The 56638-nt window shown below is 57.8% G+C and carries 55 protein-coding genes (2 of these 55 only partly in view); 31 read left to right on the forward strand and 24 right to left on the reverse strand.

Annotation, left to right across the window (positions count from 1 at the left end):
* Window positions 1-809 carry the 3' portion of an XAC2610-related protein gene (locus tag N018_RS06370; protein ID WP_025389130.1) on the forward strand. It extends 304 nt beyond the left edge of the window, so only the last 809 of its 1113 coding nucleotides appear in the window; its start codon lies off the left edge, out of view; its stop codon occupies window positions 807-809.
* Between the two features lie 15 nt (window positions 810-824).
* Here N018_RS06370 and N018_RS06375 read toward each other — a convergent pair whose 3' ends face one another.
* Entirely contained in the window at window positions 825-1718 is an 894-nt protein-coding gene (locus tag N018_RS06375) for a LysR family transcriptional regulator (protein ID WP_025389131.1), read from the reverse strand.
* 106 nt (window positions 1719-1824) lie between these two features.
* On the opposite strand from N018_RS06375, the gene N018_RS06380 reads away from it, so the two are divergent.
* From N018_RS06380 to N018_RS06395, 4 genes are all read left to right on the forward strand, one after another.
* Window positions 1825-3045, forward strand: a complete 1221-nt coding sequence (locus N018_RS06380) for an MFS transporter (RefSeq protein ID WP_038401066.1) — start codon at window positions 1825-1827, stop codon at window positions 3043-3045.
* 41 nt (window positions 3046-3086) lie between these two features.
* A complete protein-coding gene (locus N018_RS06385; RefSeq protein WP_025389132.1) occupies window positions 3087-4115 on the forward strand; it encodes an alpha/beta hydrolase in 1029 nt (342 codons plus the stop codon).
* A 425-nt stretch (window positions 4116-4540) separates the two neighbouring features.
* The gene (locus N018_RS06390; RefSeq protein ID WP_024643694.1) at window positions 4541-5878 is read left to right on the forward strand and encodes a DEAD/DEAH box helicase; all 1338 of its coding nucleotides are present in this window, start codon (window positions 4541-4543) and stop codon (window positions 5876-5878) included.
* A 194-nt stretch (window positions 5879-6072) separates the two neighbouring features.
* A complete protein-coding gene (locus tag N018_RS06395; protein WP_024643695.1) occupies window positions 6073-6372 on the forward strand; it encodes a hypothetical protein in 300 nt (99 codons plus the stop codon).
* Between the two features lie 123 nt (window positions 6373-6495).
* On the opposite strand, the gene N018_RS06400 is transcribed toward N018_RS06395, so the two are convergent.
* From N018_RS06400 to N018_RS06415, 4 genes are all read right to left on the reverse strand, one after another.
* The gene (locus N018_RS06400; RefSeq protein ID WP_025389133.1) at window positions 6496-7359 is read right to left on the reverse strand and encodes a DUF6279 family lipoprotein; all 864 of its coding nucleotides are present in this window, start codon (window positions 7357-7359) and stop codon (window positions 6496-6498) included.
* Window positions 7360-7428: 69 nt separating this feature from the next.
* Window positions 7429-8157, reverse strand: a complete 729-nt coding sequence (locus N018_RS06405) for a TorF family putative porin (protein WP_024643697.1) — start codon at window positions 8155-8157, stop codon at window positions 7429-7431.
* Window positions 8158-8299: 142 nt separating this feature from the next.
* Entirely contained in the window at window positions 8300-8812 is a 513-nt protein-coding gene (locus tag N018_RS06410) for a hypothetical protein (protein WP_025389134.1), read from the reverse strand.
* 165 nt (window positions 8813-8977) lie between these two features.
* The gene (locus N018_RS06415; protein ID WP_002554403.1) at window positions 8978-9166 is read right to left on the reverse strand and encodes a hypothetical protein; all 189 of its coding nucleotides are present in this window, start codon (window positions 9164-9166) and stop codon (window positions 8978-8980) included.
* A gap of 308 nt (window positions 9167-9474) precedes the next feature.
* Here N018_RS06415 and N018_RS06420 point away from each other — a divergent pair, with 308 nt between their 5' ends.
* The gene (locus N018_RS06420) at window positions 9475-10311 is read left to right on the forward strand and encodes a CvfB family protein (RefSeq protein ID WP_024643699.1); all 837 of its coding nucleotides are present in this window, start codon (window positions 9475-9477) and stop codon (window positions 10309-10311) included.
* Window positions 10312-10365: 54 nt separating this feature from the next.
* Here the strand turns inward: N018_RS06420 and N018_RS06425 are convergent, their stop codons facing one another.
* Window positions 10366-10998: a DsbA family oxidoreductase gene (locus N018_RS06425; RefSeq protein ID WP_024643700.1), complete on the reverse strand. Its 633-nt coding sequence runs from the start codon at window positions 10996-10998 to the stop codon at window positions 10366-10368.
* 135 nt (window positions 10999-11133) lie between these two features.
* Between N018_RS06425 and N018_RS06430 the strand changes: the two genes are divergently transcribed.
* Complete coding sequence (locus N018_RS06430) at window positions 11134-11535, forward strand: DUF2177 family protein (RefSeq protein ID WP_024643701.1); 402 nt, start codon at window positions 11134-11136, stop codon at window positions 11533-11535.
* Between the two features lie 77 nt (window positions 11536-11612).
* Here N018_RS06430 and N018_RS06435 read toward each other — a convergent pair whose 3' ends face one another.
* Window positions 11613-11993, reverse strand: a complete 381-nt coding sequence (locus tag N018_RS06435) for a hypothetical protein (RefSeq protein WP_024643702.1) — start codon at window positions 11991-11993, stop codon at window positions 11613-11615.
* A 242-nt stretch (window positions 11994-12235) separates the two neighbouring features.
* Here N018_RS06435 and N018_RS06445 point away from each other — a divergent pair, with 242 nt between their 5' ends.
* The 3 genes from N018_RS06445 to def all read left to right on the forward strand — a co-directional run bounded on the left by N018_RS06445 (window position 12236) and on the right by def (window position 14211).
* Complete coding sequence (locus N018_RS06445; RefSeq protein ID WP_024643703.1) at window positions 12236-12427, forward strand: CsbD family protein; 192 nt, start codon at window positions 12236-12238, stop codon at window positions 12425-12427.
* Between the two features lie 226 nt (window positions 12428-12653).
* Window positions 12654-13625 carry a YihY/virulence factor BrkB family protein gene (locus N018_RS06450; RefSeq protein ID WP_024643704.1) on the forward strand — a complete coding sequence of 324 codons (972 nt, stop codon included), beginning with the start codon at window positions 12654-12656 and terminating at the stop codon, window positions 13623-13625.
* Between the two features lie 46 nt (window positions 13626-13671).
* A complete protein-coding gene (def, locus tag N018_RS06455; RefSeq protein ID WP_024643705.1) occupies window positions 13672-14211 on the forward strand; it encodes a peptide deformylase in 540 nt (179 codons plus the stop codon).
* A gap of 24 nt (window positions 14212-14235) precedes the next feature.
* Here the strand turns inward: def and N018_RS06460 are convergent, their stop codons facing one another.
* Window positions 14236-14646: a GNAT family N-acetyltransferase gene (locus N018_RS06460; RefSeq protein WP_025389135.1), complete on the reverse strand. Its 411-nt coding sequence runs from the start codon at window positions 14644-14646 to the stop codon at window positions 14236-14238.
* Window positions 14647-14774: 128 nt separating this feature from the next.
* On the opposite strand from N018_RS06460, the gene N018_RS06465 reads away from it, so the two are divergent.
* The 7 genes from N018_RS06465 to N018_RS06495 all read left to right on the forward strand — a co-directional run bounded on the left by N018_RS06465 (window position 14775) and on the right by N018_RS06495 (window position 21697).
* Window positions 14775-15788 carry an ABC transporter substrate-binding protein gene (locus N018_RS06465; RefSeq protein ID WP_025389136.1) on the forward strand — a complete coding sequence of 338 codons (1014 nt, stop codon included), beginning with the start codon at window positions 14775-14777 and terminating at the stop codon, window positions 15786-15788.
* A 140-nt stretch (window positions 15789-15928) separates the two neighbouring features.
* The gene (locus N018_RS06470) at window positions 15929-16366 is read left to right on the forward strand and encodes a nucleoside deaminase (RefSeq protein ID WP_024643708.1); all 438 of its coding nucleotides are present in this window, start codon (window positions 15929-15931) and stop codon (window positions 16364-16366) included.
* A 321-nt stretch (window positions 16367-16687) separates the two neighbouring features.
* Complete coding sequence (locus tag N018_RS06475) at window positions 16688-17509, forward strand: alpha/beta fold hydrolase (RefSeq protein WP_024643709.1); 822 nt, start codon at window positions 16688-16690, stop codon at window positions 17507-17509.
* Window positions 17499-18674 (forward strand): PAS domain-containing sensor histidine kinase, encoded by a 1176-nt coding sequence (locus N018_RS06480; protein WP_025389137.1) that lies wholly within the window; start codon window positions 17499-17501, stop codon window positions 18672-18674. Before N018_RS06475 ends, N018_RS06480 begins: the two co-directional genes overlap by 11 nt.
* Window positions 18675-18814: 140 nt before the next feature.
* Window positions 18815-19999 carry a GAF domain-containing sensor histidine kinase gene (locus tag N018_RS06485; protein ID WP_025389138.1) on the forward strand — a complete coding sequence of 395 codons (1185 nt, stop codon included), beginning with the start codon at window positions 18815-18817 and terminating at the stop codon, window positions 19997-19999.
* A 151-nt stretch (window positions 20000-20150) separates the two neighbouring features.
* Window positions 20151-20471 (forward strand): hypothetical protein, encoded by a 321-nt coding sequence (locus N018_RS06490; RefSeq protein WP_025389139.1) that lies wholly within the window; start codon window positions 20151-20153, stop codon window positions 20469-20471.
* A 62-nt stretch (window positions 20472-20533) separates the two neighbouring features.
* Window positions 20534-21697 (forward strand): PQQ-dependent sugar dehydrogenase, encoded by a 1164-nt coding sequence (locus N018_RS06495; RefSeq protein WP_025389140.1) that lies wholly within the window; start codon window positions 20534-20536, stop codon window positions 21695-21697.
* 83 nt (window positions 21698-21780) lie between these two features.
* Here the strand turns inward: N018_RS06495 and N018_RS06500 are convergent, their stop codons facing one another.
* Window positions 21781-22092: a PepSY domain-containing protein gene (locus tag N018_RS06500; protein ID WP_024643714.1), complete on the reverse strand. Its 312-nt coding sequence runs from the start codon at window positions 22090-22092 to the stop codon at window positions 21781-21783.
* A 297-nt stretch (window positions 22093-22389) separates the two neighbouring features.
* Between N018_RS06500 and N018_RS06505 the strand changes: the two genes are divergently transcribed.
* The 5 genes from N018_RS06505 (at window position 22390) to N018_RS06525 (ending at window position 28853) form a co-directional block, all read left to right on the forward strand.
* A complete protein-coding gene (locus tag N018_RS06505; protein ID WP_025389141.1) occupies window positions 22390-24564 on the forward strand; it encodes a TonB-dependent siderophore receptor in 2175 nt (724 codons plus the stop codon).
* A gap of 279 nt (window positions 24565-24843) precedes the next feature.
* Window positions 24844-26136, forward strand: a complete 1293-nt coding sequence (locus N018_RS06510; protein WP_025389142.1) for an MFS transporter — start codon at window positions 24844-24846, stop codon at window positions 26134-26136.
* A 389-nt stretch (window positions 26137-26525) separates the two neighbouring features.
* Window positions 26526-26804: a helix-turn-helix domain-containing protein gene (locus N018_RS06515; protein WP_024643635.1), complete on the forward strand. Its 279-nt coding sequence runs from the start codon at window positions 26526-26528 to the stop codon at window positions 26802-26804.
* 170 nt (window positions 26805-26974) lie between these two features.
* Window positions 26975-27694: a hypothetical protein gene (locus N018_RS06520; RefSeq protein ID WP_025389143.1), complete on the forward strand. Its 720-nt coding sequence runs from the start codon at window positions 26975-26977 to the stop codon at window positions 27692-27694.
* Window positions 27695-27983: 289 nt separating this feature from the next.
* On the forward strand, window positions 27984-28853 hold the full coding sequence (locus N018_RS06525; RefSeq protein ID WP_025389144.1) for a hypothetical protein: 870 nt from the start codon (window positions 27984-27986) through the stop codon (window positions 28851-28853).
* Window positions 28854-28857: 4 nt separating this feature from the next.
* On the opposite strand, the gene N018_RS06530 is transcribed toward N018_RS06525, so the two are convergent.
* From N018_RS06530 to N018_RS06545, 4 genes are all read right to left on the reverse strand, one after another.
* Window positions 28858-29934, reverse strand: coding sequence for a diguanylate cyclase (locus tag N018_RS06530; protein WP_024643638.1), 1077 nt, complete (start codon window positions 29932-29934; stop codon window positions 28858-28860).
* A gap of 317 nt (window positions 29935-30251) precedes the next feature.
* A complete protein-coding gene (locus N018_RS06535; RefSeq protein WP_025389145.1) occupies window positions 30252-30839 on the reverse strand; it encodes a polyribonucleotide nucleotidyltransferase in 588 nt (195 codons plus the stop codon).
* 118 nt (window positions 30840-30957) lie between these two features.
* Window positions 30958-31770 carry an MlaA family lipoprotein gene (locus N018_RS06540; RefSeq protein ID WP_024646338.1) on the reverse strand — a complete coding sequence of 271 codons (813 nt, stop codon included), beginning with the start codon at window positions 31768-31770 and terminating at the stop codon, window positions 30958-30960.
* Entirely contained in the window at window positions 31763-33061 is a 1299-nt protein-coding gene (locus N018_RS06545; RefSeq protein WP_025389146.1) for a serine/threonine protein kinase, read from the reverse strand. The genes N018_RS06540 and N018_RS06545 overlap by 8 nt, the downstream gene beginning before the upstream one ends.
* A gap of 1072 nt (window positions 33062-34133) precedes the next feature.
* Here N018_RS06545 and N018_RS06550 point away from each other — a divergent pair.
* The 3 genes from N018_RS06550 to N018_RS06560 all read left to right on the forward strand — a co-directional run bounded on the left by N018_RS06550 (window position 34134) and on the right by N018_RS06560 (window position 37190).
* The gene (locus N018_RS06550; protein WP_024646336.1) at window positions 34134-34988 is read left to right on the forward strand and encodes a glycine betaine ABC transporter substrate-binding protein; all 855 of its coding nucleotides are present in this window, start codon (window positions 34134-34136) and stop codon (window positions 34986-34988) included.
* A gap of 235 nt (window positions 34989-35223) precedes the next feature.
* Window positions 35224-35535, forward strand: a complete 312-nt coding sequence (locus N018_RS06555) for a DUF485 domain-containing protein (RefSeq protein ID WP_002552552.1) — start codon at window positions 35224-35226, stop codon at window positions 35533-35535.
* Window positions 35532-37190 carry a cation acetate symporter gene (locus N018_RS06560; RefSeq protein WP_024646335.1) on the forward strand — a complete coding sequence of 553 codons (1659 nt, stop codon included), beginning with the start codon at window positions 35532-35534 and terminating at the stop codon, window positions 37188-37190. The genes N018_RS06555 and N018_RS06560 overlap by 4 nt, the downstream gene beginning before the upstream one ends.
* 106 nt (window positions 37191-37296) lie before the next feature.
* Here the strand turns inward: N018_RS06560 and N018_RS06565 are convergent, their stop codons facing one another.
* The gene (locus N018_RS06565; RefSeq protein ID WP_002552554.1) at window positions 37297-37455 is read right to left on the reverse strand and encodes a DUF3309 family protein; all 159 of its coding nucleotides are present in this window, start codon (window positions 37453-37455) and stop codon (window positions 37297-37299) included.
* 321 nt (window positions 37456-37776) lie between these two features.
* Between N018_RS06565 and N018_RS06570 the strand changes: the two genes are divergently transcribed.
* From N018_RS06570 to csrA, 4 genes are all read left to right on the forward strand, one after another.
* Window positions 37777-38154 carry a DUF2784 domain-containing protein gene (locus tag N018_RS06570; RefSeq protein ID WP_025389147.1) on the forward strand — a complete coding sequence of 126 codons (378 nt, stop codon included), beginning with the start codon at window positions 37777-37779 and terminating at the stop codon, window positions 38152-38154.
* A 104-nt stretch (window positions 38155-38258) separates the two neighbouring features.
* Entirely contained in the window at window positions 38259-39074 is an 816-nt protein-coding gene (locus N018_RS06575; RefSeq protein WP_024646333.1) for an SDR family oxidoreductase, read from the forward strand.
* 113 nt (window positions 39075-39187) lie between these two features.
* Window positions 39188-39520 carry a YnfA family protein gene (locus tag N018_RS06580; protein ID WP_024672266.1) on the forward strand — a complete coding sequence of 111 codons (333 nt, stop codon included), beginning with the start codon at window positions 39188-39190 and terminating at the stop codon, window positions 39518-39520.
* 170 nt (window positions 39521-39690) lie between these two features.
* Window positions 39691-39885, forward strand: coding sequence for a carbon storage regulator CsrA (csrA, locus tag N018_RS06585; RefSeq protein WP_025389148.1), 195 nt, complete (start codon window positions 39691-39693; stop codon window positions 39883-39885).
* A 27-nt stretch (window positions 39886-39912) separates the two neighbouring features.
* Here the strand turns inward: csrA and N018_RS06590 are convergent, their stop codons facing one another.
* From N018_RS06590 to mnmC, 8 genes are all read right to left on the reverse strand, one after another.
* Window positions 39913-40140 (reverse strand): YheU family protein, encoded by a 228-nt coding sequence (locus N018_RS06590; protein ID WP_003314533.1) that lies wholly within the window; start codon window positions 40138-40140, stop codon window positions 39913-39915.
* A gap of 72 nt (window positions 40141-40212) precedes the next feature.
* Window positions 40213-41409 carry an osmoprotectant NAGGN system M42 family peptidase gene (locus N018_RS06595; protein ID WP_024646331.1) on the reverse strand — a complete coding sequence of 399 codons (1197 nt, stop codon included), beginning with the start codon at window positions 41407-41409 and terminating at the stop codon, window positions 40213-40215.
* 84 nt (window positions 41410-41493) lie between these two features.
* The gene (gene ngg, locus N018_RS06600) at window positions 41494-43242 is read right to left on the reverse strand and encodes an N-acetylglutaminylglutamine synthetase (RefSeq protein WP_025389149.1); all 1749 of its coding nucleotides are present in this window, start codon (window positions 43240-43242) and stop codon (window positions 41494-41496) included.
* 3 nt (window positions 43243-43245) lie between these two features.
* On the reverse strand, window positions 43246-45018 hold the full coding sequence (locus N018_RS06605; RefSeq protein ID WP_025389150.1) for an N-acetylglutaminylglutamine amidotransferase: 1773 nt from the start codon (window positions 45016-45018) through the stop codon (window positions 43246-43248).
* Window positions 45019-45214: 196 nt separating this feature from the next.
* Window positions 45215-46297 carry a lipocalin-like domain-containing protein gene (locus N018_RS06610; RefSeq protein ID WP_025389151.1) on the reverse strand — a complete coding sequence of 361 codons (1083 nt, stop codon included), beginning with the start codon at window positions 46295-46297 and terminating at the stop codon, window positions 45215-45217.
* Entirely contained in the window at window positions 46287-48767 is a 2481-nt protein-coding gene (locus tag N018_RS06615) for an FtsX-like permease family protein (protein ID WP_025389152.1), read from the reverse strand. Before N018_RS06615 ends, N018_RS06610 begins: the two co-directional genes overlap by 11 nt.
* Before the next feature lies 1 nt (window position 48768).
* Window positions 48769-49437, reverse strand: a complete 669-nt coding sequence (locus N018_RS06620; protein WP_025389153.1) for an ABC transporter ATP-binding protein — start codon at window positions 49435-49437, stop codon at window positions 48769-48771.
* A 271-nt stretch (window positions 49438-49708) separates the two neighbouring features.
* Entirely contained in the window at window positions 49709-51691 is a 1983-nt protein-coding gene (gene mnmC, locus N018_RS06625; protein ID WP_025389154.1) for a bifunctional tRNA (5-methylaminomethyl-2-thiouridine)(34)-methyltransferase MnmD/FAD-dependent 5-carboxymethylaminomethyl-2-thiouridine(34) oxidoreductase MnmC, read from the reverse strand.
* Window positions 51692-51839: 148 nt separating this feature from the next.
* On the opposite strand from mnmC, the gene pap reads away from it, so the two are divergent.
* Window positions 51840-53336, forward strand: coding sequence for a polyphosphate:AMP phosphotransferase (pap, locus tag N018_RS06630; protein ID WP_024646324.1), 1497 nt, complete (start codon window positions 51840-51842; stop codon window positions 53334-53336).
* Between the two features lie 48 nt (window positions 53337-53384).
* Here pap and N018_RS06635 read toward each other — a convergent pair whose 3' ends face one another.
* Both N018_RS06635 and N018_RS06640 read right to left on the reverse strand, forming a co-directional pair.
* Entirely contained in the window at window positions 53385-53792 is a 408-nt protein-coding gene (locus N018_RS06635) for a YbaN family protein (RefSeq protein ID WP_025389155.1), read from the reverse strand.
* Window positions 53793-53802: 10 nt separating this feature from the next.
* On the reverse strand, window positions 53803-54390 hold the full coding sequence (locus N018_RS06640; protein ID WP_024646322.1) for a YecA family protein: 588 nt from the start codon (window positions 54388-54390) through the stop codon (window positions 53803-53805).
* A gap of 176 nt (window positions 54391-54566) precedes the next feature.
* Here N018_RS06640 and recQ point away from each other — a divergent pair, with 176 nt between their 5' ends.
* Window positions 54567-56638: the 5' portion of a DNA helicase RecQ gene (gene recQ / locus N018_RS06645; protein WP_025389156.1), read on the forward strand. Its footprint extends 58 nt past the window's final position; the window shows 2072 of its 2130 coding nt (coding positions 1-2072); the start codon lies at window positions 54567-54569; its stop codon lies off the right edge, out of view.

Here is a 56638-nt window from a genome sequence, read left to right on the forward strand (position 1 = left end):
TGCTCGGCACTGACCCCAAAACCGGCAAGGTCAAAACCAACGTGCACGAGTTGCCCTATGGCGAACAGAGCGTCCTGATCTATCAGGATTTCAACTTCGATGGCATCAAGGATCTGGCCTTGATGGACGGGCAGAACAGCTGTTATCACGGCCCCTCGTATCAGGTCTTTCTCGGCACGGCCGATGGTTTCCGGCACAGCGATTCGTTTACCGAACTGGCGCAAAACAACTGCGGCATGTTCAGCGTGGATGAGAAGAAACGCGAGATCACCACGATGACCAAGAGCGGCTGTTGCTGGCACCAGGTGTCTACGTACAGCGTCCGTAATGGAGAGCCGGTTCTTGAAACGCAGACGGTCATTGAGCATACCGGCGGCTCGGGATTGCCGACTGAAACAGTCAGTCGCAACCAGAATGGCAAGATGACTCACACCACCAGCATTGTCTGGGAGGAAGACGAGCAGCGGGAGATTCTTCTGTCGTTCAGGCTCGCGCCGTCCGGTAAACGAATTGTTCTGTTCCGTTCAGGGGCTGCAAGCCCGGTCTTCTACGCGGCCGTAGACAGTAAGAAGCAGGTCGGGCTGTTGTTCCCCCAGGCTGAGGGAGAACAACTGAAGTACGACGATGCCAGTCATACATTGAGCTTCGTGCGCGGTGACACTGTTTACCGGATTGTGGCCGACGCCAAGGGTTCGCCCAAAGGTATGCAAGTGGTGGTGCGTGGCAAAACCACCGACCTGAAACTGCTTGCCGAGCCCGCTCAAGGTTCGCTGAACAAGGTTGCTGATGCGTTGAAAACTGCGCAGTAATCAGGCGGCGGGGTACTAGCCCCGATACCTCACCGCCTCGACAAACGCACTGAACGCCGGCGACGCCTGTCGCCGGTTCGGGTAGTACAAGTGAAAGCCTTCAAAATACGGACTCCAGTCGACCAGCACTTCTTGCAGGCGGCCGCTGGCAATGTGCGGCTGGGCCATGGAGTCCGGCACGTAGGCCAGGCCCACGCCGTCCAGTGCAGCGTTGAGGACGTGGATCATGCTGTTGGACGTGAATTGCCCGTTAACCCGGATGTTCAGTTTGCGACTGTCTTTTTCAAACTCCCAGGCGTAGCAACTTCCGTTCGAGGAATGGCGGATGTTGATGCAGGTGTGCTGAGTCAGGTCTTGCGGCTGCACTGGCAGCGGATGTTTCTCGAAGTAAGCAGGAGAGCCAACTACTGACAAGCGCCAGTCCGGGCCGAGGCGCACGGCAATCATGTCCTTGCTGATGGATTCACCCAGACGGATACCCGCATCGAAACGTTCGCTGACAATGTTGGTGAAGCCGTAGTCGATGCAGACCTCGATCTGTATATCAGGGTACTGCGCCAGAAACCCTGCAAGCATCGGCCGAATGATGCCATCAGCGGCGTCATCGGAGCAGGTGATACGGATCGTACCGGCGGGCTTGTCGCGCAGTTCGCCCAATACTTCGACTTCTGCCGTGATCTGGTCCAGCAGCGGCCCTATCGAACGCATCAGTCGTTCGCCCGCTTCGGTCGGCGCCACGTTACGTGTGGTCCTCGCTAGCAGGCGCAGGCCCATGCGCTCCTCAAGCGCTCTCATCGTGTGGCTCAGGGCGGATGGCGTGATGCCCAGTTTGGTGGCTGCCTTGGTAAAGCTCTGCTCCCGGGCCACCAATAGAAAAGCGTGCAGGTCGTTGAGTTTGGGCGTGCTCATTGCTGAGTCTTCCTCACAAGCGCGTGGAAATTGCGGCGTCTAATCATCCTAATGCGTTTGCCATAACCTGTGCCGACTATTTTGATAACCGGCAGGCCAGTGACGCATGAGTGCATTCGATTCAACTACCGTGAAGCCGACAACAGCCTCACCTCCACCGGCCTGGGGCGCCGTATTCTCGATGGCGCTGTGTGTGGTGGTGCTGATTGCCTCGGAGTTCATGCCGGTCAGCCTGCTGACCCCTGTCGCGCAGGATCTCGGCATCAGTCAAGGGCAGGCAGGGCAGGCGATTTCGGTGTCCGGTTTTTTTGCAGTACTGACCAGCCTGCTCAATACGCCATTGACCGGTCATATTGATCGCAAGAAAGTCCTGCTCGGTTTCAGCCTGCTGTTACTGGTATCCGGTGTGACCGTCACGCTGGCACCCAACGGCTGGGTGTTCATGACCGGTCGGGCGCTGCTTGGGGTAGCCATCGGCGGCTTCTGGTCGATGTCGACAGCGACCGTGATGAAGCTGGTGCCACAGGAGTCTGTCGCCAAGGGCCTGGCGCTGATCAATGGCGGTAACGCCTTGGCTGCCACGGTGGCTGCGCCGTTGGGCAGTTTCATGGGGCAATACATCGGCTGGCGTGGCGCTTTTTTTCTGGTGATTCCGCTCGCGGCGCTGGCGTTCGTCTGGCAGTGGCTGAGCCTTCCGGCGATGAGCAACTCGCCGAACAGCCGGGCGCGCAATCCGTTTCGACTGCTGCACGATCCGCAGGTGGCCATCGGCATGACCGCCATCCTGTTGCTGTTCATGGGCCAGTTCGCCGTCTTCACCTATTTGCGCCCGTTTCTGGAAGAGATCACTGGCGTGAGCGTCAGCGCCTTGTCCCTGATGCTGCTGTTGCTGGGTGCCAGTGGGCTGCTCGGCACTTACCTGATTGGCGCGCTGCTGCAAAACCGCCTTTATGCCTGCCTGATCGCGATCCCACTGGTAATGGCGGTGCTTGCTGGGGCGCTTACCGGTCTGGGCCATTCGCCTCAGGCCGTTGCCATCGTTCTTGCCGCCTGGGGGCTGATTGCCACGCCAGCGCCGGTCGCCTGGGGCCTGTGGCTGAGCAGGACGCTGCCCGACGATGCGGAGGCCGGTGGCGGCCTGATGGTGGCGACCATTCAATTGGCAATCACGGCCGGAGCCGGTATCGGCGGCGCGCTGTTCGACCACCTCGGCTGGTGGAGCCCGTTCGCATTCGGTGGCGTGGTGCTGGCCGGCTCAGCAGCACTGGCCGGTGCCGCCCGACACAACGCTCAGCCCTCGACCAACGAAGCTTTAAGTCATCGCTGAACCCTACAACGCGGGTCAATCATTCAATGAGGAAGTGCTCCATGAAAACGTTTCTTTTGATGCTTGGGCTTTTAATTAGCTCATATTCTGCGATAGGAGCAGACATGTCCCACGGTGCCGATAATTTCTACACAAGCGGCAAGGTCTTTGCGCAAAAAGTACTGTTCAACAATCAGTACAAGATGAAAGTCGCGGGCAATCTCTTTATCCCCAAGGACTCGAACCCGAACGTCAAAGCGCCTGCAATTATCGTCGGCCATCCGATGGGGGCGGTGAAGGAGCAAAGCGCCAATCTCTATGCGCAGAAACTGGCCGAGCAGGGATTCGTCACCCTGTCGCTGGACTTGTCGTTCTGGGGCGAGAGCGAAGGGCAGCCGCGTAACGCCGTTTCACCCGATCTCTACGCCGAAGACTTCAGCGCCGCAGTAGACTTCCTCGGCACCCAGACATTTGTGGACAAGAACCGCATTGGTGTTGTGGGCATCTGCGGCAGCGGCAGTTTTGTCATCAGTGCCGCCAAGATCGATCCGCGCATGAAAGCCATCGCCACTGTCAGCATGTATGACATGGGCGCCGCCAACCGCAACGGCCTGAAGCATTCGCAAAGCCTGGCGCAACGCAAGAAGACCATCGAGCAGGCTGCACTGCAGCGTGATGTGGAATTCAGCGGCGGCGACACCGCTTACACCAGCGGCACCGTGCACAAGTTGACCGAAAAATCCGGGCCGATCGAACGCGAGTTCTACGACTTTTACCGCACGCCACGTGGCGAGTTCACGCCCGAAGGCCAGTCGCCCGAGTTGACCACTCATCCGACGCTGACCAGCAACATCAAGTTCATGAACTTCTATCCGTTCAACGACATCGCGACCATCTCGCCACGCCCTATGTTGTTCATCGCCGGTTCAAAGGCGCACTCTCTGGAGTTCAGCGAGGAAGCGTACAAACTGGCCGGCCAGCCCAAGCAATTGATCATCGTGCCGGAGGCCGGACATGTGGATTTGTATGATCGGGTCGATCTCATCCCGTTCGAGAAACTGAGTGAGTTTTTCAAGAACAACCTGAAGTAACACGCCGGCAATCAATACACGGCAAAAGGCCCTGCAATTGCAGCGCCTTTTGCGTAATCAGTCATTGGCGACTTCAAACCTGACGGCGATAGCGCCGGGTTGCCTGAAACCCAGGCAGGCCGATAACCTCAGGCGTGTGAGTACCTATTCTCGATCACGGGCTTGCCCGGAGCGCTCCATGTCACTGTGGACATGGTTTTGCCCAGTCAATAACGCGCTAATGTTCGTGTGAGGCCAGCCTTTCAGGTCATGCCTCTAAGCCGGGCGCCTGTCCGGTCGCCAGCGTCGGTCAGCGCTGTCCGGAAAGGCCGTAATGGCTTCGCTGACAAACAAAATAGCCGGTTTGTAGTAAAGAAACTCGGCCCCGGCGCTCGAAACCGTTAGGCTATGCAGCTGTATTTTTGTTTTTCGTCGAGGTAGCACCCGTGTTTTCCGAATTCGCCCTGCACGAACGCCTGCTTAAAGCTGTGGCCGAGCTTAAATTTGTCGAGCCTACGCCTGTGCAGTCGGCCGCCATCCCGTTGGCTTTGCAAGGGCGCGACCTGCGGGTGACTGCGCAAACCGGTAGCGGCAAGACTGCGGCATTTGTACTGCCGATCCTCAACCGCCTGATCGGTCCTGCCAAGGTTCGCGTCGATATCCGCGCGGTGATCCTGCTGCCGACCCGCGAGCTGGCGCAACAGACCCTCAAGGAAGTCGAGCGGTTCTCCCAGTTCACGTTCGTCAAGGCCGGTCTGGTGACTGGCGGCGAAGACTTCAAGGCTCAGGCGGCCATGCTGCGCAAGGTGCCGGATATCCTCATCGGTACGCCGGGTCGTCTGCTGGAACAGCTCAACGCGGGCAATCTGGACCTCAAGCACGTTGAAGTGCTGGTACTGGACGAAGCCGACCGCATGCTGGACATGGGCTTCTCCGAAGACGTCGAGCGTCTGGCGGGCGAGTGCGCCGGGCGTGAGCAGACCATGCTGTTCTCCGCGACCACCGGCGGTGCCGGTCTGCGTGAAATGATCGGCAAGGTGCTCAGGGACCCACAGCATCTGCAAGTCAACAACGTCAGCGAACTGGCTTCCGGCACACGCCACCAGATCATCACTGCCGACCACAACGTTCATAAAGAGCAGGTCCTGAACTGGCTGCTGTCGAACGAGACTTACCAGAAAGCCATTATCTTCACCAACACCAAGGCGATGGCTGATCGTCTGTACGGTCGTCTGGTGGCGCTGGAATACAAGGCGTTCGTGCTGCATGGCGACAAGGATCAGAAGGACCGCAAGGCGGCCATTGATCGTCTGAAGCAGGGCGGCGCGAAGATCATGGTCGCCACCGATGTGGCGGCACGCGGTCTTGATGTCGAAGGCCTGGATATGGTGATCAACTTCGACATGCCACGCAGCGGCGACGACTATGTTCACCGCGTCGGCCGGACCGGTCGTGCAGGCAGTGACGGTCTGGCGATCTCGCTGATCTGCCACGGTGACTGGAACCTGATGTCGAGCATCGAGCGCTACCTCAAGCAGAGCTTCGAGCGCCGCGTCATCAAGGAAGTCAAAGGCACTTACGGCGGCCCTAAAAAGGTCAAGGCGTCAGGCAAGGCGGTCGGCGTCAAGAAGAAAAAGACCGACGTGAAGGGTGACAAGAAAAAAGTCGCCGCCAAAGGTCCGACCAAGCGCAAGACAGCCAACCGTCCCAAGTCTGACCTGGTCAGCCAGGACGGCATGGCACCGCTGAAAAAACGCAGCACCCCGGCACCCGCCGCTGAGTGATTGCCGTGACCGTTCCCGCGCAGGCGGGAGCGGTCAGCTTCTCCCCTGTTTGCCTTCTTGCAGACAACCGCCTGTTATACCTTCCAGCAGCTTCTCTGAACCGTCATAAACCCCGCAGGTCACATTTTCTGAGTCGTATGCCTGTGGCTGGATGTCATGGGCGATCAATCCATGCTGGACGGAGGTTTAGAAAAATGACTTACAACTGGGACCTTATCGAGAGCCTGCTGCACGACGTTCAGAACGACGGCACTCAATCGACATCCACTGAATTCGAAACATTGCTGAATCGCGGGTTCATCGAGCCGCGTTCGGTCGAAGAGGGCGGCAATGGTTCGACCTATATTCTTACCAAACGCGGCGCAAGCCTGCTGGCTCTTATCGACAGCGCTATCCCTGATAACGCCCATCCGCTTCAGGTCTTGAATGAACACGATGATCCGCTCGACCCGGCGACGTTCGACATAATCGCTTCCAAGCCTCAGATCGCCTGAAACAGACAGGACGCGGAGCGTCCAGTACGGCGCTAGCATGCGGAGCGTGGGAGCGATAACCGTAAGGCTGGACACTCTCGCTTCCACGAGTCTTGCCGATAACGATGAGCGTCTTGCGCGCTATTACTGTTGCGACTTCAGGCAGTCCAGTTCAGTGAAGTCCTTGCGCATATCAGCAATCCGGTTCAGCAAGCGGGTGCGTTGTTCCGGGGTGCTCATGGCAGTGACGTCGACGATCAGTGAGATCGCCGCCTTCTCGGTCTGGTCGTAGGCCTTGCGGTATTCCGGCGTCCAGAACGTTTCGCGGTCTTGTAACAAGGCGGCAATACGCTGCGGAAAGTCGCTGGACTGACGCTGCTGCACGGTGGCGAGAAACAGGTTCTGCCAGCGTGTGCGGTTTTCTATCCAGGCCTTGTTCTGCTCGCCGAGCGAAGCGGACCAGGTCTGGATGCGATCCTTTTGCGCCTGATTCAGCTTGCCTATCCACGGCGTCAGGCGTTTTTCCATGCGGTCGGCGCGCTCGGCAATCTGGCGCTCCAGCGGCTGGTCGAGGTATTTGTTCTCGCGCTTGCGCTGATCCTTGGCAAACGACTCCTGCATCTCCTGCACCTGCTTGTCGTCAAAGCGCGATAGCAGTTCGACGGCAGACGGCGTGATCTCCCGGGAAATCGTCGAGATCGCCTCTTTGGCCTCACGGGTGCGGGCCTCAAGTCCCTCGTAGGTCACCTGATCGTTCTTGACCATGGCCTCCAGCTTGTCCAGCCAGGCCAGATAGCTCGGCAGCTGGGTACTGCAATGCCAGCTCAAATGCTCTTTGAGGCGAGTATCCAGCCAGCCCTTCTGTTGCGAATTCATGTCCAGATAGTCGCTGAGCGTCCATGGAATGATCACGTCGAGGTTACGATACGCCAAGCCCACCTGATTGCATCCGGCAAGCAGTGAGACGGTCATCAACAGGGTAATGAAACCTTTGAAAAGAGACGGCATGACAACTCCTTGGCGTACTGACGTGCAGTAGAGGAGTGTAATGGCTAGCAGTTCAACCCGGATAATGTGTCAGAAGAATGCACGCACGGCTTTCAGCGTGAAGGTGCCTTCGCATCGCGCGTTGTGACCACTGTAAACACTGCAATCGCCGCCACTCAGGCTGGAGCCGCTGTAGATAAGGTTCATGTCGATGCCCAGCCAGGGGCGTGAGAGATTCAGTGACCAGTCATTGAAACCGCTGATCAGGCTGCCATCGGTAGACGCCTGCGGAATGTCGAATTGATGATTGGCGTACTGCATGCGCACGCCAACGCCCAATTGCTCGATAGCCCCCAAGTCCACAAATACAGTGCTGTCGCGGCTGCCAACGTCGTTGCTGAAGGCTGCGCCGACGCGGCTGTTGAGCATGCGCAGTCCGGCGTAAAACTCGTGGCTGTCGATCTGATCGGTGTCCGGGTAGCTGTAGCGGATCATGCCCAGCTCGTAGCCCAGGGTGTTGTCGAAGGGCTTTTTGAAGCCCATGTACGAGTCAAGCTCCATACCGTTGTCGGAGTTCAAACCCATGTTGGGCGTCCACTGGCCGAAGTAAAAGCCGCTTGCGTGGGTCAGGTCCAGCCCGCCATGGAACGAGTCCGAGCTGCCGCTAGGCGTTACCAGCCCCTGCGCCATGCTGCGCGTGGGCGTCGTGGCAAGTTTCAGGTCGAATTGACCCAAATCCCGCTCCATGACCTGGGCAGAAACGGTTTGACAGAAAATCAGTGCGCTGAAAGACAGCACCCGTAAGCGATGGCTGAGCATGGCTCACTCCTTGATCTGCGAGGAGTGTGGTCAGAAATGGCGTATCGAAAATGGCTGGGGAGCCGACACAAGCCGCGTGCTAGAGCGCTGTAAGGATACCGGTGAAATACTGTCCGGTCGGACCGTTCGTCGATCCGCAGGTCTATCGGTTAACAGCGGCCACATTGGCGGACGGAATGACCAGCCCGCGAATGACCACCAGAGCCTGCTCGAACGACGGATAACCACTCTTGGCGACATCCAGTTCGGCGTACTCGGAGCGGTAGTGCTCGGACAAGGTCGGGTCGCTGATGCTCAACTGCTGGGAGAGCAGGGCGATGGCCAGCGGATGCTTGTGCTTTGCTGCGGTTTGCAGCAGGTCGACGATCTGTTTGTGATCGGCTTGCTGGCGGATCAGCAGTACGGCCTGATAGAACTCGGCTTCGCCCGACGCATCATCGATGCCGGCGCGGCGCAGGATAGCTTCAGCCAGTTCGTAATTTTCGCGGTTGTCTTCGCTGATCAGCAATTTGGCCTGGAGCATGTCGTTTTGATACAGCAGATGCCCGGCCCGGCAAGGGCTGTCGGTCAGCTGGCTGTCATTGGGATTTTCGCAGTGGTGCGATGCGCAACCACCGAGATAGACAAGTGCGCCGAAAAGCATCCAGTTCTTCATTCGAGCATTCCGCAAATGAGACAGCGTCCAGAGCGTGATCCTGCTCATGGTCAATGTGATATCAGAGAAGAGAGTAGCAGCGAGACCGGAAGAATATCCAGCGAAGGATCGTCAATCTAGCGCCTTGGCGGCAAGACGCGTAGAGATCGACTGGCGAATGCGGTGTTACTTTTTACCCAGATTGATCTGTTTGGACGGTGCGAAAGTCTGGCCACTCACGCCTTTGGCAATTTGCTGAATTTCGCCGCCGGATTTCAGGAAAGCCGCGATCTGCGCGTTGATCGAGTCGCTCGTCTCAACGGCTGGGGCGGGTTTGGCTTTCGAGTGGGATGCTTTGATACGCATGGCTGCCATTTACCTTCATAAACGTAATACGGCCAGCCAGAATACAGGAAATGCCTGAATCCTGCTTGGCAAATATAGTGGCTGTCGAGCGACATATAAAAGCGTCACAAGCCGCAGTTGTACGGCTATGGCCTGGCTAAATATATGTTTTTAATAAAAAGATTCACCCGCGCATCCCTCGTGGCATGTGCCGCAGGCTGACGTGGCCTGCCAGGGAAACTGACGAGCGGAAGACTTGCCTGCGGCCGTGGCAGCGCATCGCGAACATGAACTCAAAGTCGGGTAGAATGCCGCCCACGTAATGAGGGTATCTGGAAATGGCTTTAATCGGGCGCTACAACAGCTTGCAAATCGTCAAGCACACTCACTTCGGTCTGTATCTGGACGGTACGCAGGACGGCGAAATTCTTCTGCCCAATCGCTACATCCCCAAGGATGTTCCGACCGAAGATGAAGACTGGCTCAACGTCTTTATCTATCTGGACAGCGAAGACAAGCTGATCGCCACCACCGAAAAACCCAAGGTTCAGGTCGGCGAGTTCGCCAGCCTCAAGGTGGTCGAAGTCAACAGCATCGGGGTGTTCCTCGACTGGGGGCTGCCCAAGGATCTGCTGCTGCCGTACTCCGAAGAGAAGCGCACCTTGCAAGCTGGCGAGTATTGCGTGGTGCATGTCTATCTCGACAAGCACACGCGCCGCATCACGGCTACTGCGCGCCTTGACCGTTATCTGGACAAAACCCCGGCCAACTACAGCGTCGGGCAGGAAGTTGATCTGCTGGTGGCGGAAGCGACCGACATGGGCTTCAAGGCCATTATCAACAACAAGCACTGGGGCCTGATTCACAAGAACGAAGTGTTCAAGTTCATGCGTGCCGGCAAGCAGGAAAAAGGCTTCATCAAGGAAATCCGTGCCGATGGCAATATCAGCCTGAGCCTGCAACCGGTCGGTGCGGAAGCCGCCAGCAGCCTGAATTCGAAGATTCTCTCCAAACTACGTGACAACAACGGCACGCTGCCGGTCAACGACAAGAGCGATCCGCAGGTGATCAGCGGTCTGTTCGGCGTCAGCAAAGGCAACTTCAAAAAGGCCATTGGTGCGTTGTACAAACAAGGGCTGATCGTGATTCACGCCGACCGCATCGATCTGGTCTGATCAAGCGTTACCAGCCCGCAGACCTGGCAGACCTGAGTGTGCAGGCGATGCACCTCAGGCCCAGTCGGCAAGCGCGTCGATTTCCCGGCTCAGGCGTTCTAACGGCAACGTGCCGCTGAACACCCTGGCCTGTTCCAGCGACTCGTTGCCGCGTCGCAGCAGCACGACCGGCACGGCCCTTAGCCCCAGCGTCTGTGCCAGTTGCTGATCTGCGAGCACTTGGGCTTCGTAGTCACTGGAAGCAAGCGCACGCTCAAGTGCGTGTTGATCCAGGCCTGTGGTGTTGGCCAGTCCCAGCAGCGTATGTACCTCGCCTACATCCAGGCCTTTCTCGAAAAACGCCTTGAAGGCTTCCTTGTGAAACGCATCGAAGCTGCCCATCTCTCTGGCGAATGCTGCAGCCTCCAGCACCTTGCGGCTGCGTGGCTGGACGGTCGGCATCTTCATCACGATCTGACGTCGGTCAGCCATCGGTAATACCGAGCGTGACCAGGTCTCGCGCAGGTAATCGGCATTTGGATCGAGGGCGGTCAGCGGATCGGGGCGCAATTCAAACGCGTGCCAATTGAATTCGAGCCGCTCGCCGTAAGTCTGGCCGAGCTGCTCCAGAACGGATAACTGCAAGTAGCAGAATGGGCAGACATAGTCGCTCCAGACATCGATTTTCAAAGGGGCAACAGTGCTCATTGAATAAAACTCCTTAACGCTAGTTAACACTGACTCCTGTAAGCGCTTAAAAGTCCTGACATTCGAAGGATCGATTGTCATCGTGGGTCGGTCCTATCGTTATCCAGGCTTCTCATTCTGCTCAAGGACTCCCCCATGAAAAAATATCTCGCGGCTTACTTCGCCACATTGCTGGCGTTTCTGATCCTTGATGGTCTCTGGCTGGGTGTGATCATGGGGCCGACCTACCGGGAATGGTTGGGGCCTCTGATGCTCGCCACACCGGTGTTGGGCCCCGCGGTAGCGTTCTACCTGCTCTATGGGGCAGGCGTAGTGATATTCGGCGTGATGCCTGCGGTTCGCGAGCAACGCCTGGGCAGGGCGACGCTCTACAGCGGCCTGCTGGGGCTGGTCGCCTACGGTACTTATGATTTGACCAACTGGGCCACACTTCAGGGCTGGCCTGCGCAGCTGGCGCTGGTGGACCTGGCCTGGGGCACAGTGGTATCGGCGTTGGCGGGGACGGCGGGGTATCTGGCGGTGCGACGCTTTACGTGATGGCTATCGGGCAATGACGACGCTTGCAGCGTTGAAAGCCGCGGTCGGGCGACTTTCAGTCAGCTTGCGCATCACGTTTACTGTTGCAAAAAGCCGGCAAAGCTCAGGTTGCTGCCCTTGGGGCGCATGTCCTTGAGGAACGAGTCCTTGTCGGCGCTCAGCTCCAGACTGACCGTTGGCTTGCGCTTGTCGGCATTGCGCACCTCAAGGCCTTCCATGTGATCGCGCATGAACACCGTGGTCACTTTCAAGTGCAACAGTTGATCGGTCTCTGGCGTGTGCATCAGCAGGTGCAGCCACTCGTACTGGCCGACTTGCAGGCGCGGGACCGGCAGATCGAACCACCAAATGTTGCGTTTGGGGTCCAGCACGGCGAAATGGGTGTTGTTGACGCCAAGCACTGCGCCGCCCAGATCCTGGTTTCTGCGCGCGATGGCCAGCTTTTTATCGAGTTTCATAATGTTCCTGCAAATCGGATTGTTCAGCCTGTCGGCCTTGCCGGACAACGGTGCGGCGCATTCTCGCACAAAGTTCGCCGCAACTCGTCGTAAGCGCTTGAAATGCAGGCAAGGCGGGCAGCGGACGAGCGGTATAAGCCTGCCGCAATATTCTTGCAACTCTTGGTCAGAATCGCGGGTCAATAGTGATGTCGAGTACGACATCCGATTCCAGTGTGGTCTTCAGACCCAGGAGATTTTCGATGAGCAGCACCAGCGATAAAGTCAAAGGCATGGCCAACGAAGCAGTTGGTAACGTCAAGCAGGCCGTTGGCAAGGCTACCGACAACACCAAATTGCAAGGTGAAGGCAAGGTGCAAGAGCTGAAGGGCGAAGGCCAGCAGGCAAAAGGCGAAGTAAAGGACGCTATCAAGAAGGGCGTCGACAAGGTCTAAGCTGACTGTTTCCGGCGTTCGCAAGCCGTAACAGGCAACACCGCTAACGGTCATCCACGGATGGCCGTTATGCTTTCTGCTCCAGCGAACTGAAACCTTTCATGACCTGCCCAGTCAATGTGCCATCGGTGATCGCAGGTCCGTTACGCTGGCAGTATCGGTCGATGCAGGAAATTCCGGTCTTCAGGATGTTAGGTGTTCCAGTAAGGGAGCAAGAGGAAGCGCCATGATTTTCCCCCATTTGCGTAATTTGCACGTCGGTAAAGTGTTGGTGCGCACCGTCAACGAGTTTCTCGACGACGAGATGTCGACCTATGCCTCGGCACTGGCTTACCAGATGCTGTTTTCATTATTCCCGTTTCTACTGTTTCTGATCGCATTGATTGGCTTTCTGCATTTGCCGGATTTTTTCTCGTGGCTGCGGCTGCAATCCGAGTTCCTGTTGCCACCCCAGGCGCTTGAGCAGGTCAACCCGGTCATCGATCAGTTGCAGCAATCGAAAGGGGGGCTGCTGTCGATCGGTATCGTGATTGCGCTATGGACGGCTTCGGCCGGTGTGCGCCTGATGATGAGCGCCATGAACGCCGCGTACGATGTGGTGGAAGGTCGGCCGATCTGGAAGCGTCTGCCACTGTCGATTCTGTATACCGTCGGTATCGCCGGCATGTTGCTGGCTGCAGCGGCTTTCATGGTCCTCGGGCCGCAGGTCATGAACTGGATCGCCGCGCAGATTGGTATGGAAGACTTTATCGTCACGCTGTGGACCATCCTCCGCTGGCCGGCAATCATCCTGCTGCTGATGATCGCAGTGGCGCTGATCTACTACGTGATGCCTGACGTCAAACAGGAGTTTCGCTTCATCACGCCGGGTTCGGTGCTGGCGGTAGTGGTGTGGATCGTCGCTTCGCTGGCGTTCGGTTTCTACGTCAAGACCTTCGCGGATTACAACGCGATGTACGGCAGTATCGGCGCGATCATCGTGTTGCTGCTGTATTTCTATATTTCGGCTGCCGTGTTGTTGCTGGGGGCGGAAATGAATGCGGTGATCGAGCACATGTCTGCTGAAGGCAAGGAAGCAGGCGAGAAAGAACCAGGCGATGGCCTCGGGGATGAACAGAACGACGCAGGTGCCAAACAGCATGTTTCCGGTCTGGGACGCGATCATTCCGTGCCGCTGCCAAAGGCAGATGAAGCTTGATCGTTAACTGTGGCAAGATCGCGTTTTACGTAAAGGGCAGACAGTCATGATCCGTACCATTCTGAAGATGGGTGATGAGCGCTTGCTGCGCATCGCTCCTCCAGTGCCCACGGAAATGTTCGGCAGCAGCGAACTGAATACGCTGATTGCCGACATGTTTGAAACCATGCACAGCGTCGGTGGCGTGGGGCTGGCGGCACCGCAGATAGGTATCGACCTGCAACTGGTCATCTTTGGTTTCGAGCGTAACGAGCGTTATCCCGAAGCCGAAGCGGTTCCGCAGACAATCCTGCTCAATCCGCTGATTACGCCGTTGAGTCCCGAGCTTGAAGAGGGTTGGGAAGGTTGCCTCTCGGTGCCCGGCCTGCGTGGCATGGTCGACCGTTATCAGAGCATTCGCTACGAAGGTTTCGACCCGCAAGGCAACCCTGTCGAGCGCATCGCCCATGGCTTTCATGCACGGGTTGTCCAGCATGAGTGCGATCACCTGATCGGCCGTCTGTACCCGTCGCGGATCACCGATTTCAGCAAGTTCGGCTTCATGGATGTCATGTTTCCGGATATGGACCCCAACGCTGACGAATGATCGGCCGTCGGCGCGAAACCGCCGCTACGCTTCTCGACACAACGCAATCAACGGCTTGCTGCGGCTGTAGCGCATGAAACGCTCGCCCAGTGTCTGCGGCAGACGCTGGGCAACTTCAAACCCCGCACGTTGATAAAAGACCCGCAGATCAGGATGGCAGAACAGCCACACAGGACCTTTGAGCGGACGGGTCGCAGCACTGATAAGGTCATGCGCCACGTGCTTGCCGCGCATCGAGGGCGCCACGAACAGGGCGGTCAGCCAATAGCCGTCGGCGACTGGGGTCAGGCTTAGCGCACCGATGATGTCCTGCTGTCTGGCCACCCACACCTCGCCCTTGCTGGTTGCGCGCATTGATGACTGATGCTCGCGATAGAACTTGCCCAGCAAGGGGCGGCTCTCGTCAGGCAGCGTGCAGAAGGTGATTTCGGGCATCTCGGGCGGCTCGACAGCTCGGAATGGAGGGCTAGCATCATACAGAGCCTGCTGCCGCCACAACTAATGGTGGTGTGCTGATGTCGATACTTTCAGATCCCTATCCTGTTACGCCATACGAGGTGAACATGAAATCCATAACACGACTGCTGGGCTGTTCGCTCCTGGCGCTGGGGCTGCTTGGTCAGTCAGTATCGGCGGCTGACAAAGCCTCACCGATCCGCTTTGGCGCACTGACCTGGGAAAGTGGCAGCCTGATCACCGAAGTGCTGCGTACCCTCGTCGAGAAAGGCTACGGCTACCCGACTGATACCTTGCCCGGCAGCACCGTGAGCCTGGAAACCGCATTGGCGAAGAATGATATTCAAGTGATTGCCGAGGAGTGGACGGGGCGCAGTCCGGTGTGGATCAAGGCCGAGTCCGAGGGCAAGGTATTCGGTGTGGGCGACATCGTCAAAGGCGCAACCGAGGGTTGGTGGGTGCCTGAATACGTGATCAAGGGCGATGCCGCCAAAGGCATCAAGCCACTGGCGCCTGATCTGAAGTCGGTTGCTGATCTGGCGCGCTACAAGGACGTGTTCAAAGACCCCGAATCACCGGACAAGGGCCGATTCCTCAATAGCCCGAGTGGCTGGACCTCGGAGATCGTCAACACCCAAAAGCTCAAGGCTTACGGTCTCAACGACAGTTTCGTCAACTTCCGCACCGGCTCGGGCGCCGCACTGGACGCGGAGATCGCATCAGCTATCCGTCGCGGTAAGCCAGTGCTCTTCTACTACTGGTCACCCACGCCGTTACTGGGTAGTTACAAGCTGATCAAACTGGAAGAACCGCCTTTTGATGCAGAGGCCTGGAAAACCCTGACCGACGCCAGCAATCCCGCTCCACGTGGCAGTGCCTCGCTGGCTGCCAATCTGTCTATCGGTGTGTCTGCCGAGTTCAAGAAGCAGTACCCGGACCTGATGAGCTTCTTCGAAAAGGTTGATCTGCCGATTGATCTGCTGAACAAGACACTGGGCGAAATGAGCGCCGGGCATCAAGATCCCAAAGCCGTGGCCCAGGCATTTCTCAAACAGCATCCTGATGTCTGGAAAGCCTGGCTGCCTGCCGATGTCGCGACCAAGGTCAGCGCCGGCCTGTGAGCACAAGCCTTTGCCAGATGTCTCGCGCACCGGGGAGCATGACCCAGCCGTCTCGCGCCCGGTCACGTTTGCCGGTATCGTGAACGCGACCGACACTTATGACACTGCAACACTGACAGTCAACGATAGGGAGCAAGATCATGGACGCATTCATGCAAGCTGCAATTGATGAAGCACAACTCGGGCTTGATGAGGGTGGAATTCCTATCGGCTCGGTCATCGTGCATGACGGCAAGATCATTGGTCGCGGCCACAATCGCCGTGTTCAGGAAGGCAGTCCGACCCGGCATGGCGAGATGGACGCGCTGGAAAATGCCGGTCGCCAACCGGCCAGCGTCTATCGTGATGCGGTGCTCTACACAACGCTGTCACCCTGCGCCATGTGCAGCGGCGCGATCCTGCTCTACGGCATCCGCAAAGTCATCGTGGGCGAGAACCAGTCGTTCATGGGCGAAGAAGCGCTGCTGCGTTCCCGTGGCGTGCACATCGAAGTTCTAGATAACGAGGCGTGCCGGCATATGATGCAAGGCTTCATCACCAGTAAGCCTGAACTGTGGAACGAAGATATCGGTGAGTAACGGGCTGAAGCCTGTTGCTTTCAGAGCGTGTTTACGACTCTCGTGCCTTCGCGAACAAACGAAGCGTCGCCCGGTCCGCTCCTACGGCCTTCGGCCAGAATCAAAAGCTAGCTTGGGTATAACGATGTGCGCTCGGCATGGACACCATCGTCAGTCGGACGGGGCGTGAGGTACGGGCTTGAATGACAGTGCCATTTTATCAGGCAGCAACGTTAAAGTTCTGTTTGTGCCACTAGTGTGCCTTTAACGATGATAGTCTCTTCTAACCCTCTTTAATGCATGCACACCGTGGCGGTTGCGTGGCTATTTTCGGAGCCCGATATGTCGGTCCTACAGCGCAACAATGTCAAAATCACGGGCGACGGACCGGCTACCCTGATTTTTGCCCATGGTTTTGGCTGCGATCAGCATATGTGGCGGTTCATGGCGCCGCACTTTGCGGAGCGCTTCAAAGTTGTCCTGTTCGACCTGGTGGGTAGCGGACATTCCGACGTTTCGGCCTGGTATCCGCATAAGTACGCTTCACTCAAAGGCTATGCGACAGACTTGCTTGAAGTAGTGAACGAGTTTGCCGGGAGCGGGCCGGTCATACATGTCGGGCATTCGGTCAGTTGCATGATTGCCGTGCTTGCGGAGCTTCAATCGCCTGGTCGGTTCGCCGGTCATATCATGGTCGGCCCTTCACCTCACTATCTCAATGACGGGGATTACGTGGGTGGCTTTACCCGTGCCGACGTCGACTCGCTGCTGGAAACCCTCGAAAGCAATTACCTGGGCTGGTCCAGCACCATGGCGCCCACACTGATGGGTGCCTCGGACCGGCCGGAGCTGGGCGAGGAACTTGCCAGCAGTCTGTGCCGCACCAACGCCGAGATCGCCAAACAATTCGCCCGCGTGACATTTCTGTCTGATCACCGCGCCGATGTTGAAAAGCTGAAGAGCAAAACCTTGATTCTGCAAAGCAGTGATGATCTGGTGGTGCCTGTTCAAGTGGGCGAGTACTTGCATCGAGTCATTCCGGGCAGCACGCTGCACATGATCGATAACGTAGGGCACTATCCGCACATGAGCGCGCCGGAAGAATGTATCGCAGCCATGAACCTGTTTCTGGATGCTCACGAGAGTGTCGAACATGCCGGTTGAACAGGTAAGCCTGCCATTGACGGAAGAGCTGTACGAGCACGCGGCCTGCGGGCTGCTGGTGACGCTGCCCAATGGCACTATCGAGCGTGCCAATCTGACCTTTTGCCGCTGGCTGGGCCTCAAGCGCGAGGCTGTACTGGGCCACCGCTTTCAGGACTTGCTGAACGTGGCAGGCAAAGTATTTCTGCAGACCCACTGGGCGCCGATGCTGCAGACTCGGGGTTCGATTGCCGAAGTCAAAGTCGAGTTGATCCACGCCGACGGTCATCCCGTACCGATGATGCTCAACGCTGTACGTCGCGAATATCCGTCAGGCTTTCTCCATGAGGTCGCAGTGTTTCTCGCCGAAGAGCGCAGCAAGTACGAGCGCGAACTGCTCGCGGCGCACAAGCTGGCCGAAGAGCTGCTGCAACATCAGATGACCGTTCAGACAGAGCTCACCTCGGCACGCAACCGTCTACGTCTGGCGCATGCCGAGGCGGAAATCCGGGCAATTTTTGCCGAACAGATGATCGGCATTGTCAGCCACGATCTGCGCAACCCACTGGCCGCGATAAAAATGGCAGTCGGTTTGCTGGAGCGGACACAACTGGAATCGCGGCAGGAGCGGATCCTCGGTCACATCAACCATTCCACCGATCGTGCCGATCGCATGATCGTGGACCTGCTGGACTTTACTCATGCCCGCGTTGGCAGCGGCATTACTGTCGTCCTTCAGCCAATAGACCTGCACACGGTCATCGCCCGTGGCGTCGAAGAGCTTCGCCAAATGTTCCCCGAGCGCGTCTTGATCCATCGCAGTGAAGGCGAGGGGGCATGCGTCGCTGATCCGGATCGATTGCTGCAGATGCTTGGCAATCTGGTGAGCAATGCCGTCGCCTATGGTGCTCAGGACAGCGACATCATCATCATCTCGTCATTCGACACCTATGTGATCAGGCTTTCTGTGCATAACTTTGGTGAGCCCATACCGATGGAGAAAGTTGATGAACTGTATGAGCCTGTGGTGCGGGTAGTCAGCGACAGCGACGAAACCCGTACCGTCGGGCTAGGCCTGTTCATCGTTCGCGAAATCGTTCGGGCGCACCTGGGCGAGGTGACGGTGCGCTCTTCGGCAGAAGAGGGCACGACGTTCACGGCGACTTTCCCGCGTCCTGCAGCCTGAAGCCTATCCTTCAGGCTTTTTTCGATCCCGGCAACACCTGAGCCGGCCATCAGGGTTCGGCAACTTCCCTGATGCAGAAAAAATGGTACGGCTTTACCATAGCGGGCTTTATCCCCCGCAAGCTTTCTGACAGGTCCGAAATGCGGCATTCCGTTGCAAACGATATCGCCACAATCAGCCGAATCAGCGCTGTGCCGGCCATTCTGCAGGTTATTACCGAATCAACCGGTCTTGGGTTTGCAGCCATCGCCCGCGTCACGGAAAGTGCGTGGACAGCCTGTGCGGTCCTGGACAACCTGAGTTTTGGTCTGAAGCCTGGTGGCGAGCTGGAGCTGACCAGCACGATCTGTCACGAAATACGCAGTTCTCATAAGTCGGTGGTGATTGATCACGTGGCCAAGGATGCGCTGTTCTGTGAGCATCACACCCCGCGTCTGTACAATTTCCAGAGCTACATCTCGGTACCGGTGTTTCTTACCGACGGCAGCTTCTTCGGCACTATCTGCGCACTGGACCCCAAGCCTGCCAAGCTCATCGGTACGCCTGTCCAGGCTATGATGGAGTCGTTTGCGCGTCTGCTGGCCTTGCAGATCGAGGCCGAGGAAAACATGCAGCAAGTGCAGGCTGACTTGCTGGCGGAACGCGAAGTGGCCGAGTTACGCGAGCAGTTCATTGCCGTGCTCGGGCATGACCTGCGCAATCCGCTGTTTGCCATCACTGCCAGCGCCGAGCTGTTGCAGCGGCGCATGCTGGATGACAAGGCCGGTGAGATCGTTCAGCACATCCTGAAATCAGGCAGGCGCGCTTCCCAGCTGGTGGAAGACGTGCTCGATTTCGCCCGTGGCCGAATGGGCCATGGCATCCCGTTGAGCATCCACGACGCCGAAGGGCTGGATAAAACACTCGAGCACGTGGTGTCCGAGATACAGCGGGTTCATCCGTCCCGGGTGATCGAGTCGGATATCGGCATGCTGGAGCGCATTCGTTGCGACCACGAGCGGATCGCGCAGCTGCTTTCCAATCTGGTCTCCAACGCCATCACTCATGGTGATGACGAAAGCCCGGTGCAGGTTGCGGCAGAGGTGCAAGGCGAGCTGTTTCTGCTCAGCGTGACCAACCAGGGTGAGCCGATACCCGAGTCGGTCCGTTCGCAGCTGTTCCTGCCTTACTCGCGCCCGGTGACCGACGAACCGCAGGCCGGGCTGGGCCTTGGCCTGTATATCGCCAACGAGATTGCTCTTGCTCATGGAGGTACGCTAAGCGTGTGTTCAACCCGGGAGCAGGGCACGGTTTTCACGTTCAGCATGCCGTTGAAGTCAGCGTGACTGTCGTTGCGAACTGCTTTTCGAACAGTAGCTGACCATTCTTGTTACAAACTCTCGCACCGCTTTTCTTGCTCATCGAGATTGCCCGGTCGAACCTGCAAGCTCATCTGCCATCAAACAGCCGAGTCTTCACCGTTCCGCAGAGGTAGTGATGAACAGTTTTGTGCGCAATATCGCCTGGATCGTGCTTGGTGTGTCGGCGAGTGTCAGTTTCGTCCAGGCGCAAACCCTGCCGAACAGCACGCTCGACAGGGGGGCCAGCAGCAATCCTTATAACAGTCCGATCCGTCGGGCCAACCCCAATAGCCGTCAGGGGACCGAACCCAATACACCTCCTACTCGCGCGCCGAACATTGCGCCGCCGGTACGCAAGCCCACTCTGGAAAACGGTGGCATCGGTAACGGTTATCCAGCGCGCCAGACACCTTCTCGTCCTTCGACGCCCTCGACTTCGCCCCAGCGTGGCAACTGAATTGTCAAATCTGCGTGCTCCTCACCAGGCGGCATGCCCACCTAATGCATAAGGAATCGCCCATGTTGAGAAAAACCCTGATCGCGACATTGTGTACTGCGGCCATCCTGAGCCTGCCGTTGACTGCCGGTGCTGCTACAGAGAACTACAAGAGCGAACTGGGCACAGTGACTGTCAGCCAAGTGGCTGGTGGCTTGAATCATCCATGGGCAGTGGCCTTTCTGCCCGACAGACAAGGCATGCTGGTCACCGAGCGTTCCGGCAATCTGCGCCTGGTGACGGCCGACGGTAAACTGTCAGCGCCGCTCTCAGGCGTGCCGGAAGTCTGGGCACAGAAGCAAGGCGGCCTGCTCGACGTCGTGCTGTCTCCGGACTTCGCCAAAGACCGAATGGTTTATCTGACCTATTCCGAAGGCAACGGCAAAACCGCTGCAGAGGGCGACAAGGCTGGCACCGCGGCCGGACGAGGTCGTCTGTCTGCCGACATGACGAAACTGGAAGGCTTCGAAAAGATCTTCACCCAGGAACCGAAACTGTCAGTCGGCAACCACTTTGGCGCACGATTGGTCTTTGACCGTGACGGTTACTTGTTCATCACGTTGGGCGAGAACAATAACCGGCCGACTGCTCAGGACCTGGACAAACTGCAGGGCAAGGTGGTGAGGCTCAACGCCGACGGTGGCGTACCTCAAGACAACCCTTTTGTAGGGCAGAAAAATGTACGTCCGGAAATCTGGTCCTACGGTCATCGCAACCCGCAGGGCGCAACGCTCAATCCGTGGACGGGTACGTTGTGGCTTGACGAGCACGGTCCCAAGGGCGGTGATGAAGTGAATATCGTCGAGCGCGGGCAGAACTATGGCTGGCCGATTGCTACCCACGGCATCGACTACTCGGGTGCGCCGATCTCCGAGGCCAAAGGCAAGTTCGTAGAGGGCACTAAAGTGCCATTTCAGGTCTGGGAGCAATCACCGGGCGTCAGCGGCATGGCATTTTATGATCACAGCCAGTTCAAGGCGTGGGATCACAGTCTGTTCATTGGCGCGTTGGCAACTGAAGAGTTGATTCGCCTGCAGTTCGACGGCGACAAGATTGTCCATGAAGAGCGTCTGTTGAAAGACATGAAGCAGCGCATACGCGATGTTCGACAAGGGCCAGATGGGTATCTGTACCTGCTGACCGATGATGACGATGGAAGTGTTTTGAAAGTAGGTTTGGCCAAATAACGACGTTTCAATAGTATAAATAAGAAAATTCCCACAATAGAGTGGGAATTTTCTTTATGGCTTTGAGGCGTCAAGTGACGGGATCAATTGTCCTTGGCGTCACGCACGACTTCACCGCTCTTGGCATCAACGTCGTAGTTCCACTCGGTATTGTCCTTGGTGTTTTTCAATTCAATCTGATAGACGAGACGACCGGCCTTGTCCTTTTCCAGTTCTGTGTCACTGATCGTGAAGCCAGGGTGCTTGGCCAGCGCCTGCTTGTTGAACTGTTCAAAGTCGCCAACGGTGCCAGCCTTGTGCAAGCGAACGACTTCATCAGGGCCGATATCGGCCTGGGCAACACCGGCAGCAGCGGTCAGGGCAACGGCAGCGAAGAGGGCAGGTATAAGTTTCATGACAGTTCCTTTCTGATTGATCTGTTCTAATGGATACATGACACGCTGATAGGTTCAGCGTTTTTGTTGACGTCAGATTAGCCATGCATACTTAATTCACGCTTAATTATCCTCACTCGTGTTTCGTCTCTGTCGAGTACCTATTGCCTGTTTCCCACGTAACGTTTTCCAGCGCCATATGTTTACCGCCAGCGTGTCATGCAAGGCTTGAAAAAAACCACCGTTGAACGTAAAAGGTGGCCCCCTGCCGGAAGGTGCGTTGCGTCTGCCCAGGCCAGTCCTTCCGGAGTCAGATCAATGAGTACACCCTGCCGACCTGCCATGCGATTCGCCCGGCGTCTGTTGCCCTTGGGCATGGCCGTAGCCTCGCCTCTGCTGGCCGCCGAGGTAGTGAATCTGGAGGCGGTCAATGTGAATGGGCTCAGCGATCAGGACAGCGCCGCTGATTACCAGGCGACGCGCGCATCGATTACCGGGTTTGATCAGGCTTCGCTGCTGGACACACCGGCTTCGGTTTCTGTCTTTACCGAAGCGTTGATCAAGGACCGCCAGGCCAGGCTGCTGAGCGATGTGCTGCGTAACGATGCCTCGGTCGGTGACGGTTATGCGCCGGTGGGCTACTACGAAAATTTTGTGGTGCGCGGGTTTTCCCTGAACGCGGCCAACAGCTATCGCATCAACGGCCGAAGCATTGCCGGTGAGCAGAACGTGGCGCTGGAAAACAAACAGCAGGTCGAGTTGCTCAAGGGTCTGTCTGGCCTGCAGAGCGGCGTTTCAGAGCCTGGCGGCGTGATCAACTATCAGACCAAGCGGGCGCAGGATGTTCGCTCGGTCACGGTGTCCACCAATGAACAAGGTGCGCGCTACCTGGCGACCGACATCGGCGGCTGGTTCGGCAGCGAGCAACAGTTCGGACTGCGCGCCAACCTGGCTCATGAAGATATTCGCTCGTACGTGCAGCATGCTGATGGACAGCGTGACTTCGCGTCATTGGCGTTCGACTGGAACATTAGCGAGCGTGCCTTGCTGCAACTCGACGTCGAATACCAGACCCAGGAGCAGCGCTCGGTGCCGGGCTACCAACTGCTAGGTGGTACGACGTTGCCCCATGATGCCTCGCCGCGCAAGCTGCTGGGTTATCAGCACTGGTCCAACCCGGTCGGGATCGATTCGCTGAACATGAGCGGTCGCTTCGAATACCGGTTCAGCGATAGCTGGAAGGGTAGCCTCAGTGCATCGCGGAGCAGGGTGGTGATTGATGACTACAGCGCGTTCGCCTGGGGCTGCTACGGTTCGGCCAGCTGCGCGGCTGAGGCGGTGCCCAATCACTTCAGCACCGAGGGCGGCTACGATATCTATGACTTCCGTAGCCCGGACGACACGCGTCGCAATGACGAAGTCGAGGCCGCGATGTCCGGCACGTTCACTACCGGTCCGCTCGAACATGAACTGACCTATGGCGCCAGTGCTTACCGGCGCACGGTAGACACGCGCGGCACCTTCAACGAGTTCGTCGGTTCGGGCAACATCAACGAGTCGCCTGAAACCATTGCACCTTCCAGCCTCGCTCTGCCGCACACTGAGCGGCGTCTGGACAGCCGCCAGTACGGACTGTTTGTCACTGACAGAATAAGCTTTAACGAACACTGGCAGACCGTGCTGGGCGGCCGTCAGGTGCGACTTGACGAGCAGGCGTTCACCGAGGACGGCAGCGATGCCCGGCATACCGAACGTTCGGTCTTTCTGCCTCAGGCGGCGTTGATCTACAAGCCGGTGGACAACGTTTCGCTCTACACCAGCTACAGCAAGGGCCTGTCATTGGGCGGGACTGCCGCCTGGTTCACCAGCAATGCCAGCGAAATCCTCGCGCCCACTGTGTCCAGGCAGTTGGAGGCTGGCATCAAATACGACTGGCGGCGCCTGAGCCTGACAGCTGCGCTGTTTCAGGCCCGCCAGGCTTATCAGTATTCCAGGCCCAACGACGACGGCACTTTTACGTATGTTCAGCAGGGAGAGCAGAAAAATACCGGGCTCGAACTGGGTGCCAGTGGCCGTGTGACCGAACGTCTGCAGATATCGGCCAGCGCGGCGGCAATCCGCGCACGCGTTGAAGGCAGTGGCACCGAGACCTATGAAGGCCATCAGGCGCTCAACGTGCCCAAATACCGTGCCGCCTTGCAAGCCGATTACAGCTTGCCGATCCACGGCCTGGCGCTGCTGGGAGGCGTGCAATACAGCGCAAGCAAATACGCCGACCGCACAGGGACGGTGCAGGTCAATGACTATGCGCTGTTCAACGTCGGCAGCCGCTACAGCACCAAAGTGAGCGGTTACGACACCGTTCTGCGACTGACCGTGGATAATCTGCTCGACAAGCGCTATTGGCGAGATGCCGGCGAATACCTGGGTGATGATTACCTGTTCATGGGCGCACCGAGAACGGCGAGAGTGTCGGCCACCGTCAGTTTTTGAGGTGATGGGCAGGCTGCCAGCTTGTTCGAATACCGTTCACGACGCTCTGCGTCGCAATGGACGCGGAGGGGCCTGAACGGCATGCCGACGCGAAGTTGCACGCGAGTCAGTTGACCTTACACAGACCCGTAATCGTTCTACGTAAAATGGCAGCTTTCAACGCCTGACATCCTTGCGCAGGCTTCAGTCTCCTTATCAGTACGCCTCCAAGCTTTGTTATTCTTCGCGCCCTGCGAGCGCAGGGTGTTCTTTTCAGCCATGTTTCGGATGCTTCACTTCATGACGGCCATCGTACATCCCACTCCCCAGCCTTTCAGCAAAACCGATTACAAGACCTTGAGCCTTGCGGCGCTGGGTGGGGCACTGGAAATCTACGATTTCATCATTTTCGTGTTCTTCGCCCTGACCCTCAGCCAGCTGTTCTTTCCACCGGATATGCCCGAATGGCTGCGCCTCCTGCAAAGCTTCGGCATCTTTGTCACCGGCTACCTGGCACGTCCGTTGGGCGGGATCCTGATGGCGCATTTTGCCGACCGACAGGGACGAAAGCGCGTGTTCAGCCTCAGTATCCTGATGATGGCGCTGCCTTGCCTGCTGATTGGCGTGATGCCCACCTACGCGACGATCGGTTATTGGGCACCGCTGGTGCTGTTGGCGCTGCGCATTCTGCAAGGCGCTGCCGTGGGCGGTGAAGTGCCAAGTGCATGGGTATTCGTGGCCGAGCACGCGCCCGAAGGCCATCGGGGCTATGCACTGGGTGTTTTGCAAGCGGGCCTGACGTTCGGTTACCTGTTAGGTGCGCTGACCGCCGCCTGGCTGGCGCGGGTCTTCAGCCCGGCGGAGATTCTCGATTGGGCATGGCGCATCCCGTTTTTACTCGGCGGTGTATTCGGCGTAGTCGGTGTCTGGCTGCGCCGCTGGCTTAGCGAAACGCCGGTTTTTATCGCCTTGCACGCCCAACGTGAAAATCAGCCCGGCTTGCCGCTTGGCCACGTGTTGCGTGATCATCGGCCATCCCTGCTGCCCGCTGCACTGCTGACGTTCGTACTGACCTCCGCTGTGGTGGTGCTGGTGGTGATTACCCCGACCGTCATGCAACAGCGTTTTGCTATCAGCGCGAGCCACACCTTTGCGTTGAGCGCTGTGGGGATCGTGTTCCTCAACATCGGTTGTGTGCTGGCGGGCAGGCTTGTCGACCGGATTGGCGCATGGCGCGCTGCGGTGATCTACAGCCTGCTGATGCCAATGGGTATTGGCGTGCTATACGCCAGCCTCATCAATCATTGGCTGCCCCTTGGCGTGGCCTATGCAATTGCCGGCATGGCGTGTGGAATCGTCGGCGTGGTGCCTTCAATAATGATCGGGCTGTTCCCGGCAGGCATCCGCGTCACGGGGATCTCTGTTACCTACAACATTGCCTATGCGCTCTGGGCAAGTACCACCCCGCTGATGCTGATCGTGCTGATGCCGTGGAATGTCTGGGTCTGCGTGCTGTACAGCCTGATCATGGGTATTTTGGGATTAATCACCGCCACCGTATACGGCAGACGCCGAAATATAAAGGCTGTGTAGCAAAGATCCTGAAAAAGTTCCGCAAGCCTGTGAGCGTAATTGTAACAGCTGATTGTAATTCTCATTGCGCAAGTTTATCTTACGCTTGCCGGTACATACGCCACCTTTAATTATTCTGCTTTGGGGCGCGCTCTAAACATTGTGCCTGCTCACGTCTTGCTGTGGGAATAACAAATAAAATAGTGAGGAGTTTTCCGGATTTCGTGTAGGAATTTTCCTCATATTAGACTTTTTTGAGTGGTTTTATTGCTGATCAGGGTAATTGCTGTAGTACGTCATGGAGAGATAGTCCGGTCATGGAGAACGCAAACCTAAATAAAAAGATCTCCGTGCCGATTTACTCTTTGAGCCATGGGCGGCAAGTGTAGGAACAATCTTACAAACTGTCTTTGGGCAAAACGCTGGCAAGAGGGAATATCATGTGGGTGACGATCAGGGAACAAGACGTTCTAGGCCTGTTGCTGCAGGGCTGCACGAACAAGGAAATCGCCAAACAGCTCAGCATCAGTGGCTATACAGTGCGCGATCATGTGTCTTCGCTGCTCAGAAAAAATCAGGTCAGGACGCGTGCGGAGCTCATGGCCCGTTGCGTATCGTTACTGATGCCAATGAAAAATACGCTACCCCCTACATCTGTCGGATTGTGCAATGAGCGTGTTCATACATAATGTGTCTTGAGATAAAGGTTATTTGTTAGCACGTTCGGTATTACTGATCACTGTCAGACAGCTCTATAAAAAAGCATGTTGCTTCCTGATCGTTGCAGGGGACGGCTCCTGTCTGGCCGCCTGTACAGAGGGATGTGTGCAAAACATATAAACAATAAAAGGAGTCACTCATGACTGTTTGTTTTCGTCGGAGCGAATCAGAACTCGTTCAGCCATTACAACTGGACCCGCACCGATCCGGCTTGAATCTGACCACAGATTTTCACCAGTTGGCGACACGACAGTCCGCGCTCTCTGTTCCTCAACTGGCTGAGCAGCAGGCAACGCTATCAGGCCCTGCGGGTCTGTTTGCGAAGCTCGCCCGTCAGGTCCGCTCGTATGGGCGTCAGGCACCTTTGTTTGAAGACCTGGAATGCTTGCACGGACGCAAGCGTCTCGCCCTCGCCGAACGTGCGGTTCAGTGTGTACTGGGTTTGCATTGCCGCCGACCCCTCGCAGAAAACCCGTTCAAAAACATGTTGCGTGAAGAACTGTGCTGCATCGTGTTCGATGACAGCTCGATACATACCCTGGTTGAGCGATACGCAGCCCGCGAGGCACTAAGGCTTCGTGACAGCGAGTATTTCGTCAAGCTGATCGCCACTACACGGGAAACCGTCGAGCGCCGGATCGTCTTCCATGGCTTGCTGGAACACTTTGACAGGCTCTTGCCGATCGAAAAAAGTGTTTACCCGCTTAACTATCGGGCTGCCCAACAAGCGTACCTTGATCACGAGGAAATACTCTACGGCAAACTGATAATGCAACAGCCCATTGGCGCTTTGCTGGAAAAGCATACGCCGGAGTGGCTGTTGAATAATCTGTCTTCTTTTGAGCTTTCTATTGATTGAGAGCGTGCATTGGATGGCGGTGGTGCCGCATGAGTCGAATGTTCGATAGGCAGCAGCATCAATTAAATACTCTGTATCAGGCTTGGTTGTGTCTGTGGGCATTACTTGGCTATTTCGATTTTTCAGTGAATTATTTAAATGAGCAGCGACGAGATGGATGTGCAATGCCGAAAACGAGCATTGGCAATATAAGCTTCCATACCATCGAAACAGCCATCTTTCATTTAACGTATTGATTGTCACTCCCTGGCGATGATCGTCAGGGATCTTATGGGCAGGAGCCAACGTTATGCGAGTCATAAGTTCCGGAGCAGAAGCACTGATAACTGCGCAGCAACTTGACGATAAAAGGGCGGCGAAAAATATGCCCCCATTTGCCAATCTTCCCCTCCGACCAAGCTCTCCAGACTCTGCAGTGAGTATCAGCGGCCAGGCTCTCTTGAAACACAGAGTGTTCGGGCTCGCGGACTCTGGTCGTTCTGCGCCCATGCTCGGGAAAGCCGAATGTGGAATTTCCATGCCCGAGGCGTTTTTTTTAACCCGGGATGATCGCAGGTTGCTGGGTGATGTTTACGAGTGGGCGAGTGCTCAGGGAGCTGATCTGGGCTATGTCGATGATCTGGCGTTTGAGTTGGCGTCTTATAGGGAGAGTGATAATGGAGGGATAATGCTTCCTCATAACCAAGGCAAAACATATGACATGGAAGGCCACAAGGTTTTCTACAGTTTTACCGAGCAGCACGCGGCCACCGCGAAGCGTATTACCGAGAGCGATACGTTAAAAACAACGCGGCTGGATCAGGGGTTTGTTCGCTTCATCACTGACAAGGACTACGGGTCCATAGGTCATAATAATTTTGAGTTCATGGAAAAAGTAATCAACAGGTTCTCGACGGCGGGGGAAAGAGCTGAGCAACTGGGTGCAGATTTCGCTACTTATAAAAGCCAGAAGAGCGACTACATAAGGACGCTGTCCAAGGAAAAGTACACGCCCGGCGAAGGCGACGCTCAAGAAACAACATCCGCAAAAAAATCCACCAAACCCAAGGAAATAACCCTTGAAAGCCTGCGCGCCGACATGCGCGAGACTTTCCTGAAAGCGATGGGGGTCAAGAGTTTCTCATCCCTGTTCGATAGGCTGTTCAAGGACACGCGTTGACAGATCAGGCCTTGACGCTCAGTGCCGGGCACTTTGCTGGCGCATTGTGAGCATTCACCACGCGGTTACGGCCGTTGCTTTTGGCGAGGTACAGCGCTTTGTCTGCCTCATGCAACCAGGTCGAGGTGTCGGTCAGTTCAGGGGTGTAAATGGCGATGCCGATACTCAGGCTGACCCTGAGTTCGAAGTGCAGCGAATAGGTGAAGTTATCAATGGCCTGGCGCAGACGTTCAAGAATTTCTTCCGCCTGACGTGAGTTGGTATCCGGCAGAATGACGCAGAATTCATCACCACCACAGCGTCCGATCAGGTCGGTATCGCGAAGACTTTCGACCAGTGCGTCGCTGATATTCTGCAGCACCGTATCGCCCATGAGGTGGCCGTAGGTATCGTTGATGATCTTGAAGTGGTCAATGTCGAGCAAGGCGATAGCGCACTGTCGATGCTGGCCGCGGCTCTTGACGAACTCCAGATCGAGCAGGTCTTTCCATGCGCCATGATTGAGCAGGCCGGTCAGGCTGTCGGTGCGGCTGAGTTTGTGCAGGATATTCCGGTGTTCCCGCAGCTTGAGCGTGACCTGATAGTTCATCCAGCCGATGAAGATGGGATAGACCACCAGTACGGGAAGACACGCATAGATCTGCACCATGTTGCCGTACAGATTGATGACAGGATCGAGTGCAGCCAGCGAGATCAGTACACCCAGTGCCTGCGCACAAAAGCCTTGCAGCATCAGTCGCGGACCCGCCGCTGCCATGTTGTGCATGGCCATCATTGCGATGACGGTGACGCAGGGAACTGTATTGAACCCCATCGCGCCAATCCAGAAGCCTCCCATCAGCGAATCGAAAAGCAGGTTGCGCCATTCTGCCGCGTAGGGTTCATCCGAGTTTTTTGCGACCTGGTAAGCGAAATGAGGCCATATCAATGAATTGATCAGCGCCAGTGACCAGAGCCAGTTCGCAGCATTCATGTAATGCAACGACACCGCGACAGTAATAAAGCCAACACTGACACCGAGTGCTCTCGGGGCGTAAATTCGCTTCGCGAACGCCAGTCCCCTGCGGTGATGTGTGCTCATGGTTTTTTACCAAGCATGACTTTTCTGAATCGGTCAGAAAACACCATCGCTTAACCGAAAGGCGGGAGTCTGAGCGTTCGTCAGAGCCATGGGAAGAGTATTTTGCTGAGAGATGTCAAATAGCTATATATTGCGGATGAAGGGCTGTTTCAGAGTCAAATAACTGACAAAGCGAGCCTTTGAAACGGTTCAAAAATATGACGAAATATACAAGGTGATTCAGGTGGAATAACCCGACAGCGTGTCTGCATATTTATAGACATACTGTCCGATCATTTAGAATTGAGTGCGGGCAAAACGCTGCGCAGGTACCTGCATTACTGACCGATAACGGTCTTCACCAGCGCTGCGTGCTCTTTAGGATTTTTCGCGTTGGACACCACGTTCAGCACGGCAGCCCGAGAGCCGGATGCAGTGACGATCGAAGTGCTCAGCACTGATGTGTCACTCATGGTGGCTGATGTGTCGACCTGACGCACGCCGAGGCCATTCTTCTTGACGATCTTGCGGTCGCCCAGCTTTTTGAAATCCTTGTAGCCGGCACTCTGCTGCGCAAGTATTCCGGTCACCAGGCCATCCAGCACCACACCGTCATTGTCGCTGGCCTGAACGCCCATCGGGATCGGCGTTTCGGTAACGATCAGCACACGTTTGTCGGTGGCATTGGTGTACAACGCCCCCGATACGCCCTGTGCCTTGGCCTTTGCGTCAATCTCGGGCATTTCGCCCTGCACATAGCCAGCGGGCACTGTAAACGCCAGTTTTCCGCCCAGCAACGAAACCTTCTGCGCCGCAACGGCGGGCGCAGCAGCCTGTGGCTTGGTGGCGGCCTGGACGCTGATCATGCTCTGGCAGGCAGCCAGCGCGACGCACACTACAATTGCCTTGAAACCGAAAGAGCGCATGAAAATTCCTTTTTGACGGGTAATGACTGCCGTATGGGAGTGCCCAGAGACAAAGAAAGTGCCATAAAAAACGGCCAGCCCGATCACTCCGGCTGGCCGTTCTTGTATAGCGTGTAGCTTATTCAGCAACCTGCAATTTGCGCGATTCGGTGTACACGTAGCGGACCTTCTCGTACTCGAACGGCGAGTTCAACTGGCCATAGCGGAAGCTGGTCACGTAACGACGATCAATCGCACGCAGTACGGTGATTTCCGGATGGTCGCTGCTGACTTCGGCAACGTTCAGGAAGTTGATCTGGTTTTCAGCCGTGTAGTCAAACAGCATGCCGCCGGTATCGCGCAGGTTCGACGGACCGAACAATGGCAACACCAGGTAAGGGCCGGCAGGCACACCATAAAAGCCCAGTGTCTGGCCGAAGTCTTCGCTTTGGCGCGGCAAACCCATCATGGTGGCCGGGTCCCAGAGGCCGGCGACACCGATGGTGGTGTTGAGCAGCAGGCGACCGGTGATGTCCAGCGAGCGCTCGCCCTTGAACTGCAGCAGGCTGTTCAACAGGTTGGAGACGTCGCCCAGGTTGCTGAAGAAGTTGCTGACACCGCTGCGCACGAAGCCTGGCGTCACATAACGATAGCCATTCACGGCAGGTAGAAACACCCACTCGTCAAAGCGGTAGTTGAAGTGATAGACCCGGCGGTTCCACGACTCCAGAGGGTCGTAGACTTCCAGTGCGTTGATGGAAGCGCGCTCGAATTCGCGCTGATCCAGCCCCGGGTTGAACTGCAGCGACTTCAGTGGCTGAGTGAAACCATCTGCGTCAGTCTGGCGAGCCACGGTGGCGGGGTGCTGAGCCTTGTTGCTGGTGTCCGCGTCAGCGGCCTGAGCTGTGCCTGCACAGAGCAGGGCGGCAAGGAGTAAAAGACGTTTAGCCACGGAAAAACTCCAGCATGGCGTCGGTGTTGACGCGGTAATTAAGGTTGCCGCAATGACCACCGTAAGGATAAACGGTCAGGCGATCGCCAAAGGTCTTGCGCAGAAAGCCCAGATCGCCGGAGCCCAGAATCACATCATCAGCGTTGTGCATGACGGAGATCTTGGTGTTGTTGTGCAGGTAATCCTTGAGTGCATAAAGACTGACTTGATCCACCAGTTGCAGCAGGCTGCCACCGTCAGTGCGTGCACGCCACATCGGGATGACCTGTTCGGTCAGGTAGCAATCGAAGTCGCATTGCAGGGCACGCTTGAGGAACGGCGTAAGGCTGGTGCCTTCGGAGATCGGAAATTTCGGCGGCGTGATCAGACCACGGCGGGTGATCAGGTCGGAGGTAAACGCGATGTCGGCCGACGAGAAGCGGAACGACGTACCGATCAGCATTGCCATCTGTTCGTTGGTCAGGTGCTGCTTGGACTGCTGGAAGTCGAACAGCAATGCGTCATTGAGGTCGATGTAGCCTTTTTGCCGGAAGTAACGGGTCAGCTTGGCCAGCACCAGTTCATAGAACGTGGTGGTGTTGTTGATGCCCTTGACGTTGGTCTGCACCAGTTTGTCCAGGTTGCTGATCGACGTGTAGAGGTTGACCGGTGGGTTGAGCAGCAGCACCTTCTTGAAGTTGAAGCTGCGACGGGTTTCGTCAAGCTTGCTGACGAATGCCGCATTCAGTGCGCCAAGACTGTAGCCGGTCAGGTAATACTCGGTCACTGGTAACTGCGCTTGCTGGGCACGAATGGCCTGCATGACCCGGTACAGGTCTTCAGCGTCTTCCGTGGACACACCCGGGGTTGCAAAGCGCGAAGCCGAGCTCATGAAGTCGTAGCTGGTAGGCGAGGACAACTGCACGACGTGATAACCCGCGCCGTAATACAGCTTTTTCAGGAATTCGTTGATAGTGCTGTTGTAAGGCGCGCCGGTACCGGCAATCAGGAAGATCAGCGGTGCTGCGTGATCCTGTTTCGCCAGGCGGTAGTGCAACTTCTTCACTGCCCAGAAGTTGTCCGGCAGGGTGAACTCGCGCTCGGGGTGCAGGTTCAGGGTGTACACATCCTGATCGATGTCTTCATCGTCAGGCAGATCGGGCCGCAGATCGGGCGGCGTTGTCGCAATGGTCGCTTCAAACGGATTAGTCAGCGGATAGCCATAGGTGGCTGGGTCGACATTGGTCGCCAGAGCGGACGCACTTAAACACAGGCCACCTATAACGGTAGCGAAGCGCAGAAAACGGAGCATGACTAAATCCCTTGGGAAAGAAGTGCTGATGAGATACGCAGGCTATGACCAAGGTGTAGTGCCAAAGTGCCGCATCCACCGGTTAACCGTGTAAATATGACGGAACAATACACGGTCCGGGGATTTTTCAATGCAGATATGCGGTTTATTTTTCGCGTGCTGCCTGAACGGCCGGCTGTAATCACCCAGGCGTGGGGGAATGATCACCGCTACACCCTGGCCACGAGCCAGGTTTCAGGGCCGGAAAACACAAAGGAGAGCCGTAGCTCTCCTCCAATGCGTTTCACTTGCTCTTTTTATTGTTATAGGGCGGCCTGTTATTGTTGTTGGCGACCAGTCCCTTTACAGCGTTGTTGGGCGACCCTATTCAGGGTCAAGAGCAAACGTATTTTTTTGAGCGCTGACTTACTTCAATCATCTGGCTGCACACCATCATGATCCAACCGGCTCCGGAGCTACCTTCGGGTAGTTTTGTTGTTCTCTGTCCGATTGCGAGGCCTTTCATCGAAAGGTCTCTGTGAAGCTGATCCACTCCAAAAAAATCTGTTAGCTACGTCTCTGTCCGTGTTGTTCTTGTTGTATCAGAGCCGTTACGTATTGTTTTTATGGGTGCTGCGTCACTTGTTGTTTTTGTTGTACATGAGACATAGCAGAAGCCGTGCCAGTTTTTATAAATCCTTTAAAAACAAAGACTTGTACGGAGTGGCGAAATCTTCATGCATGCAGCGCCGTAAAAAACGTTTCCGTGTTACCCGTTCGGGCTTGTCGTTGCCACGTCGCGGTAACACATACTGTTTCCTTAGCAGATCAAGCCGTGCGCGACGTTTTCTCGCCAGCGTCGTCGCTGATAGCTTGATGTTGTCGTTCTCCGTTGCCTCAGTGTCGCAGCCAGAGCATGGCTTTTTGCTCGGCAGGTTGATGATCAATGTGGCGTTGCTGTGCGTGCCATTACGCGCGGCAGCGATCAAAGCGTGCAGGGCTCAGCATGCCCGAGGCCGGGCGCGGATGCGGTCTTGAGAACAACGTTAACCCTGTCCGACAACCGTCGGTGCAGACTTCCGGGGAAGTGACGATGATGATGCGAAAACTACTGGGGGCGGGTGCCGCTCTGGTACTTGCTGTCAGCTCCACGCTGGCGATTGCCGAAACCAAGAGCCTGACCATTGGTTATGTAGAAGGCTGGTCCGACAGTGTCGCCACTACCTACGTGGCTTCCGAAGTGATCAAGCAAAAGCTCGGCTATGAGGTCAAGTTGCAGTCTATTGCGGCCGGGATCATGTGGCAGGCGGTTGCAACCGACAAGCTGGACCTGATGCTGTCCGCCTGGCTTCCGGGTACTCATGGCGAGTACTACGCCAAGTACAAGGATCAGGTCGTCAATTACGGCCCCAACTTCAAGGACGCCAAGATTGGCCTGATCGTGCCTGAATACGTGAAAGCCAAAAGCATTGAAGACCTCAAGACCGATGATTCCTTCAACAAGAAGATCACCGGGATCGATGCCGGTTCGGGCGTGATGCTCAAGACCGATCAGGCCATCAAGGATTACGCGCTGGACGGCTACAAACTGCAGGCCAGTTCCGGCGCGGGCATGATTGCCGAGCTTACCCGTGCCGAGAAGGCCAAGAAAGCCATTGTGGTTACCGGTTGGGTGCCGCACTGGATGTTCGCCAAGTGGAAGCTGCGCTTTCTGGACGATCCCAAAGGCGTCTATGGCGCTGCGGAAACCGTCGACAACATTGGCAGCCTGAGCCTGGAGAAAAAAGCGCCGGACGTCGTGGCTTTCCTGAAAAAATTCCAGTGGGCTTCCAAGGATGAGATCGGAGAAGTGATGCTGGCTATTCAGGACGGCGCAAAGCCTGAAGCGGCAGCCAAGGATTGGGTGGCCAAACACCCGGACCGTGTCGCTGCGTGGACTGCTAAATAGTTTCAAAGCGCTCTGCAATGACCTTCTCAAGGCCATCTGGTGTTATCGCCAGATGGCCTTTTGCTTTTCTGACCACACGTATTTTCTACGCGACCGACTGCCGGTCGGACGACATCGTGTGATTACCGCAATCTACGGCTAATGTCGTTCTAATACTAAGGTCGTCTGGAGTGCGCGCCGGACCCGACTAAAGTGCGTTACGTGACATCTCATCTGTGCTGCGAGGACAAAAACAATGAACGACAGCATTTACCTCTCGATTCAAAACAGCCCCCGTTTCAAGGAGCTGGTATCCAAAAGAGAGCGTTTCGCCTGGATTCTTTCGGCGATCATGCTTGGGCTGTATGCAGCCTTTATTCTTTTGATTGCTTATGGCCCCCATATTCTGGGTGCCAAACTAAGTCCCACGTCGACCATTACCTGGGGAATGCCGATAGGCGTAGGGCTGATCCTTTCAGCGTTCGTGCTAACCGCTATCTATGTTCGTCGCGCAAACGGCGAATTCGATGACTTGAACAACGCGATCCTGAAGGAGGCTCAGCAATGATCCGGCGCCTATCCGCAACACTTGGCCTGGCCGCATTCGCTCCGACCCTCTGGGCGGCAGACGCGTTGACTGGCGCAGTACAGAAACAACCGCTCAACGTTGCTGCGATCATCATGTTCGTCATATTCGTTGCCTTTACACTGTGCATTACTTACTGGGCTTCGAAAAAGAACAAGACGGCATCTGACTACTACTCGGCGGGCGGCAAGATCACCGGCTTTCAGAATGGTCTGGCGATTGCTGGTGATTACATGTCGGCGGCATCCTTTCTGGGTATTTCCGCACTGGTCTACACCTCTGGCTACGACGGCCTGATCTACTCGATCGGCTTCCTGGTCGGTTGGCCGATCATTCTGTTCCTCATCGCCGAACGTCTGCGCAACCTGGGTAAATACACCTTCGCCGACGTGGCGTCGTACCGCCTCAAGCAAAAAGAGATTCGCACCCTGTCTGCCTGCGGTTCGCTGGTGGTGGTGGCGTTTTACCTGATTGCGCAGATGGTCGGTGCCGGCAAACTGATCCAGTTGCTGTTTGGTCTGGACTACACCGTTGCGGTGGTGCTGGTCGGTATCCTGATGTGCCTCTATGTGTTGTTCGGCGGCATGCTGGCCACCACCTGGGTGCAGATCATCAAGGCGGTCATGCTGCTGTCCGGTGCATCGTTCATGGCGCTGATGGTCATGAAGCACGTCAACTTCGACTTCAACACTCTGTTCTCCGAGGCGATCAAGGTTCACCCTAAAGGTGAAGCGATCATGAGCCCCGGCGGTCTGGTGAAAGATCCGATCTCTGCGTTCTCGCTGGGCCTGGCGCTGATGTTCGGTACGGCCGGTCTGCCACACATCCTCATGCGCTTCTTCACTGTGAGCGATGCCAAGGAAGCCCGTAAATCAGTGTTGTATGCCACTGGCTTCATCGGCTACTTCTACATCCTGACCTTCATCATCGGTTTTGGCGCGATCCTGCTGGTGAGCACCAACCCGGCGTTCAAGGACGCAGCAGGTGCCTTGCTGGGCGGTAACAACATGGCGGCGATTCACCTCGCCGACGCAGTGGGTGGCAGCCTGTTCCTGGGCTTCATTTCGGCAGTGGCCTTCGCCACCATCCTTGCGGTGGTTGCCGGTCTGACCCTGGCCGGTGCTTCGGCGGTCTCGCATGACCTTTACGCCAGCGTGATCAAGGAAGGCAAGGCCAATGAGAAGGACGAGATCCGCATCTCGAAAATGACCACCATCGCGCTGGCAGTCGTGGCGATCCTGTTAGGCATCGCTTTTGAAAGTCAGAACATCGCGTTCATGGTAGGTCTGGCGTTCTCGGTTGCGGCCAGCTGTAACTTCCCGATCCTGCTGCTTTCCATGTACTGGAAAAACCTGACCACCCGTGGCGCCATGATTGGCGGCTGGATGGGCTTGATCAGCGCTGTGGTGCTGATGGTGCTGGGTCCGACCATCTGGGTGCAGATACTGCATCACGAGAAAGCCATCTTCCCTTACGAATACCCGGCGCTGTTCTCGATCGCCATCGCATTCGTGGGTATCTGGTTCTTCTCCATCACCGACAAGTCGAAAGCGGCCGAGGGCGAGCGCGCCTTGTTCTACCCGCAGTTCGTCCGGTCGCAAACAGGGCTGGGTGCCAGCGGTGCGGTTTCGCACTAAACATCGCAGGTAATGAAAGAAGCAGCCTTCGGGCTGCTTTTTCATGGGCCATAAAAAAGCCCCGCCTGTGAAAGCGGGGCTCTAGTCTGCTGCCTGAGGTAGCCGGTTATATCTTGCCGAGCAACACCAGAATCAGCAGGATCACCAGGATCGTACCGATGATGCCCGACGGACCGTAGCCCCAGCTGCGCGAGTGCGGGAATACTGGCAGACCGCCGACCAGCAGCAGAATCAGAACGATGATAAGAATAGTGCCGATGCCCATAGTGAGTTCCCTCTTTTAATTACAGTTGGATAGCAAGTGCCGATAAATTTTCGCACCGGAAGGTGGTGTGTTTATCTGCTTGAATCATCCGACTGCCACCGTTCAGGAAAGGTTCGGCCTATTTTCAATAATTCCTTACAAATTTTAAAAACCATTAAAATCATGGGCTTGATGAGGTTTTGTCCGACAATAAAACGATTTTATTGGCAAGTAATGGGTTAAATAGTCTTAAAAACAATTGAACTTAAAGGCGTTTAACATTTCGTTTGCAAGCGCGTGTGACGTAATTTCCTGATGACGGGTCCGGCTGGGGGCATGCAGATGTTTTATCGAGTAGCGGCGGATGCGGTAGTGGCGTTCCATTTGCTGTTTATTGTGTTCGTACTCGTCGGCGGTCTGTGGGTACTGAGACGGCCCTGGCTGGCCTTGCTGCACGTTCCCGCGATCATCTGGGGCGCCGTAGTCGAGTTTCTGCATCTGTATTGTCCGCTGACCCCGCTGGAAAACGCATTGCGCAGCAAGGCTGGCGAGCAGGGCTATGAAGGCGGCTTCGTCGAGCACTATCTGATTCCTCTGATTTATCCCGCAGGGCTGACGCCAGGCATACAGCTCTGGCTGGGCGGCGTCGTTCTGTTGATCAATGCGCTGGTATACGGCGTGTTGTTGGTGCGCTGTGTGGCTTGGGTCAGGCGGTCATGAGTCTGCAGGTTTGTTCCAGGCATTCAGCACCTTGATGGTGGAGTTATCAGGTCTCTACTGTGATTACACTCAGCCGACTCCTGCACTTCACAAGGCATTCGGCTATGCAAAACCGCATCATGATTACTGGCGCCGGCTCAGGTCTGGGTCGTGAAATTGCCTTGCGCTGGGCTCGCGAAGGGTGGCGGCTGGCGTTGTCGGACGTTAACGATGTGGGTCTGCAGGAAACCATAAGGCTGGTACGTGAGGCGGGCGGTGATGGCTTCGTTCTGCGTTGCGACGTGCGCGATTACAGCCAGCTCACCGCCTTTGCGCAGGCGTGCGACGAGCGCTTCGGCGGTATCGACGTGATCGTCAATAATGCGGGTGTGGCGTCGGGCGGTTTCTTCAACGAGTTGTCACTGGAAGACTGGGACTGGCAGATCGCGATCAACCTGATGGGTGTGGTCAAAGGCTGCAAGGCGTTCCTGCCGATGCTGCTGGCCAGCAAGGGCAAGATCGTCAACATCGCTTCGATGGCCGCGTTGATGCAGGCACCGGCGATGAGCAACTACAACGTCGCCAAGGCCGGGGTAGTGGCGCTTTCCGAGAGCCTGCTGGTTGAATTGAGTGATCAGGATGTGAGCGTGCATGTGGTCTGCCCGTCATTCTTTCAGACCAACCTGCTGGACTCATTCCGCGGTCCGACCCCGGCGATGAAAGCGCAGATCGGCAGACTGCTGGAGAAATCGCCGATCAGCGCCGCAGACATTGCCGACTACATTTTCAGACAGGTTGCCCAGGGCGAGTTCATGATCCTGCCTCACGAAGAAGGCCGGATGGCGTGGGAAATGAAGCGTAAACAGCCACAGGCAATGTACGAGGAAATGACCGTCATGTGCGCCAAGATGCGCGCGAAGGCCCAGAAAGGGCATTCTTGACGCCCGGCATAGGCAACGTAGTCGGGATTATCGTTCCGAACGCTCCAGCGTGTGAACACGCGGTTTTCTGGTAGGGTTGCGCGCATCTTTCAGCTCTATCGCGAGAACCTTTTATGCTCAATTACCTGTGGTTCTTTCTCGCCGCCCTGTTCGAGATATTCGGCTGCTATGCCTTCTGGCTGTGGCTGCGCCAAGGCAAGAGCGCCTTGTGGGTGATCCCGGCGTTGATCAGTCTTACAGTCTTCGCACTGTTACTGACACGAGTCGAAGCGGCGTATGCCGGGCGTGCCTATGCGGCGTATGGCGGGATTTACATCGTGGCGTCGATTGCCTGGCTGGGGCTGGTCGAACGAGTCAGGCCGCTGGGCAGCGACTGGCTGGGCCTGGCTTTCTGCGTCATTGGCGCGACCATTATTCTGCTGGGTCCACGCTGGTCAGCACCTTGAAATCTCAACGGCGAACAAGGCTTTTCCTACAGATTTGGCTTGAAAGTAAGATGTTGCCTTCAGTGGTTTCCGATGCCCTTGAAGGACATTACTGATTTGCCACCACCACGTTGAAGCCCCCGAACGTGCAGTGCACCCTGCCTTCTTTTACGCAAGGCGAGGGTAGGACGATGCTGGTACTGACAAGGGAAATTGGCGAGACATTTTCGATCGGTGACGACATCACCGTGCAGATTCTAGGAATAAACGGCAATCAGGTCAGACTCGGAATCAATGCGCCCAAAGACATCAAGGTTCACCGTGCCGAGGTCTACAAGCGAATTGCCAGGATGCTGTCACAGCAGGCGCCAACCCCTCCCCAATAAACAGCACCGATGACGTTCAGTCAGTGCTTATTCAAAGAATTCTTTAGGCACATCGTGCTTGAGCATCAACTGGCATTGCTGACTCTCCAGGTCGAAAAAGATGACTGCCTGACCCTTGGTCAGCGCATGCCGCACGCGTAGCACCCGGGTTTGCAGCGGCGTTTCGTCGCCGTTGTCAGTGCCCTCGCGGGTGACAAAGTCCTCGATCAGGCGGGTAAGGGTGTCGGGTTCCAGTTGATCGTAGGGGATAAGCATGGCGGTTCTCTTGTCGATGAGCGGCGATGATAGAACTGCGGTGCCAGGCACCGCAATTCAATTCACCGGACCTCAACTCTCTTCGCGATTCTGCCCGATCAGACTGTCGACCGGCGGCACGCGGGTATCAGATTCCATCTGCGCGTCATGCTCGAGCTGATGGCTGAACCGCTCCAGTGATGACTGCGCCGGTTTGGCATCGCTGGCGAACACCGGCGGGCTGAGGATGTACGCGCCAAGCAACTTGCTGAGCGCCGCCAGGCTGTCGATGTGGGTGCGCTCGTAGCCATGAGTCGCGTCGCAACCAAATGCCAGCAGGGCGGTACGAATATCGTGCCCCGACGTCACCGCAGAATGCGCATCACTGTAGTAGTAGCGAAACAGATCGCGCCGCACCGGCAGTTCGTTCTCCACGCCCAGACGCAGCAGATGACGGGACAGGTGATAGTCGTAAGGACCTCCGGAATCCTGCATGGCCACGCTGACCGCGTGCTCGCTGGAGTGCTGGCCCGGTGCGACTGGCGCGATATCGATACCGACGAATTCGCTGACGTCCCAAGGCAGCACGCCCGCTGCACCCGTACCGGTTTCTTCGGTGATGGTGAACAGCGGGTGGCAGTCGATCAACGGCTCGGCACCACTTTCGACAATCGACTTGAGCGCCGCCAGCAGTGCCGCTACGCCAGCTTTGTCGTCCAGGTGGCGAGCACTGATGTGACCGCTTTCAGTGAATTCCGGCAGTGGATCGAATGCGACGAAGTCACCAATACCGATGCCCAGCGATTCACAGTCGGCGCGCGTGGTGCAATAAGCGTCCAGGCGCAGTTCGATATGGTCCCAACTGATCGGCATTTCATCCACGGCGGTATTGAATGCATGACCAGAAGCCATCAGCGGCAGGACGCTACCACGGATCACGCCGGTGTCCGTGAACACGCTAACCCGGCTGCCTTCGGCAAACCGGCTGGACCAGCAGCCGACTGCGGCAAGTGCCAGTCGGCCATTTTCCTTGACTTCGCGAACGCTGGCGCCAATGGTGTCCAGGTGCGCCGAAACAGCGCGGTCTGGGCTGTTCTGTTTGCCCTTGAGCGTGGCGCGAATCGTGCCGCGGCGGGTCAGTTCGAACGGAATGCCCAGTTCTTCCAGACGCTCAGCCACGTAGCGCACGATGGTGTCAGTGAAGCCCGTGGGGCTCGGGATCGCGAGCATTTCCAACAGAACTTTCTGCAGGTACTTCAGATCCGGATCGGGAATGTTTGCAGGGGTCATGAATGCTCCTTATGGAGCAGTTGCAAGCCACAGGCTGCAAGGGTTGGGTACTCCCCGCTTGCAGCCTGATACTCGCAGCTGCGATCAGATATGCACAGGCAGGCTGTGCGGAAACAGCAGATCGACGAAGCGTTCGGCAGTGGGTTGCGGTTCGTGGTTGGCCAGCCCGACACGCTCATTGGCTTCGATGAACACATACTCTGGCTGATCGGCGGCAGGCACCATCAGGTCCAGGCCGACCACCGGAATGTCCAGCGCTCGCGCCGCACGTACGGCCGCATCGCGAAGCACCGGGTGCAGAATGGCCGTGACATCTTCCAGGCAACCACCGGTGTGCAGATTGGCCGCGCGTCTTACCGCCAGGCGCTGATCCATCGGCAGGATGTCGGCGTAGTCATAACCCGCCTCACGCACGGTGCGCTCGGTTTCCTGGTCCATAGGGATGCGGCTTTCGCCATCGGTTGCCGCAGCACGACGACGACTTTGCGCTTCGATCAATTGCTTGATGGTGTGACGGCCATCGCCAATGATTTCCGCCGGGCGACGTATCGCTGCGGCCACCACCTGAAAGCCGATCACGACAATGCGCAGATCCAGGCCTTCGTGGAAGCTTTCCAGAATCACCCGGCTGTCGAACTGACGAGCCTGTTCGATAGCACTCTGCACGTCTTCAATTGTGCGCAGATCCACGGCAACACCCTGGCCTTGCTCGCCGTCCAGCGGCTTGACCACGACTTGCCGATGTTCTTCCAGAAACGCGAGATTGTCTGCCTCGTCGCCTGCCCGTTGTTGCGCAGGCAGACGCAGCCCGGCTGCTTTCAGCGCACGATGGGTCAGGCTTTTGTCCTGACACAGCGTCATGCTGACTGCGCTGGTCAGGTCGCTCAACGATTCCCGGCAGCGAATACGACGGCCGCCGTAGCTGAGGGTAAACAGCCCGGCATCGGCATCGTCGACTTGCACGTCGATACCGCGACGATGGGCTTCTTCAACGATGATCCGCGCATACGGATTGAAATCCGCCTGCGGACCAGGACCGAGGAACAGTGATTCGTTGATACCGTTCTTGCGCTTGATGGCGAAGGTCGGCAGGTTGCGAAAATTCAGCTTGGCGTACAGCGCCTTGGCCTGTTCGTTGTCATGCAGCACCGACAGATCAAGGTAGCTCAGACCGCGACTCATGAAATGCTCGATCAGATGGCGAACCAGCACTTCACCGACGCCCGGACGCGTACATTGCGGATCAACCGCCAGGCACCACAAGCTGCTGCCTTTTTCCGGGTCGTTGAACGCTTTTTGATGGTTCAGGCCCATGACGCTGCCGATGATCGTATTGCTGCCTTCGTCCTCGGCCACCCAATACACCGGGCCACCCTGATGACGTGGTGTCAGCAGGGTAGGGTCGATAGGCAGCATGCCGCGCGCCACGTACAGGTTGTTGATCGCCTGCCAGTCGGTTGCGTTATGGGCACGGCGAATGCGATAGCCACGGAACACGCGCTGGGCAGGGCGATAGTCACTGAACCACAGGCGCAGCGTGTCTGACGGGTCGAGAAACAACTGTTGCGGCGATTGCGCCAGCACTTGCTGTGGCGCTGCCACGTACAAGGCGATGTCGCGCTCACCGGGTTTCTCGTTCAGCAGGTCCTGTGCCAGCGCTGCCGGATCAGGGTAAGTGTGACCGATCAGCAAGCGCCCCCAGCCACAATGCAGCGCCAAGGGCTCTGCATCGATCTGGCTGCCGTCTTCAGCGAGGCGCGCTTGCAAACGTTCATACGAGGGCGACTGTCCGCGCAACAGGCGTTGGCTATAAGTCGTCGCGTTCTGTTTCATCAATCACAGTCCTTGTTCGCTGAGCCACAGGTTCAGCGCTGCCAGCTGCCACAACTTGGAGCCACGTAGTGGCGTGAGCTGGCCCTCGGGGTTGGTCAGCAGTTTGTCGACCATGGCCGGATTGAACAGACCACGGTCCTGACTCGGATCGGTCAGCAGCTCGCGTACCCAGTTAAGGGTATCGCCCTGCAAATGTTTGAGGCCAGGCACCGGAAAGTAGCCTTTCTTGCGGTCGATCACTTCCGAAGGAATGACCAGGCGCGCAGCTTCTTTCAATACCTGCTTGCCACCATCGGGCAGCTTGAACTTGCCGGGAATGCGGGCAGACAGCTCGACCAGACGATAATCGAGAAACGGTGTGCGCGCTTCCAGACCCCAGGCCATGGTCATGTTGTCGACACGTTTGACCGGGTCATCGACCAGCATCACCGTGCTGTCCAGGCGCAAGGCCTTGTCGACCGCCGCACTGGCACCCGGCTGAGCGAAATGATCGCGAACGAAGTCACCGGCTGCATCGTTGGCCGTGCGCCATTTTGGCTGAACAGTGTCAGCGTATTCGGCATAACTGCGGTCCACGAATGCATCGCGGTAGGCCGCAACCGGGTCGCTGGCACCATCGACCTGCGGATACCAGTGGTAGCCGGCAAACAGCTCGTCAGCGCCCTGGCCGCTCTGCACAACCTTGCAATGCTTGGCCACTTCACGCGACAACAGATAAAAGGCAATGCAGTCGTGGCTGACCATCGGTTCGCTCATGGCGCGGAACGCCGCAGGCAACTGCTCGATGATCTCGCTTTCCTGAATACGCAACTGATGGTGACGCGTGCCGTAATGCTTGGCGATCAGGTCCGAATACTGGAATTCGTCGCCACGTTCGCCGCCCGCATCCTGAAAACCGATGGAGAACGTCGACAGGTCTTCGACGCCGACTTCACGCAACAGACCCACCAGCATGCTGGAGTCGACACCACCGGATAGCAGCACGCCGACATCCACTGCCGCCCGCTGACGAATGGCAACCGCTTCGCGCGTGCTGTCCAGTACCCGGTCGCGCCAGTCTTCGAGGGTCAGGTTCTTTTCGTCTTCATGCGGCCCATAAGGCAGCGTCCACCAGACTTTCTGCTCGACCTTGCCATTGGCGTCAATGCGCATCCAGCTCGCTGGCGGCAGCTTCTCTACACCGGCCAGCAGCGTGCGCGGTGCAGGCACCACGGCGTGGAAGTTGAGGTAATGGTTGAGCGCCACCGGATCAAGCATCCCGCTGATATCACCACCCTTGAGCAGGGCAGGCAGCGAGGACGCGAAGCGCAGGCGCTTGTCGGTTTTCGACAGGTACAACGGCTTTACACCGAGGCGGTCACGGGCAATGAACAGCTGCTTGCTATCGCGCTCCCAAATGGCAAACGCGAACATGCCGTTGAGCTTGGGCAGCATGTCTGCGCCCCACGCGTGGTAGCCCTTGAGCAGCACTTCGGTGTCGCCACCTGAGTGGAACTGATAGCCAAGGCTTTCCAACTCGGCACGCAATTCCGGGAAGTTATAGATCGCACCGTTGAAGGCCAGAGACAGGCCAAGGTTGCTGTCGATCATCGGCTGCGCCGACCCATCCGACAGGTCCATGATTTTCAGACGGCGATGACCAAGGGCAATCGGCCCCTGGCTATGAAAACCCCACGCATCCGGGCCGCGAGGCGCCAGCTCATGGGTAATGCGTTCAACCGCGGCGAGGTCCGCTGGTTGATGGTCGAAACGAAGTTCACCTGCTAATCCGCACATAAGTCCTTACCGGGTTTCCGTTGGGGAGGTGACTGAGAAAGTGCAGTCACCCAGAAACTGACCCAGTGAGGGCAGGGTAGTTTTAGATCAAAAAGTTATAAGCAGCGGGTGGCGCCTTTTGAGGTGGCGCCTTTTAGCGACATTGAGGACTTGGATATTGGAAAAACTTGGTCGGGCGTAACGGCGGTCGAAATGATCAATACCCGGTCATCTCCAGATACCCAACTCCCTCTTGGCTACCACTGAACTTCACCGGGCCTTCCCAGTAAGGAATGCTGGTGCCCATCCAAGCCTTGGGGTTTAGTGCTTCGGTGGTGATATCCAGGTTTCTGCCGGGAATTTTGATTGCCCAACGGGTCGGCACCTGATGCTCGCCGATTGAAGTCTCCTTGAGGGGTTCGAGGCTGACTTCGTTGGCGTGAAGCATTTTCGTGGTGCCATCGGCACTGATCCAGTTGCCGGTCAGGTAAGGCTCGCCGCTCTTGTGGCGGATGCGATAAAGCATCAGGCGGTCGCCGTCTGCCAGTTGCAGGGAGAACCAGTCCCAGCCGCTCTGATTGGCGGTCAATGGCTGACTGCTCCATTCCCGGTCCAGCCAGGCGTCGCCGGTGACCTGATGGGTTTTGCCCTCGATTTCCATACTGCCTTTGGCCTTGAAGAATGGCTGGCTGTAATAGTAGGAGGCCTGACCTGCCTCGGATTTCTGGCTGTAGCCTTGATCACCCTGCAGCACCAGCGGTTTGCTGGAAGTGAGGTGCAGTTCGTAGCGGAAATCCTTGCCGCTGGCTTTCAGCTGTATCGTGGTCAGCGGGTCGCCGGTCTGGGCGTTGCTGGTGAATGCCCAGTCGTCGATCCAGGCCGAGAAGGGCGCCTGCGTCACGTTGGCCTGCCCGATTCCGCCGCGTGCGTAGCGCTCTGCCACGTAATGGCCGCTGCTTGAGGTCGCCGCCGCATGGCCCAGCCAGATCGTGCCCTCATTCCAGCCGCTGCCAGGCTGTTTGCCAGGGCGCAGGGCGCTGCGGAACAAGGTCCACTGCACACCGAATGGCTGGCCTGCGTCATCTTTCAAGGTGGCGGTGATGTACCACCATTCGATGCGAAAGCCAGGGTGCTGGCCATGGTCTTCGGGGAATGAAAAGACCTTGCCCGGCGTGACCTGTGTGTAAGCATCGGCGGTATTGCCCAGCCCCGCGAAACCGCTTTCAGGTTGCGATTTTTCATCGCAGCCAGCGAGCAGCAACGCGACGGCCAGCGGCATCAGCCACTTCTTAATGTTCATTGGCGAAGGTCCTCAGTAAATCCGCTGGGCGACTGCGGTACAGCTTCAGCAGCGGCCAGGCCGAGGCCAGTAAAGTTGCCAGTATTGCCAGCGCCATCAGTTGCAGCAATTGCAGCGGGAAGACCTGCAACGGCAGGCGCCAGCCAAAGGCCCTGACGTTGATCACCGCGTCCAGGCACCACGCCAGCATCAAGCCCAGCGGCAGCGCGAGTACCAGCGTCAATACCGCCAGCAGCCAGGTCTGCCCCAGATTGAGCAGCATCAGTTGCCGCCGCGTCACACCCAATGCCCACAACGGAGCGAGCTGCCCGAGACGGCTTTGACTCTGAGTCAGCAGGCTGATGAACAACGCCACGCCAGCCACGCCCAGTGTCAGGCTGTTGAGGGCGGCGGTGGCGGCGAAGGTGCGTTCGAAGACCTGGCTCGACCAGCGCTTGAGCTGGCTCTGATCGATGATGTGGTTATCGTCCAGCGTGAAGCGGTCTTGCAGGTGGGTCACCAAGGGCGTGACTGCCGCCTGATCCATCCTCAGGTTGAAACGGACCGGCGTCAATTGCGGCCAGTGGGCGAGCAGGTGGTTCGAGTTGACCAGCAAATGGCCTTTGGGATTGCCATAGTCGGCGTAAATCCCGACGATACGCACCGTCCACTTGCCGCTGGGCACCGCGATGTCCAGCGTATCGTCCAGCCCCAGATCAAGGCGACGCGCCAACTGTTCGCTGAGCATCACCGTGTCTTCATCGCGCAACAGATTCCACGGATCGCCTGACACGGATTCGAGTAACTCCCAGTGCTGGCGATAGGTGCTGTGATCGATCACGCCAAACAGGTCGGCAGGCCAGCCCTGGATTTGCACCGGCACCTGCCAGTTGGGCAACACGGCGCGGACATCCGCTTGCTGGCTCAGCCAGGTTTGCAGCGGCTCGGCCTGCGTCGGGTCTTGCGGGCTGACATACAACTCGGCAGTCAGGCGTTGTTCCAGCCAGCTGTTGAAGGTCCCCCTGAAGCCCGATGTCATGCTGCCAGCGCCGATATTCGCCGCCATCGCCAGCAGCAGAGCCATCAGCGCCAGGCTCAAGGCGGGCAACTGTTGGCGGCAGTCAGCGACAAACCACTGCCCAAGTACCGAGCGGCTGCGCTTCAGCAGGCCGCCGAGCATTGCATCCAGCAATACGGGAAGGCCCAGCGCAGCGCTGAGCAACAGAGCAGACATCATCACAAAACCCAGCATCAGCGTGTTGCCGAACAGCAAGGCCGCAAGGGCGACCAGCGCACCGCTGGCGGCCACCCAGGCTTGCCGTCGCAGCCAGCGCGCATGAGCTTGCTGCCACGCTTGCGCATCGGCCAGCGCCAGCAATGGCAAGCGTGCCGCACGCAGCAGGCTGTTGGCACCGGCGAGCAACGCGCCAAGCAGACTCAAGCCGATGCCGCTCAGCCACCACCACAGGCTCAGGTTCAACTGGCCGGCGACCTCGGCCCCATACAGGCCCCGCAGGCTGGCCGCGACATCCGGCAGCAGCAGACTGGCCAGCAGGTAGCCGCTGACCACGCCGAACATACCGCCCAGCAGGGCCAGCGCGCCCAGCTCGACGCCAAGCGTGGTAATCAGCACGCGGGCACTGACCCCGCAGGCGCGCAGGTTGCGCAGCAGGCCGCGGCGTTGCTCCAGTGCCAGACCAATGGCCGCATGGACGATGAACAGACCGACAATGAATGACAGCACCCCGAGTGCATTCAGATTCAGGTGAAAGCTTTCGGTCAGGCGCTCAAGGTTGTTCTCTTCGCCGCTTTTCTTGATGACCAGCAGGTTGTTCATTGCGGGGGGCAGCACTGGGCTCTGCTGCGCAAAATCCTTGCTCAGCAGCATTCGGGACAACTGCCCAGGCTGGCCGAGCAGCGGTTGCGCGAAGCCTATGTCGGTCAGCAGCACGCCGGGTGCCATGTCGGCTTTGACGCGCAGCGGTGGCAAGGCCATACCGTTTTCGGTGAGCGGCTGCTGACCTTCCTTCAGCCCCAGTGTTTGCAGCGTTTGCGGCGCAATCCAGGTCATGCCCGGCGGCGTAAGGAAGTCGACGATCTGATCCTGGTCCAGGGTTTGTCCGGCCAGTGCCGAGCCCGTCGGCAACGTCACCGGCTCGATGCCCATCAGTTGCACGCGCTGATCTTCCAGCCCTTTGAGCACGATGCGCCCTTGCAGCATGGGCGAGACGGGCCAGCCGTTGCGGCGCAGCGCGATGAACAGGTCCTGAGAGAACAGCCCGCCGCTGGTGGCCGAAATGCTGGTCTGCGGTTCGCCGCCGATCAACTGGCTGGCCCGCTGATAACTCTCGCGCGCCTGACTGTTAAGCGCCTGTACGCCGGTCAATAATGCGGTGGCCAGCCATAAGCCGGTCAACACGCTGAAAAACTGCACCGGATGGCGTCGCCAGTGGCTCAGCAGGGCGCGTAGGGTCCAGTAGAAAACCCGCATTTCAGCGTTCGCCTTCGGTTGCCAGGCGCCCATGATGCAGCACCACCCGGCGCGCCAGGCGTTCAGCAACCCGAGGGCTGTGGGTGACCATCAACAGGCTGGTAGTGCTGTCGCCGAGCAGGTCCAGCAACAGCTGCAACACTTCGTCGCTGGTGGCTTCGTCGAGGTTGCCAGTGGGTTCGTCGGCCAGCAACAGACCGGGGCGTGATGCAAGGGCGCGGCCGATGGCGACACGCTGTTGCTGGCCGCCGGACAGTTGCTCGGGGTAGCGATCCAGCAGATCGCCGAGGCCCAGTCGCTCGATCAATTGCGCCTGCCAGGCCGCGTCATAACGCCCGGCCAATCGCGCCTGAAACGCCAGATTGTCGGCGATCTTCAGGCTGCCGATCAGGTTGAACTGCTGAAACACCAGGCCGATTTCGGTACGCCGCCAATTCGCCAGCTGGCTCTCGTTCATGAGGTCCAGACGCTGGCCCGCTACGTCTATTGTGCCGCCATCGACCTGATCCAGCCCGGCGGCCAGATGCAGCAACGTACTTTTGCCACTGCCCGATTCCCCCATCAGCGCCAGGCTCTCCCCCTGCGCCAATTGCAGATCCACTCCGCGCAACACGGCCAGAGGGCCTTGTGCCGTGGTGTAGCTCTTGAATACGTTTCGCACTTGCAACATGAGTGGCCCAACTGTCCTGACTGAGTCTCAAGAGTAGCGCCTGAGCGCGAGCGCGTCGCGGCTGGATGGTGATTGTTGTCGCGCAGAGCCTGGCAACGGGAATCAAAAGCCTTGGCTATCGTGCGACGCTCTGCGTCGCCATGCCGTTCAGGACGCTCTGCGTCCTCTTGCGACGCAGAGCGTCGAGAACTGCATTCCTACGCTGGAGCGCAGGGAATGATCTCAACCATCGTGCGACGCTCTGCGTCGATTTGACCCGAGAACCATAAGGCTACTTCCCGCCGCCGCGGATCAGACTGCGCAATGCAAACCGGTTGGGATGACACGCCTCGGCCACGCTGCGTGGCAACGGCAACGGTTCGTTGTCCAGCCAGGCGACGATCAACTCTGCGGACAGCGGGGCGGTTATCAGGCCGCGTGAGCCATGGCCGCTGTTGACGTACAGACCCTCCAGCCATGGGCAGTCGGTGTCCGGCACCTGTCGCGCATCCTTGCCCAGTGCTGCATAGGCCTGCACAAATGCATCGCGGTCGGCCAGCGGACCGACGATAGGCAGGTAATCCGGGCTGGTGCAGCGAAATGCGGCGCGACCTTGCAACTGCTCGGGCGGCAAGTCGACGGCTTCAAGGCGTGCAGTGAGGTCTGCCGATATCTCCCGCAACAGCCCCAGGTTGTCCAGGTGATCCGCCAGGTTCGGCGTCAGATCCGTGCTGTTGAAGTCGAAACTGGCGCCCAGCGTGTGTTCGCCCTGCCGCGCCGGTGCCACGTAACCCTCGGCACACACCACGCTACGCAACGCCGTACTGGCCTGAGTCTTCGGCAGGCGGGTGATCTGCCCACGAATGCGTTTGAGCGGCAACTCGGCGCTCTGCGAAAACTGTTTGATATCAGCCGCCCCGGTCAGCACCACGACCGGAGCACTGTCGATCAGTTGCTCGCCACCCCAAACCTGCCATTGATCATCGACACGCCTCAGCTCCAGCGCCTGGCAATGAGTGATCAGGCGGATATTCGGGTGCGCGATCTGTGCATGACACAACGCAGGCGGATGAACCCAGCCGCCTTCAGGGTAAAACAGCCCGCCACTCTTAAGCGCAATGCCGCTCTGCGCTTCGGCCTGGGGCTGGTCCAGCAGGTGCAGCAAGGTGTCCGGGAAGGCTTCGGCCAATTGCTTCTGACGCAGCGCTTCCTTGTCGTCGAAGGTCAATTGCAGCACGCCGCAAGCGTCCCAGTCGACGCCACGCTGCAAGCGTTCAAGCAGCCTGCGCGTGTGGCCAAAACCACTGAGGATCAGCTGTGACAGCGCGGTGCCATGCGCCGACAGTTTCAGGTACAGCACGCCTTGCGGATTGCCCGACGCTTCCTGCGCTGGTGCCGCATGGCGCTCCAGCAGGCTGACGTGCCAGCCACGTTGCGCAAGGCTTTCTGCGGTGGCACACCCGGCCAGCCCGGCACCGATCACCAGCGCCTTGCGCTCACCTGTTTGCGGGGCCGGGCGGGCGAACCAGGGTTTGGCAACGGGCGCCGCTGTCACGCCTTCTGGCCAGGCGATGAAAGCACCGCGCAGCACCTCCCACTTGTGGCCAATACCCGGCACCCGCTTCATCTTGAAGCCGGCCGCGTTCAGCGAGCGACGCACCCAACCAGTGCTGGTGAATGTGCCAATGGTGGTGGCCGATGTAGACAGTCGTGCCAGTTCGGCAAACAGCTCCGGGGTCCACATTTCCGGGTTTTTCGCCGGCGCGAAGCCGTCGAGAAACCACGCATCAATCGGCCCGTCCAGTTGCGGCAACATCTGCAAGGCATCGCCAACCAGCAGCGTCAGCGTGACCCGGCCGCCGTCAAACACCAGACGCTGAAAGCCTTCATGCACCGCAACGTACTGTTTGAGCAATTGCTGCGCGAATGTCGACAGTTCCGGCCATAAGGCAAGGGCACGTTGCAGATCAGTGCGGCTCAGCGGGTATTTTTCGACGCTGACGAAATGCAGACGGGCACCCGCAGGCGCGCACGCTTCGAACAACTGCCAGGCACACAGAAAATTCAGCCCGGTGCCGAAACCTGTCTCGCCAATGATCAGCCGCCCGCCAGCCGGCAATTCGGTGAAACGCCGGTGCAAATCGTTTTGCACCAGAAACACGTGGCGTGTCTCGTCCAGACCAGACTCGGTGGAAAAGTACACGTCGGAAAAATCACGGGAACGCGGATTGCCGTGTTCGTCCCAGTCGATCTGGGCGTGGCGGGTAATGGTCATGTCGGGCTCAGCGGAGGCAGTGGCAGCATTTTAGCCGTCTGCGCCGATAAAAGTGCTATCAAGGATGTGCGGATTGACCGATGCCGGTAATCAATGGTCACAATCTCCATCAGGCGTTCTCCAAGCCCACATCAATCAGGAGCTGTGCATGTTTGAATCTGCTGAAATCGGTCATGCCATTGACGATGATACCTATGAGGCAGCCCTGCCCGAACTGCGTGAAGCGTTGCTGGAAGCACAGATAGACCTGCACGAGCAGGCCGGTCGGCAGATCATCGTGCTGATCAACGGCATAGAGGGTGCGGGGAAGGGCGAGACCGTCAAACTGCTCAGCGAATGGATGGACCCGCGCTTGATAGAAGTGCGCACCTTCGATCAGCAAACCGACGAAGAACTGGCGCATCCGCCTGCCTGGCGCTACTGGCGACAATTGCCCGCCAAAGGCCGCATGGGGATTTTCTTCGGCAACTGGTACAGCCAGATGCTGCAGGATCGTGTGCATGGTCGTTACAAGGACGCAGTGCTGGATCAGGCCATCAGCGGCGCCGAACGCTTGGAAAAGATGCTCTGTGATGAGGGCGCGCTGATCTTCAAGTTCTGGTTTCACCTCTCCAAGAAGCAGATGAAGCGGCGCCTCAAGACCCTCAAGGACGACCCGCTGCACAGCTGGCGTATCAGCCCGTTGGATTGGCAGCAGTCCAGGACCTACGACAAATTCGTGCGCTTCGGTGAGCGGGTGTTGCGCCGCACCAGTCGCGAGTACGCGCCCTGGCATGTGATCGAAGGGGTGGACGCCAACTATCGCAGCCTGACGGTCGGTCGCCTGCTGCTGGAAGGCATGCAGGCCGCTCTCAATAAAGCCGAGCCTGTGGCAAGCGCGCTGACGGTCGGGCCGCTGGCAATCCATAGCGATGAACGCACCTTACTGGACAGTCTCGATCTGAGCCTGAACCTGGATAAGGACGACTACCAGCAACAACTGATCACCGAGCAGGCGCGGCTGGCTGGCAACATGCGCGACAAACGCATGAAAAGCCACGCACTGGTGGCGGTGTTTGAAGGCAATGACGCGGCAGGCAAAGGCGGGGCGATCCGACGCGTCGCGGCGGCGCTGGACCCACGCCAGTACGCCATCGTGCCCATCGCCGCGCCGACTCAGGACGAGCGTGCGCAGCCTTATCTATGGCGTTTCTGGCGACAGATTCCGGGTCGTGGCAAATTCACCATTTTTGACCGTTCCTGGTACGGCCGCGTATTGGTGGAGCGGGTTGAAGGATTTTGCAGTGAGTCTGACTGGAAGCGCGCCTACGCCGAAATCAACGACTTTGAAGAACAACTCACTGACGCGGGCGTGGTGGTCGTCAAATTCTGGCTGGCGATTGATCAACAGACCCAGCTGGAGCGCTTTCAGGAGCGCGAAAAGATCCCGTTCAAACGCTACAAGATCACTGAAGACGACTGGCGCAACCGCAAGAAATGGCCTGATTATCGTCAGGCGGTGGGCGATATGGTGGATCGCACCAGCACCGAGATCGCGCCCTGGACGCTGATCGAGGCCAATGACAAGCGCTGGGCCAGGGTCAAAGTATTGCGCACCCTCAACGAGGCACTGGAAGCCGCGTTCGCCAGGGACAAGAAGAAGTGATGACATGGGCATCGTGGTTGCGTCGGCCCAGGTCGGCGCGGCCAGGTTTTATTCGCCTGACAAGTGTCTGGTCTTCTGCCTGAGAATGTAGACCGTCACCAGCACTGCACTGGTCAGCATGAACGCGCGTGCCCAGATCGAGGGCACCAGATAGCATGAAAAACCGATGCTGACCCACATCAGGCCAATAGCGTAGACCTTGCCCTTGAGCGGAATACCGTTGCCTTCAAGATAATCACGAATCCACGGGCCGAGCTGGCGATGATTGATCAGCCACTGGTAAAAGCGTGGAGAACTGCGCGCGAAGCAGGCAGCTGCCAGCAGGAGAAAAGGCGTGGTGGGCAGCACCGGCAGGAAAATACCGATAACCCCCAGCACCACGCTCACCCAGCCGACGGCCATAAGCAGATAGCGCACCCACCAATGGCGGCTGGTGCGCGGTGAGTCTTGCGCCATAGGCGCCGACTCAGTGGTGGCGAGGCTTGAGGATCGCCGGCTTTTCGTCCGGCGCCTGGCACAGCAGATACAGCGCGGTCAGCGCTTCAGGGATCTGCACGATCATGTCGTCCATCAGGTTGGCGTCCTGAGCGATGTCGGAAAATTCAGGCTGCTCGTCGAACAGGCCCGAACCGACCATGATCGGCAACAGCATCTCGCTGACTTCTTCCTCGGCACTTTCGAACCAGGCGTTCTCACGCAGGAACACGCCTTCCATGAAACCGATGCACCAGCCGCGCAGATCCGAATCATCCGGGTCGTCGCCCAGGTCCAGGTCGCATGGCAGGTCAAACTCTTCGTCCGACGCCAGTTGGCGGGCAATGTGCGCCTTGAGTGCAACCAGAGTCGCTTCGACTTCGATCTGCTGCTCTTCGCTGGAGTAATGTGGCGGCTCGGAGAACAGGGCGTCGATCCACTCGCGCTCCGGCACTTCTTCGGCGCAAATGGACAGGGCGGTCAGGTAGCCATGCGCGGCCACGTAGTCCAGTGCTTCATCGTGCAGTTCATCTGCATCGAGGAAGACTTGCAGGCGGGTTAATTGCTCAGCGAAGGACATGGAGGCACTACCTTGGAAATAAACGATGCTGAATTCTAGGCCCTGCGCGGCCGAGGCGCCAGCACGCAGGCCAATTGCAGTTAATTTCGACCACTCATGTCCCAGTCATCCATTGCTCCCGAGCGCTCGGGTATACTCCTGCGTTTTGCAGTGCAGCAGGATATTCCGGGGTTTTTATGCTTGAGCAGGCACAACGCGTACTTAAAGACATCTTCGGCTATGACAGCTTTCGTGGTCGCCAGGGTGCCATTATTGAGCGTGTAGCCAACGGCGGCGACGCGCTGGTGCTGATGCCTACCGGTGGTGGCAAATCCCTTTGTTTTCAGGTGCCCGGCCTGTTGCGTGATGGCCTGTGCGTGGTTGTGTCACCGCTTATTGCACTGATGGACGATCAGGTCGCCACTCTGGACGAACTGGGCGTTTCTGCCGCAGCCCTCAACTCGACGCTCAACGCAGAGCAGCAGCGCGAGCTGGCCAACCGGATTCGCCTGGGCGAAGTGAAAATGCTCTACCTCGCCCCGGAGCGGCTGGTCAAGCCGCGCATGCTGTCCTTTCTGCAGAACCTGAAAATCGCCCTGTTTGCCATCGACGAAGCGCACTGCGTTTCGCAATGGGGCCATGACTTCCGCCCGGAATACCTGCAACTGGGGCAACTGGCCGAACTGTTTCCGGATGTGCCGCGCATCGCGTTGACCGCCACCGCCGACAAGCGCACCCGCGAAGAAATCGTCACGCGTCTGCATTTGCAGAACGCCGAGCGCTTCCTGTCCAGTTTCGACCGACCTAACATTTTTTATCGCATCGTGCCCAAGGAACAGCCGCGCAAACAGCTGCTGGCGTTCCTCTCGGAGCGGCGCAGCGACGCCGGTATCGTCTACTGCCTGTCGCGCAAGAAAGTCGATGAAGTGGCGGTGTTTCTCAGCGAAAACGGTTATCCCGCGCTGCCTTACCACGCAGGTTTGCCATCGGAAACCCGCGCTGCCAACCAGAAGCGCTTTCTTAATGAAGAAGGCCTGATCATGGTTGCGACCATCGCATTCGGCATGGGCATCGACAAACCCAACGTGCGCTTCGTTGCGCACATGGACCTGCCCAAATCGCTTGAGGCCTACTATCAGGAAACCGGCCGGGCAGGGCGCGACGGTCTGCCGGCCGATGCCTGGATGGCCTACGGTCTGCAAGACGTGCTGATGCTCAAACAGATGTTGCAGAACTCCGAAGGTGATGAGCGACACAAGCGCCTGGAACAGCACAAGCTCGATGCCATGCTGGCGCTGTGTGAAGAAACCCGCTGCCGCCGTCAGACGCTGCTGGCCTATTTCGACGAAGACATGCCCAACCCGTGCGGCCATTGCGACAACTGCGTCGATGGCGTGCAGACCTGGGACGCCACCGAGCCTGCGCGTCAGGCGCTGTCGGCCATCTACCGCACCGGTCAGCGTTACGGCGTCGGTCACCTTGTGGATGTGCTGCTCGGCAAGTCCAACGACAAAGTGGAAAGCTTCGGCCACCAGCACCTGTCCGTGTTCGGTGTCGGCAAGGCGCGTGCCGAATCCGAATGGCGCTCGCTGTTCCGCCAATTGGTCGCGCGTGGCCTGGCGGACATCGATCTTGAAGGCTACGGCGGCCTGCGCCTGAGCGACACCTGCCGGTCGCTGCTGCGTGGTGAAGTTTCTTTGGAACTGCGCCGTGATCTCAAGCCACAAACTACTTCAAGGAGCAGCTCCGGCAGCCCGGCCAGCCAGCTGGTACGTGGCGAAGAGCGCGAGCAATGGGAAGCGCTGCGAACCCTGCGGCGCAAACTGGCCGAAGAGCATGGTGTACCGCCCTATGTCATTTTCCCGGACTCGACCCTACTGGAAATGCTGCGCAGCAAACCGGGTTCGATGGCCGAAATGGCCAAAGTGGGTGGCGTCGGCGCGCGCAAGCTGGAGCGTTACGGTGAAGCCTTTCTCGAAGTGCTTAGTGGCAAGGCCGAAGCTCCGCGCGTGGTGGCCGACATTCGCCACGAGTTGATCAGCCTGGCGCGTGCGGGCATGACCCCGGCACAGATTGCCGGGCAATTGCAGTGTTCGGAGAAGAACGTTTATACCCTGCTGGCCGAGGCGATCGGCAAGCAGCAGTTGTCCATCGAGCAGGCGCTCGATCTGCCGGAAGATCTGCTGGGTGAGGTGCAGGATGCCTTTCTCGACGGCGAAGGCGAATTGCCGCCGGTATCGGCCATTGCCGAGCAATTTGCCGGACGGGT

The sequence above is a fragment of the Pseudomonas syringae CC1557 genome (assembly GCF_000452705.1).
Classification (GTDB): domain Bacteria; phylum Pseudomonadota; class Gammaproteobacteria; order Pseudomonadales; family Pseudomonadaceae; genus Aquipseudomonas; species Aquipseudomonas syringae_F.

Bases quoted from the DNA above. Each gene is read 5' to 3' on its own strand.
- N018_RS06375 (WP_025389131.1), bottom strand. From the start codon at position 1,718: ATGAGCACGCCCAAACTCAACGACCTGCACGCTTTTCTATTGGTGGCC.
- N018_RS06380 (WP_038401066.1), top strand. From the start codon at position 1,825: ATGAGTGCATTCGATTCAACTACCGTGAAGCCGACAACAGCCTCACCT.
- N018_RS06385 (WP_025389132.1), top strand. From the start codon at position 3,087: ATGAAAACGTTTCTTTTGATGCTTGGGCTTTTAATTAGCTCATATTCT.
- N018_RS06395 (WP_024643695.1), top strand. From the start codon at position 6,073: ATGACTTACAACTGGGACCTTATCGAGAGCCTGCTGCACGACGTTCAG.
- N018_RS06400 (WP_025389133.1), bottom strand. From the start codon at position 7,359: ATGCCGTCTCTTTTCAAAGGTTTCATTACCCTGTTGATGACCGTCTCA.
- N018_RS06405 (WP_024643697.1), bottom strand. From the start codon at position 8,157: ATGCTCAGCCATCGCTTACGGGTGCTGTCTTTCAGCGCACTGATTTTC.
- N018_RS06410 (WP_025389134.1), bottom strand. From the start codon at position 8,812: ATGAAGAACTGGATGCTTTTCGGCGCACTTGTCTATCTCGGTGGTTGC.
- N018_RS06415 (WP_002554403.1), bottom strand. From the start codon at position 9,166: ATGGCAGCCATGCGTATCAAAGCATCCCACTCGAAAGCCAAACCCGCC.
- N018_RS06420 (WP_024643699.1), top strand. From the start codon at position 9,475: ATGGCTTTAATCGGGCGCTACAACAGCTTGCAAATCGTCAAGCACACT.
- N018_RS06425 (WP_024643700.1), bottom strand. From the start codon at position 10,998: ATGAGCACTGTTGCCCCTTTGAAAATCGATGTCTGGAGCGACTATGTC.
- N018_RS06430 (WP_024643701.1), top strand. From the start codon at position 11,134: ATGAAAAAATATCTCGCGGCTTACTTCGCCACATTGCTGGCGTTTCTG.
- N018_RS06435 (WP_024643702.1), bottom strand. From the start codon at position 11,993: ATGAAACTCGATAAAAAGCTGGCCATCGCGCGCAGAAACCAGGATCTG.
- N018_RS06445 (WP_024643703.1), top strand. From the start codon at position 12,236: ATGAGCAGCACCAGCGATAAAGTCAAAGGCATGGCCAACGAAGCAGTT.
- N018_RS06450 (WP_024643704.1), top strand. From the start codon at position 12,654: ATGATTTTCCCCCATTTGCGTAATTTGCACGTCGGTAAAGTGTTGGTG.
- def (WP_024643705.1), top strand. From the start codon at position 13,672: ATGATCCGTACCATTCTGAAGATGGGTGATGAGCGCTTGCTGCGCATC.
- N018_RS06460 (WP_025389135.1), bottom strand. From the start codon at position 14,646: ATGCCCGAAATCACCTTCTGCACGCTGCCTGACGAGAGCCGCCCCTTG.
- N018_RS06465 (WP_025389136.1), top strand. From the start codon at position 14,775: ATGAAATCCATAACACGACTGCTGGGCTGTTCGCTCCTGGCGCTGGGG.
- N018_RS06470 (WP_024643708.1), top strand. From the start codon at position 15,929: ATGGACGCATTCATGCAAGCTGCAATTGATGAAGCACAACTCGGGCTT.
- N018_RS06475 (WP_024643709.1), top strand. From the start codon at position 16,688: ATGTCGGTCCTACAGCGCAACAATGTCAAAATCACGGGCGACGGACCG.
- N018_RS06480 (WP_025389137.1), top strand. From the start codon at position 17,499: ATGCCGGTTGAACAGGTAAGCCTGCCATTGACGGAAGAGCTGTACGAG.
- N018_RS06485 (WP_025389138.1), top strand. From the start codon at position 18,815: ATGCGGCATTCCGTTGCAAACGATATCGCCACAATCAGCCGAATCAGC.
- N018_RS06490 (WP_025389139.1), top strand. From the start codon at position 20,151: ATGAACAGTTTTGTGCGCAATATCGCCTGGATCGTGCTTGGTGTGTCG.
- N018_RS06495 (WP_025389140.1), top strand. From the start codon at position 20,534: ATGTTGAGAAAAACCCTGATCGCGACATTGTGTACTGCGGCCATCCTG.
- N018_RS06500 (WP_024643714.1), bottom strand. From the start codon at position 22,092: ATGAAACTTATACCTGCCCTCTTCGCTGCCGTTGCCCTGACCGCTGCT.
- N018_RS06505 (WP_025389141.1), top strand. From the start codon at position 22,390: ATGAGTACACCCTGCCGACCTGCCATGCGATTCGCCCGGCGTCTGTTG.
- N018_RS06510 (WP_025389142.1), top strand. From the start codon at position 24,844: ATGACGGCCATCGTACATCCCACTCCCCAGCCTTTCAGCAAAACCGAT.
- N018_RS06520 (WP_025389143.1), top strand. From the start codon at position 26,975: ATGACTGTTTGTTTTCGTCGGAGCGAATCAGAACTCGTTCAGCCATTA.
- N018_RS06525 (WP_025389144.1), top strand. From the start codon at position 27,984: ATGCGAGTCATAAGTTCCGGAGCAGAAGCACTGATAACTGCGCAGCAA.
- N018_RS06530 (WP_024643638.1), bottom strand. From the start codon at position 29,934: ATGAGCACACATCACCGCAGGGGACTGGCGTTCGCGAAGCGAATTTAC.
- N018_RS06535 (WP_025389145.1), bottom strand. From the start codon at position 30,839: ATGCGCTCTTTCGGTTTCAAGGCAATTGTAGTGTGCGTCGCGCTGGCT.
- N018_RS06545 (WP_025389146.1), bottom strand. From the start codon at position 33,061: ATGCTCCGTTTTCTGCGCTTCGCTACCGTTATAGGTGGCCTGTGTTTA.
- N018_RS06550 (WP_024646336.1), top strand. From the start codon at position 34,134: ATGATGATGCGAAAACTACTGGGGGCGGGTGCCGCTCTGGTACTTGCT.
- N018_RS06555 (WP_002552552.1), top strand. From the start codon at position 35,224: ATGAACGACAGCATTTACCTCTCGATTCAAAACAGCCCCCGTTTCAAG.
- N018_RS06560 (WP_024646335.1), top strand. From the start codon at position 35,532: ATGATCCGGCGCCTATCCGCAACACTTGGCCTGGCCGCATTCGCTCCG.
- N018_RS06565 (WP_002552554.1), bottom strand. From the start codon at position 37,455: ATGGGCATCGGCACTATTCTTATCATCGTTCTGATTCTGCTGCTGGTC.
- N018_RS06570 (WP_025389147.1), top strand. From the start codon at position 37,777: ATGTTTTATCGAGTAGCGGCGGATGCGGTAGTGGCGTTCCATTTGCTG.
- N018_RS06575 (WP_024646333.1), top strand. From the start codon at position 38,259: ATGCAAAACCGCATCATGATTACTGGCGCCGGCTCAGGTCTGGGTCGT.
- N018_RS06580 (WP_024672266.1), top strand. From the start codon at position 39,188: ATGCTCAATTACCTGTGGTTCTTTCTCGCCGCCCTGTTCGAGATATTC.
- csrA (WP_025389148.1), top strand. From the start codon at position 39,691: ATGCTGGTACTGACAAGGGAAATTGGCGAGACATTTTCGATCGGTGAC.
- N018_RS06590 (WP_003314533.1), bottom strand. From the start codon at position 40,140: ATGCTTATCCCCTACGATCAACTGGAACCCGACACCCTTACCCGCCTG.
- N018_RS06595 (WP_024646331.1), bottom strand. From the start codon at position 41,409: ATGACCCCTGCAAACATTCCCGATCCGGATCTGAAGTACCTGCAGAAA.
- ngg (WP_025389149.1), bottom strand. From the start codon at position 43,242: ATGAAACAGAACGCGACGACTTATAGCCAACGCCTGTTGCGCGGACAG.
- N018_RS06605 (WP_025389150.1), bottom strand. From the start codon at position 45,018: ATGTGCGGATTAGCAGGTGAACTTCGTTTCGACCATCAACCAGCGGAC.
- N018_RS06610 (WP_025389151.1), bottom strand. From the start codon at position 46,297: ATGAACATTAAGAAGTGGCTGATGCCGCTGGCCGTCGCGTTGCTGCTC.
- N018_RS06615 (WP_025389152.1), bottom strand. From the start codon at position 48,767: ATGCGGGTTTTCTACTGGACCCTACGCGCCCTGCTGAGCCACTGGCGA.
- N018_RS06620 (WP_025389153.1), bottom strand. From the start codon at position 49,437: ATGTTGCAAGTGCGAAACGTATTCAAGAGCTACACCACGGCACAAGGC.
- mnmC (WP_025389154.1), bottom strand. From the start codon at position 51,691: ATGACCATTACCCGCCACGCCCAGATCGACTGGGACGAACACGGCAAT.
- pap (WP_024646324.1), top strand. From the start codon at position 51,840: ATGTTTGAATCTGCTGAAATCGGTCATGCCATTGACGATGATACCTAT.
- N018_RS06635 (WP_025389155.1), bottom strand. From the start codon at position 53,792: ATGGCGCAAGACTCACCGCGCACCAGCCGCCATTGGTGGGTGCGCTAT.
- N018_RS06640 (WP_024646322.1), bottom strand. From the start codon at position 54,390: ATGTCCTTCGCTGAGCAATTAACCCGCCTGCAAGTCTTCCTCGATGCA.